A 57,671-nucleotide genomic window follows, 5' to 3' on the forward strand; every position below is an offset into this window, starting at 1 on the left:
GAAATTATTCACTATCGTTCATAATTTCCGTTGCTCAAAATAAAAAGTTCATTGCTCATTATTGCTTTAAGTTCTTAGAACTTATTGTACTTGACACAAGTCAAGTGCTGGCTTAAATTCTTACACTGTGTAGTTTTCAAAGATCAAATTTTATTTTTCAACGCCGATTGGCGACTTAACTATCTTATCATTTTTCAATGCGTTTGTCAACAACTTTTTCTGTTACTACTTTTCATTTCATAACTTCGCATCAGCAGCAACAAGATATATGTTATCATATTGATCATCACCTGTCAACTAGTAATTTATTTTTTATTGTAAATCCCTTTTAACTAGCATAATTGGTACTATCCCACAAGAAAATACGCTAGTCAATATTACATATATAACATACTTTTTTTCAAAATAAAGAGTATGATCATAGATTAAATATTTAATTAGAAAATCTATATTATTAAAGTAGGCAAATAAATTTGCCTACTTTATATCCTTAAATCCTTCTATAACCTTTTCAAATAAATTTTCTTCTTCGTCACTACTTTCTACTATTCTTTCTGCTCTTGTAAGCGCTACAACAATTTCGTAGGGTTCATTTAGTATACTCAATTCTTCACCAAACTCTACATCTGCTATTTTTAGAGGATTTCCAGATGATAACAACGATACATCTACTTCTACACTCTCTGGAATATGATTTGGCAAACACTCAATATGTACTTCTCTTAATTGCTGTTGTATCACACTTATACTTGATTCTACTTTTTCTTTCCCTATTAGTTTAATGGGTACTGTTGTATGAATTCGTTCATTTTGACAAACTTGTTGAAAATCTATATGTACCAAATGCCCTGTTAAGGGATCCCTTTGAACATCTTTAACCAAGGTTGTATATTTTTCTGAACCTATCTGTAAATCTACAAGTACATTTGTTCCATAACTTCTAAGTGCTTTATCCATTTCTTTTGTATCGATCTCAATACACTTTGTATCTAAATTTCGTCCATATACCACCCCTGGAACATGTCCAATATTTCTTACACGATGACTTGCATTAGACCCAAGTGCTCCTCTTATATCCGCACGAACATTAGATTGCAACATAAAAAACATACCTCCTTCATTCAATCTAGTAGTCAGTATCTCCAATCCACTTTTTTTATATACTGACATTCACTAATTTATTTGAAGGGGTATATTTTTATCGTATGTCTTATTTCTCTTCTTCGTATAGATAAACAACTTAAAATCAAATTTGGGTGTTGTTTATCTAATTTACTTAATTTAACAAGCTTTCTGAATCTTCTTCTTTCATTTCCAATCTAGTGGCTGTAGTAAGTAAAGCTATAATTTCTTCCGACTCATTTAACACTTCAATATGTGAATGGGTGAAAATTTGTAATTTACCCACTGTTAAAGGCACTCCAAATTGCATGTTAGATACATTAACTTCTATAGATTGTGGAAGATATGATGGATAAGTTTGTATTTCTAATTCTGTCATTTGTTGCTGTATTACAGATGTACTTGATTCTACAACTGATTTATTCGTTAAATATATAGGTATTTTCACTTTTACTTTTTTATCTTCATCTAACTCTTGTAAGTCTATGTGCAAAACATGCAATTTCGTAATATGTCTTTGAATATCTTTTATAATAGCCGGTCTCATCTCATTTCCAATATGAAAATTTATACTTGAACCAACGCTATACTGATTCAATATCTTGTCTAATTCTCTTTTATTTACCTGAACTTGTTTCGTTTCTTTGGCATTTCCATAAACAACAGCTGGTACAAACCCATTTTTTCTTAGTTTTTTTAATGCCTTTTTCTTTGTTCTCTTCCTTTCTTCTACCTCCAATATCGGTTTACCCATACGTTTTCCTCCTTTTCTTTTCATCCTATAATTATATATATTCGTTTTTTTCTCTTTTATTAAAGTAAATATTTATAAATTAAAAAAGGTGCGTAGCTCTTAGCTACGCACCTTTTTTAATTTATTTTTCTGCCATTTTTCTATAAGTTTCATATCTTTCTTTCGCATCTTTTTCAGCTTTTTCAAATAGTCCCTCAGCTGTTTCTGGGAATCCCTTTGCAAGAGAAGTATATCTTACCTGTCCATTTAAGAATTCTCTAAAGCTTGCTGTTGGTTCTTTTGAATCCAATGTAAATGGATTTTTACCTTCTTCTGCTAACATTGGGTTGAATCTATATAAATGCCAGTATCCGCAATCTACTGCTTGTTTGATATTTGCTTGAGCTCTTCCCATTCCTTCTCTAATACCATGGTTGATGCATGGCGCATATGCGATGATTAGAGATGGTCCATCGTAGCTCTCAGCTTCTGTGATTGCTTTCATGAATTGATTCTTATCTGCACCCATACCTACTTGTGCTACATATACATAGCCATAAGTTGCAGCGATCATACCAAGGTCTTTCTTCTTCACTTTCTTACCAGATGCCGCAAATTTCGCAACAGCTGCTGTTGGTGTAGCTTTTGAAGACTGTCCACCAGTGTTTGAGTAAACTTCTGTATCGAATACCAATACGTTTACATTTTCTCCTGATGCAAGTACATGATCAAGTCCACCATAACCAATATCATTTGCCCATCCATCTCCACCAATAATCCATACAGATTTCTTGATTAAGAAGTCTTTGTGTTCTTCAATTTGTGCTAAAAGACCTTTCGCTTCTTCATCCGTCACATTGTTTGATGCTAATGTTGAAAGAATTTTTGTTGCAGCAGCTTTAGAAGCTTCTGCATCTGCTTTTCCTTCTAACCATTCTACGAATGGTGCTTTTACTTCTTCAGACACATTTAATGCAACAAGTTCCTTCATTGCTTTTTCTAATTTCTTCACCATAGGTTTTATACCAAGCGCCATACCTAATCCATACTCAGCATTATCTTCAAACAGTGAGTTTGCCCAAGCAGGACCTTTACCTTCATGGTTTGTGCAATATGGTGTAGCTGGTGCTGAAGCTCCCCAAATAGAAGAACATCCTGTAGCGTTTGCAATCATCATTCGATCTCCGAATAATTGCGTAATTACTTTAGCATATGGTGTCTCTCCGCAACCCGCACAAGCTCCTGAGAACTCAAGAAGTGGTTGCTCAAACTGACTTCCCTTTACAGTTTCTTTCTTCGTTGGGTTTGCTTTATGTGAAACAGTCATTGCATAATCCCAGTTTGCAACTTCCGCTTCTGTTTGTGTTTCAAGTGGCTTCATAATCAATGCTGATTCTTTTGCCGGACAGATGTCAGCACAGTTTCCACATCCAGTACAATCAAGCGAACTTACTTGCATACGATATGCTAAGCCTTCAAATCCTTTACCTGTAGCTTTCTTAATTCCAAAAGTTTCTGGTGCATTTTTCACTTCTTCTTCTGTTAATAATACTGGTCTAATTGCAGCATGTGGACAAACGAATGAACATTGGTTACATTGAATACACTTATCCATCTGCCATTCTGGAACATTTACTGCGATGCCACGCTTTTCATAAGCAGCGGTACCCATTGGGAATGTTCCATCTTCTCTTCCTACAAATGTACTTACAGGAAGCTTGTCTCCCTCTTGTGCGTTGATCGGTCTTAATACATTTTTAATGAAGTCTGGTTCTTCTACGCTTGCTGTTGCTGTTGCTGCTGCTTCTTCTACTGCTTCTGTATTTGCCCATGAAGCCGGTACATTAATCTTAACTAATGCATCAATCCCTTTTTCAACAGCCTTATGATTCATACTAACAATTTTTTCACCTTTTTTACCATATGTTTTTGTAATCGCTGCTTTTGAATATGTTATTGCATCATCTATGTCAATTACTTGTGCTAGTTTAAAGAATGCAGATTGCATAATCATGTTTGTTCTATTTCCTAGTCCAATTTCTACAGCTATATCTGTAGCATTTAAAATATAGAAATCAATGTTGTGCGCTGCAATGTATTTCTTCATAGATGCTGGTAATTTTTCTTCCAACTCTTCTGGTGTCCACTGACAATTAAGTAAGAATTTACCGCCATCTTTCAAGCCAGCTAACATATCATATTGATTTACATATGCTTGTGTTGAACAAGATACAAAATCAGATTCACTAATTAAGTATGTAGACTTAATCGGTTTTTTACCAAATCTCAAGTGAGAAATAGTTACCCCACCAGATTTTTTAGAGTCATATGCAAAATATGCTTGTGCATAAAGATCTGTGTTATCTCCGATAATCTTAATAGCGTTTTTGTTTGCACCTACTGTACCGTCAGAACCCAATCCCCAGAACTTACATCTGATTGTTCCTTCTGGAGCCGTTGTAATTTTTTCTTTTATTTCAAGAGATGTATTGGTTACATCATCAACAATTCCTAATGTAAATCCATTTTTAGGCGTAGCTTCTTTTAAATTATCAAATACTGCTTTCACTTGTGCAGGCGTTGTATCTTTTGAACCCAATCCATAACGACCACCCACAATCATCGGTGCATTTTCTTTATCATAGAATAATGTACGTACATCTTGATATAGTGGCTCTCCTAGGGAACCTGGTTCTTTTGTTCTATCAAGTACTGCAATTCTCTTCACTGTACTTGGGAATACATCAAAGAAATATTTTTCACTAAATGGTCTATATAATCTTACCTTGATTAAACCGATTTTTTCGCCTTTCGCTAATAAGTAATCAATTGTTTCTTCAATCGCATCTGTTACGGAACCCATTGCAATAATAATATTTTCAGCATCTGGTGCACCTACATAATCAAAAGGCTTGTATGTTCTTCCAGTAATTTTGCTGATTTCTTTCATATAATCTGCTACAATATCTGGAACTGCATCATAATATTTGTTACAGGCTTCTCTTGCTTGGAAGAAAATATCTGGATTTTGTGCTGTTCCTCTAGTAACTGGATGTTCTGGATTTAATGCATTATTTCTAAATTCTTTCACCTTATCATAATCTACAAGCTTTGCAAATTCTGAATAATCTATTGTTTCGATTTTTTGAATTTCATGTGAAGTTCTAAATCCATCAAAGAAATGCGTGAATGGTACTTTAGATTTGATCGTCGCTAAATGTGCAACGCCTCCTAAATCCATAACTTCTTGCACACTTCCAGATGCAAGCATTGCAAAACCAGTTTGTCTTGTTGCCATAACATCTGAATGATCTCCAAATATAGATAGTGCATGACTCGCTAGCGCACGTGCGCTTACATGAAATACTGAAGGTAATAATTCACCTGCAATTTTATACATATTCGGAATCATAAGTAACAATCCTTGTGAAGCTGTATAAGTTGTAGTTAATGCGCCTGCTGCAAGAGAACCATGTACTGCTCCTGCTGCTCCTGCTTCTGATTGCATTTCTGTAACTTGTACTTCTTGTCCAAAAATATTTTTTTGTCCACTAGCAGCCCATTCATCAACAAATTCAGCCATGTTTGATGATGGTGTAATCGGGTAAATTGCTGCAACATCAGTAAATGCATAAGATACATAAGCAGCAGCTGTATTCCCATCCATTGTTTTCATTTTTTTTGACACTTTAATTCCCCCTTTAATGCTATTTTTATATTTGTAGTAACTTCTTTTAACATTTTATTATATTTTTCGGAATTTTTCCAGTTTTTTATCTATTTCTCGCGTATATCTTTTTTACCTTTCAAAAAAGATGGATTGTCAAGTAATTTTGGAGCACATAAAACACACTATTGCATAAATCACAAGCTGTTATATCACAATAGTATAATCGTATATCTGTACTAGTATAGTTATTCTAGAACTATAACACCATCTAAATATTTAGTATGTATTGCACTTTTTATATTGCTACAGCGCTTATTCCATAGTATAACAGATCGAAGAATTCATGTCAACACACTTTGTATACAATAAAAAAGTAGCTTTCAATCCATAAATTGTAATAACTTTTCATGGTCAAATATCCACCTTTTATATTTTAAAATTTTTTCGATCTACTGCATTATATTTTCCATCCTACAGCAAATATTGTAGCACCACCATCAAAACAACCCCTGGCACACCTAATATTCCCGCGATCAAAGCAGTAATAGGATTAATGGCAATATGTATATTCCAAAAACTACCTATTAAGTTAAGAAGAATCAGCACAATTCCACCAATTATTCCATTATACATCAATTTCATAGTCCATTTTATAGGTATCAACAATATATATCCTACGATATATAGTAAAATCAATCCAAATGCATAAGCTAAAATAATATTTAATTCTATTCCCATTCCCACCACAAATCCCTCCTAATATTTATTCATAAAACCTTTCATTATAATTCATTATATAAAGTTTGTACCCCAAATATTACAACACTAAGAAAAAACATAGAAAAAGACAGGTGTCTTCATGAGCACCCTGCCTTTTATCTACTGCATATTGGATTTTATACCCATTTTTCTTGCTATTTTCATAAGATAAGCATATCTGGTTTTAGCAGCCTCTACTCTATATATAGCATAATCTATTAAGTCTGGATCTGTTGCACTTTGAAAGAATTCTTCTGCATTTCTCCATTCTTCATGGGCTGATTTTATGGTATCTACAATCTTATCGTCTTCCGTTCGTATATCTTCACCATTCACAACCTGCGCATAAAAGCTGCCTACTCGATCAAAAAAACCATTTTCGCTCTTAATATTTCTTCCAGAACGATTCATCCTTTGACGCATATCATTACCCCCATTACCTATTTATATGTATTATATCCATATTTTGGATTAGATATACACATAGACAAGGGCTCATACTAACGTTTTAAATTTTAGGGATGTATTTATATTTTTTAACTTATATTCATTTCCACTTTATTTTATCAATATTTTTAAATCCAAACCCTGGTTCATCTGTTAATGTAATTTTATATTCATCAAATATAGCGCCTCCTGTGATTGGATCTTCTTTACACAATACAGGTCCATCAAGATCGATCTTCGTAATAATAGATTTTGCACCTGCTAAGTGCGCTGCCGCTGTAACACTAACTTTACTTTCAAGCATGCAACCTATCATACATTCTATGCCATACATTTCTGCAATAGAGCAAATCTTAAGTGCATTGTAAATACCGCCCGTTTTCATAAGTTTAATATTTATCAAATCAGCCGCTCTCGTTTGAATGATGTGCATCGCATCTTTTGGCGAAAATACACTTTCATCAGCCAATACAGGAATATTGGTATGATCCGTCACCAACTTAAGACCTTCTATATCATGTGCAGCAACTGGTTGTTCAATAAATTCTATGTTAAATCCTATATCTTCCATTTTTCTCAATATCTGTATTGCTTCTTTAGGCTTCCATCCTTGATTTGCATCTATTCGAATATCTATATCATAGCCAATGGCCTCTCTAATAGCTTTAATTCGTTGAATATCTAGTGCTGTATTTTTACCCACTTTTATTTTCAAAGTTTTATATCCTCTATTAACAGCATCTATGCTATCTCTCGCCATTTCTTCAGGGTCATTTACGCTTATGGTTATATCCGTAGTGATTTCCTTTCTATATCCTCCTAAAAGTTTATAAATAGGTGCATGATAAAGTTGCCCATACAAATCATAAATTGCTATATCTACTGCTGCTTTTGCACTATTATTTTTTACAATAGAACGATCTATCACTTTCATCATTTCTTCCATCTCTTCTATTTCTCTACCTATTAAGTTCTTTTTGATATGGTCTTCAATAGCCCCAACAATAGCTCCAGTAGTATCTCCAGTAATAACACCTGTAGGAGGAGCCTCCCCATATCCCACATGCCCTGTATCAGTTTCTATCTTTACGATAATATCATTTACAGCCTCTACTGTCCTAAGGGCTGTCTTAAAGGGTGTTTTTAATGGCACTGAAATAAATCCTATTTTAATATCTGTTATTTTCATTATAAATCCCTCCATCATAAATTTAAGTAAAAAATCCAGTATAAGCAATAGAAGATTGCTTATACTGGATTTCATTTAGGTAAATATATTACGTCACATCATAATATATCCATTAAATAAAGCAGTACAATTTAAGAATAGTATTTTTCCTTTACTTCTTTATATTTTCTAACAGCATCTTTATAAGAAATAATAATCGCTCTTTGGGATGAGCCAAAATATCTTCTTTTGATCTCTTGTTCTACAGCAACATCAATCGAATCAAATGTTTTTCCTATGAAAATACTGCTTATAAATTCCGATGTAATTTCTATTGTTGCACTCGCTTTTGCATCTACTACTTCATCCGTCAACGTATCTATTACGAAACCAATAAAAAATATCTTAAATTGATCTGTAATAGCATTGTCAATATTGGTCTTTCCATGTCCTATGATATACACCGTATTTTTATTATACATACGAATCATCCTTATCTTAACATTGTTTATATCGTAGCCTTTTAAACATAAAAACATCCACTTCTATTCTTATATCTTATACCTACTATACCATATTAATCTTAATTAATCTCCTTAAATTATTTACATGACAGAAAGAATTTTCCCTATCAAAAGACCGCCACCAGTTCCTATGATATATCCCATCATAGCCATTAAAACGCCTATAGGAATCAAGGCTTCACTATATGCAGCGGCTAATATAGGTGCTGATGCTACACCTCCTATATTCGCTAGGCTCGCTACACCACATGTGAATAAGTCTAATTTGAATATTTTAGCTACTACAGCCAATACAATAGCATGCACCCCCAAAATTACAAATCCTGCAGTGATATACAGCGGCGCTTGTGTTAATTCTGCAAAATTTGCTCTTGAAGCAATCAATCCAACAATTGTATATAGCATAACATTTGATATTTGAGAGGATCCGGGTCTTTTTCCAAGAGATGTCATTGCACAGATAACCCCTGCAAGTGTAGCTATAATAACAGCCCATGTCGTTGCAGAAAGAAACGTTGTTTGCGGTAAAACTTGTGCCATAGCCTGTGACATCGCAGATACAAATAAACTTGAACCTAGTAACAATATCAAATCAAGAAATTCAATATTTTTTCTAGTTTCTTCACTTGAAGCTGCTAGTTGTTCTCCTACTTCATCAATTATACGCGTATCCGTTTTCGTCCATTTGTTAAACTTTTTTGCATAAGGTACACACGCAAGTAATAGCATAACCCATATCGAATAATCGATAGAATCAATAAGAAGGGTATATCCCATACTTGCATCTGATACATTCAACGCCCCTTGTATGGCTGCCATATTTCCTGTTCCACCCATCCAACTTCCTGCAAGAGCCGCAAAAGCTTTCCAAGTATCTGATTCATACATGCCTTTAAATATCCCATAGGAAATAATAAATCCTACTCCGATACTAAAAGAAGCTGCAAAAAATCCTAATAACATTTTGGGTCCTAGTTTCATAATTTGTCTCAAATCACATCTTAACAACATTAAAAATATCATAGCTGGTAACAAATTACCTTTTACTAACTTATAATACATATTCACATCATCTGTTTTCTGCCATACTTTAAACGTTGAGAGCAACATTACTACAAAATATAATAATACAATAGCTGGAACATATTCAAAAAATTTTCCTTTACTTTTTTTCTCTGCCAATACAATAAGGCTGGCAAATAAAATAATAAATGCTAGATACGTAAAACCATTTGTAATCATACTTCTTCCTCCCTTTTATTTTTATTTCAATTTTCATTATCATTTATTTCCATACCAAAATTGATAATTTATTTGAATTCTTTATCGTTCGTCGTCCCCGTGTATTTGAACATTTTTTATCAATCTATCTATAAAAATATATTCATCTATCTCATGTATAGTACAATTCTCTTGGACAAAATAAAAAGGCTCGTCGATTAATCTAATAATCATACGAGCCTTATCTACGCTAATGCTTTGGGCACCTAAATAAATAAGGTCTAATTTGAAATTTTATAATAGTATTATATCAAAGCGCATTGATTATTTCAAGTGAATTTTGAACAAATCAAATAATTCAAATATTCAATCTATTTAAAAGTTTTACAAGAAAAGTTTTAACCCCCAACACCTTTGAATTATACATCTATGTTTTATTACTATATTTCCCGCCTACCTTCTAACGCCTTAGATAAAGTCACTTCATCAGCATATTCTAAATCTCCCCCCACAGGAATACCGTGCGCGATTCTTGTGACTTTTATGCCTGAAGGTTTTACGAGCTTTGAGATATACATAGCGGTCGCTTCCCCTTCTATCGTTGAGTTTGTAGCGAGTATCACTTCTTCCACTTCATCATTTTGAAGCCTTATCAATAATTCTTTAATTCTAATCTCTTCTGGTCCTATTCCATCCATAGGGGATATCGCACCATGTAAAACATGATAAATTCCTTTAAATTCTCTTATTTTTTCCATAGCAACAACATCTCTCGGATCTTCAACTACGCATATAAACCTTTTATCTCTTTGTGTATTCCTGCATATATTACACGGATCTATATCTGTCATATTGCCGCACTGAGAACAATATTTTATTTTCTTTTTCGCATCTACAATCGATTCTGATAGATTCACTACATCTGCTTCTCTCATATTTAATACGTGAAAAGCTAATCGTTGTGCTGTTTTTCTCCCTATACCCGGAAGTTTTGAAAACTCTTCTATCAGTCTCGCCACAGGCGCAGCATAATAATTCATTTTACTCACCTCTCTCCTATACTAAAAGAGCCGAGCCTTAAGGCTCGGCATTGATTTAAAATAATCCTGGAACATTCATGCCCCCTGTAATTTTTCCCATCTCAGAATTCATCATATCATCTGCTTTTCTTAGCGCTTCATTAACGGCAGCCATAATTAAGTCTTGAAGCATTTCTATATCATCTGGATCAACAACTTCTTGCTTGATCACTACATCTAACAATTCTTTTTTTCCATTTACTTTTACAGATACAGCGCCACCACCCACACTAGCTTCTACTTCTTTTTCTTCTAATTCTGCTTGCGTTTTTTCCATTTGTTTTTGCATCTTTTGAACCTGTTTCATCATATTGTTCATATTTCCAGGCATCATTGGCATTTTACCTTTCCCTTTTGCCATTTTAATCTCCTCCTCATTCATTTCATGTATATGTATTTTAAATCACTTTAAACATCCTTAACCCTATTACGCCTTTATCATAGTATATTATATCATATATATTTTCCATATATAGATCGAATCATTACAAAACCTTATTTTAGTCCTCTAAAATTTCAACTAGCCCTTCTCCAAACATCTCAATAATTTTTTTTGCTTCCATATCTTCTTGAGATGAATCCTTTTTTTCCTCAACAGGAAGATTCTCCAATTCATCCTCCATAACACACTTTAAGTGAACCTTTTGTCCCACCATCTCTGCAATGACACTTTCAACAAATTCTTTATATGGACTCTTAGCCACTGCTTCTTTATGAAATCCAAAGCCACTTTTGAAAGATACCACCAAAACATTTTTTTCTACCTTCACAAGTTGTCCTTCTATAAGTACAGCGTATATAGAAATTTTTCTTTTTTTTATGACTTGTAGGATTTGATTCCATCCTTTTTTCAATCCATCAAAGTTTGCAGGAGTAAACTTTTGCTTTGGCGTTTTCTCATTTATACTATTTTCTTGCTTTATATCTTTTTCTTCTTTGTTTTTCTCTTCAGCACCATGCTTTTGTATATTTATTTCCCCAGATCGAATCCTTTTCTCCAAAATTTCAATTCGTTCTATTAATCCTTCAACAGATTGATCCATCATAGGTTGGCATAGTTTTATAACAGCAACTTCTAGAAGTATTCTCGGTTGTGTTGCCCATTTGGCATCTACTGACGTTTGAGACAATTCTCGAATCGTTCTCATAATTGTATTCATTTGCACGTTCTTCCCTTGAGTCATTAAACGCTCAATATTTTCTTCCGAGAGATTAATAAGTCCTTTTAGCTCTTTTGACACCTTTGTCATCATAAGATTTCTGTAGTGCTCAATCATATCTTTGATAAATTGTTGTATGTCTTTTCCCGAAGCCACCAATTCCTCAATCAATTCTATGGCGTTTTTTACATCTCTATCTACAATATAATCAACTAAGCTGAATAAAAAAGAATCACTGACAACTCCAAGTATATCAATCACATCTTTATACGTAATTTCCCCTACCCCAAAAGATACGCATTGGTCTAATATACTTAAAGCATCACGAAGAGCTCCATCTGCATTTCTAGCAATTAATTTCAATCCACGTTCTTCCACTTTTATACGCATCTGACCACAAATATAGCTCATTCTCTTCACAATATCTTCTTCCGTTACACGTTTAAAATCGAACCTCTGACACCGTGAAAGAATTGTTGCAGGAATCTTATGCGGTTCTGTTGTAGCCAAAATAAATATCACATAATAAGGGGGATCCTCAAGGGTTTTAAGCAACGCATTAAAAGCCCCTGTAGAGAGCATATGTACCTCATCAATAATATATACTTTATAGCGTCCCTTTGTAGGTGGATATTTTACATTCTCTCGAAGTTCCCTAATATCATCTACACCATTATTGGAAGCCGCATCGATTTCTACCACATCCATAATACTCTCATGCTGAATCCCAGTACAAATTTCGCATGTATTACAAGGATTATTATGATCATCAGGATTTAAACAATTTACAGCACGCGCTAATATTTTCGCTGTAGATGTTTTCCCCGTTCCTCTTGTACCACAAAACAAATAGGCATGGGCAATATTATCATTTTTTATTTGGTTTCTTAAAGTTTGTGTAATATGATCTTGGCCTACTACATCTTCAAAAACTTTCGGTCTCCACTTTCTATAAATAGCCACATATCCCATTTATGCCACCTACTTTCCATATACAAAGTTGTATAGATCTATTCTAAATTTTTTACTAGGATTTATTAAGTATCTATAAGTCCTTCGGTATCATCTTAATAAATACCATTTATTCCTCATATACTATTTTTTTTATTATTCATTCATCTATAAAATAATAACCAGTTCACTTTTTCATTATATTTTCATAATTTATTTTATCACTCAATATGTTTTTTTACTTATATAAGTAAAAAAACATGTAGAGAAACCTACATGTCAAATGCTTATGTAAAGCTGTGCACCTATGGTTGATAAACTACTACAAACGTAACCTGTACAGTTAACTCGGTTCAGGCTCCCCCACGGCACACAAGAGTGTCTGCTTACCGTTGCTTCCTTCCGAACCTGGCGGAGTTCACAGATTCTCGTTGCGCAGGACCCAATCTTCATCGCCACTTATACAGGGCAGACTTCACAGTAACAGACCGCCCATAGGTATTCAATCCTGCTATAGCGGATTGCAGGTTACAGGGCACCGCTACCTCCCCATCTAGCACAGCAAACTTTATAAACTTTTCTAATGGCGGAGAGAGCGGGACTCGAACCCGCGGGGCCTTACAGCCTTACACGCTTTCCAGGCGTGCCCCTTAGCCACTCGGTCATCTCTCCATATACGTGATACATTATTATATTTTAATGAGCATTCCCATGTTTTACGGAACATATACTAATATATCATATATATCCTGCAATTACAAGTGTGTAATTCTTGTGTTTTATAGAAATAATTAGTAAAAGTACAACCAAGATATTGTCCTCTTGTATATTAATTGCATTTATATTACTTCACAGCTGCAACAACAGACATCTCAATAAGAATTTCTTCTCTTGCCATTTTAGCTTCCACACAAGCTCTTGCAGGTTCAAATCCATTTTCAACCCATGCATCCCAAACTTCATTCATATTTTGAAACAATGCCATATCTTTTATGTAAATGGTTGTAGAAAGTATATGCTGTTTATCTGATCCATATTGATCAAGCAACGCTTCAATTTTTTCTAATACAACTTTTGTTTGTTCTTTTATATCTTTATCCTCATCACTACAAGTCTGCCCACATAAATAAACGGTTCCATTATGTACTACTGCACGGCTCATTCTCCCTGTACCTTCAAATCTCTTAATTCCCATTGTCCTTATTCCCTCCTTCTATTTTAATCTTCATTTTCTCATTATACTAAATCATGATCTTTATTTCAAATCACATCTTCTCATTTCTAAGAATCAAAATCAAAATCCATATTCCCATAATCCCTGCACTTAAATAACCAACAAGTCCAAAAAATGAAATGTCATAGATTTTGGGTCCTACATTTGCAGTAATGACAAGTGATGATCCAATCACAATAGAGGCCATAATCAGAGCAAATACGATTCGATTTGTCATTTTGCTTAACTGATTGATGCTTTCTTCTAGATTTTTATGTTCTATTTGAACTTTAAGTTTTCCACCTAACGCACTATTGATTAGCTCTAATGTCTTAATAGGAATTTTTAATCCATATTTTGATAATTGATAAATATTTTCTAATTGGTCAATTAGGTCTTGTTTATAATTTCTTTTTAAAATAAAATATTCCTTTATATAAGGTATCGCCACATCCATAATATCCATATCTGGATCAAGTTTTGCTACTATCCCTTCAATCGTCATCATCCCTTTTAAAAACAGTGTCATATTTTTAGGCATAGCAATATTATTCCTTTTACTTGCATGGAACATTTCATTTAAGAGCTGCGGAAAATCAATATCTTGTAAGCTTTCTTGCACATATTTATTATAAATCTCCTCAATATCAGAATAAAGGGTTTTTATATGAACTTCTCCTTTTTTTATTCCCATTCTTAAGACCCCTTGCGTTAGGGCTTCTACATCTCTTGTTGCTGCTGCGTATAATAAATCATTGAGCTTATTTTTCATATTTTTATCTAAAAAACCCATCATCCCAAAATCAATATACGCAATTTTCTTGTCACAAATAAATATATTTCCAGGATGCGGATCTGCATGGAAAAAACCATCTTTAAAGATTTGTTTCACATAATTATCTGCAAGCTTTTTTGCTAGATCTTTTAGGTTATATCCTTTCTTCTTGAGTTCGTCAACATTGTTTATTTTTATCCCTTTTATATATTCCATCCCTAATATATTGGAAGTAGTATATTCCTTATATACCTTTGGGCAAATAATATAGCTTGCTTCTTTATGGTTTTTATGAAAATGTTCAATATTTTTCACTTCATTAGAAAAGTCTAATTCCTGTTGCATGGTCCGCCCTAATTCATCCACTACTTCTTGAAAATCAATCACATGCTTTTGAGGTACAAATTTTCCAATTTTCATAAGTCTTTTTAATAGTGCAATATCACTAAGCATGGCTTCCTTTACATTAGGTCGTTGAATTTTTAGGACAACTTGTTCACCGTTTTCTGTGCATGCCAAATGGACTTGCGCCATAGAAGCAGATGCAATGGGCTCTGGGTCAAAATGCGCGAACAGATTTTTTATAGCACTTCCTAATTCTTTTTCTATGATTGCTTTTACATCTTCATATTTCTCTGTTTTTACACGGTCTTGTAGTTTTTCAAACTCATGGATATATTCATCCGGCAAAACATCCGGACGTGTGGACAATATTTGCCCTATTTTCACAAAGGTGGGTCCTAATTCTTCCAGCGCTTGTCTTGCCTTTTCTGGATTCATTCTCCCCTTTTTTATGCCATGTTTTACAAAAACAGAAACAATCTCTCTGATTCTTTTTCTTTCATTGATTTTACTCATCTCATACCATTTCCTTATGATTATTTAAAATAATTATATTTATATTATCATGTTATCAATGTGAAAATACAAAGTCAATCCCACAAAACATACCGTCGTCCATTCTCAATTTACTATGATTATTAACGAAATATGCATGATCTCATACCCATTCGGGAACATTATACAAAGATATATCTAAAATCTTTTAGAAAGGAAGGTGACATGATGGCAAATGATTTACCAAAAGAAAAATTTGATGCATTAGAAAAATATATTGATAGCTTTCAATCAACAAAAGGCACCCTCATCGAAGTGCTTCACAAAGCGCAGGATCTATTTGGCTATCTTCCAAGAGATGTACAACTCTTTGTAGCAAGAAAACTCGGTATTCCTGGCGCTGAAGTTTTTGGTGTAGTAAGTTTTTACTCCTATTTTACAACAAAACCTGAAGGAAAGCATTCCATCAGTGTATGCATGGGTACTGCATGTTTTGTAAAGGGTGCAGATAAAATTTTAGATCAATTAAAAGAAAAACTCGAAATCGTATCAGGCGAAACAACAAAAGATGACCTTTTCACATTAAAAGAAGTTCGCTGCATCGGTGCCTGTGGACTGGCACCAGTAGTTATGGTTGATGGCAAAGTATATGGCAGAGTAAAAACGGATGATATAGATACGATTATTGATACTTACCGTAAATAGGAGGTAGCAGCATGCAAATTAAATCCATAGAAGAATTGAAAAAAATTCGGGAAAAATCTCTAAAAAAAGTGAATTTAAGAGAACATGGAGAAGAAAGTGGCGACCAAATAGAAGTCTTAGTGGGTATGGCAACCTGCGGCATTGCATCGGGGGCACGAGAAACTTTAAGTGCAATTGTAGATCAAGTGTCCAAGGAAAATCTTGAAAATGTAAAAATCATTCCAGTAGGTTGTATTGGCTATTGTCACAGCGAGCCCATTGTGCAGTTAAATATCCCTGGTCAAAACCCGATTCTTTACGGAAAAGTAGATGGGGAAAAGGGGCGCGAAATTGTAAAAAAACATATAAAAGGCGGAGAACCTTTAAAAGAATCTATTATAGATGCTTCATTTGATCGCGCATAATTTTTTTATAGAGGAGGGAGCGCATGAGCAAATTCAGGACAAATATACTAATCTGTGGTGGTACAGGTTGCATAGCAAGCGATAGTGATAAAGTCATTAAAAATTTCAACCTAATTCTCAAGGCTCGGGGATACGACGAAGAAGTACAAGTCATCAAAACAGGTTGCTTTGGATTTTGTGAACAAGGTCCAATTGTAAAAATAGAACCAGATAACGTCTTTTACGTAAGAGTCCAGCCAAAAGATGCAGCCGAGATCGTTGATGAACACATTATCAAAGGAAGAAAAGTCGAAAGACTCTTGTATGAAGAACCAAGGAAACATGAAAAAATCGAACAGCATAAAAATATGCTCTTTTATAAAAAACAGCTTCGTATTGCCTTAAGAAACTGCGGATTAATCAATCCAGAAGATATTTATGAATATATTGCTTTTAACGGATATGACGCCCTTGGTAGGTCCCTAACAAAAATGACTCCTGATGAAGTAATAGAAACAATTAAAAAATCAGGACTTCGCGGAAGAGGTGGCGGCGGATTCCCTACAGGACTTAAATGGGAATACACAAGAAAATCTGAAGGTACAATCAAATATATCATCTGTAATGCAGACGAAGGTGATCCTGGTGCCTTTATGGATCGAAGTATCCTAGAAGGAGACCCTCACAGTGTTATTGAAGCCATGACCATAGGCGGATATGCTATTGGGGCAAATGAGGGAATTGTCTATATTCGTGCAGAATATCCACTCGCTATCGAAAGACTTACCATTGCCATTAACCAAGCAAGAGATCTTGGTCTTTTAGGCAAAAATATTTTTGGAACAGATTTTCGTTTTGACATTACATTGAAATATGGTGCTGGTGCGTTCGTATGCGGTGAAGAAACAGCCCTCATCAATTCTGTCGAAGGAAAACGTGGTGAACCAAGCAATAAGCCTCCATATCCTGCACAAGAAGGATATTGGGATCGTCCTACGTGCGTAAACAACGTTGAAACCTTTGCGAATATTCCATCCATTATCCTAAAAGGATCTGATTGGTTTTCCTCTATTGGTACTGAAAAAAGCAAAGGAACAAAAGTTTTTGCGCTTGCAGGAAAAGTAAACAATGTAGGTCTTGTAGAAGTTCCTATGGGTACAACCCTTCGAGAGATCATATACGATATTGGTGGAGGCATATTCAATAATCATAAGTTCAAAGCCGTACAAACAGGGGGACCATCAGGTGGTGTAATCACCGAAGAGCATCTTGATACCCCTATAGATTATGAACACCTTATTGAAGTTGGATCTATGATGGGATCAGGCGGTATGATTGTCATGGATGAAACCAATTGTATGGTCAATATCGCAAAGTTCTATCTTGAATTTACGATGGATGAATCTTGCGGTAGATGTACGCCATGTCGTGTAGGAACAAAAAGAATGCATGAGTTTCTAGAAAAAATTACTAGTGGTAAAGGGACAATGGAAGATCTAGATGCACTCAAACAATTATCCTACATGATAAAAGATGGTTCGCTTTGTGGTTTAGGACAAACAGCCCCAAATCCAGTTTTAAGTACCATGAAATATTTTTGGGATGAATATATTGCCCATGTAAAAGATAAACACTGCCCAACAGGCGAATGTACGCATCTTGCAAAATATAGTATTGACCCGGATAAATGTGTTGGCTGTACAGCCTGTGCTAAAGTATGTCCAGTAGATTGCATTAGCGGCGAAGTGAAAAGAACACATGTGATCGATCAAAGTAGATGTATCAAATGCGGCGCATGTTTTGATACATGCAAATTCAGCGCAGTAATCAAACCATAGCGAGGTGAGAATATGTCAGAGAACAATAAAGAAATGGTGCGTATAACCATAAACAATAAAGAAATGGAAGTACCAAGAGGTATCACCATATTAGAAGTTTCTAATAGAGCAAATATAAAAATCCCAACCCTTTGTCATCTTGATTTACACGATTTAAAGTTTGTAAATCAGACTGCATCCTGTCGTGTATGTACAGTAGAATTAAAAGGACGAAATTCTTTGGTTCCAGCATGTGTAACAAAAGTATCTGATGGCATGATCATAAGAACCGATTCCCTCAGAGCGATCAATGCCAGAAGAATCGCAGTGGAACTTCTTTTATCAAACCATCCAAACGAATGCTTTACATGCCCTAAAAACTTAGAATGTGAATTGCAAGCATTAGCAAAAGAGCTTGGTGTACGAGAGATTAAATGGCACGGTGAAAAAATGCACTATGATAAAGATTTATCTAGTGACGCCATTGTAAAAGATCCAAATAAGTGTATTATGTGTAGACGCTGTGAAACCATGTGTAACGAAGTACAAACCTGTGGTATCCTTTCTGCTATTGGTCGAGGATTTGATGCAATTGTAGGCCCAGCCTTTAACATTCCTATGATGGAATCTTCATGTACCTACTGCGGGCAATGTGTCGCCGTATGTCCTACAGCAGCCCTTACAGAAGTAAACCATACCGATAAGGTATGGAAAGCTTTAAGTGACCCCGACAAACATGTGGTTGTCCAAGTGGCTCCTGCCATTCGTGTTGCAATCGGTGAACTCTTCGGTATGGAACCTGGAACCATTGTAACAGGTCAATTAGCAACAGCCTTAAAGAATATGGGATTTGATGCTGTTTTTGATACAGACTTTGCTGCTGATTTAACCATCATGGAGGAAGCATCTGAATTGATACACCGTATTGAACACGGCGGAACACTTCCTATGCTTACAAGTTGTTGTCCTGCATGGGTAAAATTTATTGAGCATCAATTCCCAGAAATGCTGGATATTCCTTCTACTTGTAAATCCCCTCATATTATGCTTGGTGTTGTTGCAAAAACCTACTATGCTAAAAAATTAGGAATAGATCCAAATAAAATTGTGGTTGTTTCAGTTATGCCATGTATTGCAAAAAAAGCAGAGGCAGAAAGACCTGAGCTTACAAAAGATTATCATAACAATGTAGATATCGTGATTACAACAAGAGAGTTTGGTGCCATGCTTAAAGAAGCAGGGATCGATTTTAAAAACTTACCTGAGAGTGATTTTGACCATCCTTTAGGAAAAAGTACAGGGGCTTCTGTTATTTTTGGTACAACAGGTGGCGTTATCGAAGCAGCGCTTCGTACAGCTTATGAGTGGCTAACTGGTGAAGAATTAACAGATGTTGAATTTAAACAACTAAGAGGTATGGAAGGGGTTCGAGAAGGCACTGTCAAAATAAAAGATCTAGATATAAAAGTGGGCATTGCCCACGGTCTTGGAAATGCTAGAAGACTCCTTGAAGATATAAGAGATGGAAAAAGTAAATATCATGCTATTGAAATCATGGCTTGTCCTGGTGGATGTGTTGGCGGAGGGGGACAACCTTATCATCATGGAAATGAAGAAATCGTAAAAAAACGTCAACAGGCTATTTATAATGAAGATCGAAATAAAACATTAAGAAAATCTCATGAAAACCCAGAAATATTAAAGCTTTATGAAGAATATCTCGGTAAGCCTTATGGTAAAAAAGCGCATGAACTCCTGCATACGCATTACGAAGCAAAAGAAAGAATATAAAAAAACTAGGAGAAGTTCTCCTAGTTTTTATTCGTTTTAATTCTATATCCAAGGCCCCATAGAGTTTCTATATATTGTGGATTAGACGGGTCTTTTTCAATTTTTCCTCTTATCTTTCTTATGTGAACTGTCACAGTAGATATATCCCCAATAGAATCTAATCCCCATATTCTCTCAAATATTTCTTCTTTGCTAAAGATTCGATTAGGATTTTCACCTAATAGCTCTAATATGTCAAACTCCTTAGAAGTAAGGTTCACTTCCTTATTATTTATATAAGCTCGCTTTGAGTAATGATCTATAACTAATCCATTGATCTCTATATTTTTATTATCACTTACACTTTTACTAGTAAGGCGTTCATATCTTCCAAGATGCGCTTTCACTCTAGCTACCAATTCACTCGGACTAAAGGGTTTCGTTATATAATCATCCGCGCCAAGACCTAATCCTCTTATTTTATCTATTCCCTCTCCTTTAGCAGAAACCATAAGTATTGGAATATTTATATCCATTCTTAAAGATTTGCATATTTTAAATCCATCTATTTCTGGAAGCATCAAATCCAATATTATTAGGTGAAACGCTTCATTTAATGCCCTATCTAGCCCTCTTTGACCACTTATTTCTATTTCCACTTTATATCCACTAACTTCTAAATAGTCCTTTTCTAATTCGGCAATACTTATATCATCTTCAATAATCAATATTCTCTTCACACGAGCCCGCCCTTTCTATTCATTTAAGATTTCCTTATGAAAAAGAATATACTCGTTCCTTTATTTAGCTCACTTTCAGCCCATATATCTCCCCCATGGGCCTTTATAATCTGCTTAGATATGGCTAAGCCTAATCCACTTCCCCCAATGGATGTATTTCTAGATTTATCTGCCCTATAGAACCTATCAAAAATATATGGAAGGTCCTCTTTGCTTATACCCTTTCCGTTATCCTTAATTTCAATTTGAACAAACGCTTCATATTCTTCAATATTTATTTGTATTACTAAATTTTTGTCTGATTTATATTTTATAGAATTTTGTATAATATTTAGTATTACACGCTGAAGCCTTTGTAAATCTACTATTACCCTAATTTCTTCGTTTTCTTGATTAAATATTATATTTCCACCTATCTTTTCCATGTCAAAGCTTAAATCTTCAATACTATATTTTAAATATTTTACTATATCAATAGATTGAAAATCAAACTCTACCTTATTTAAGTCAAGCTTTGAAAATAAAAATAACTCATTTATTAAGTTTTCCATATGGTTAGCTTTATCATATATCGTATTTATATATTTGTCCATTTTTTCTGGAGACTTCGCCACACCATCTTTTATTCCCTCTATATATCCTTTTATGGACATTATGGGCGTCTTTAAATCATGGGATATATTAGATATTAGATTTTTTCTGTTTTCTTCATACTTAATTTGCATATCCCTAGCACGTCTTAATCTTAATCTCATATCTTCAAAATCTCTTATTAAATTCCCCATCTCATCATTTCTATGATCTTCTATATGATAATCTAAATTACCTTTTTTAATATGGCTGGTTCCATTTTTTAATTTTTCAATAGGTTTTATTATCCCTCTATACATAGAGAAGGTTAATCCAAAGGCTACTATTAGAACAGCTAATATCGTTACTGATATAGTAAATATTTTAGCTTTATTAATTACAGCATCCTCTTCTAACAAATCAATTATAATATAAATACTCATATTAGAATCATCTATTATAAAATCCCTTTGAGCAGCTACTACAAATCTTTCCTTTACAACAATTTCATACATTATATCTGTATTTTCACCAAAGTCAGATAATTTAGTTAATATTCTTTCTTCATTTACTATATCCGAAACATATTTTACTTTTCCATTTTCCTTTACTACAATACCTAAAAAGATTTCATCTAGTTCCTTATCGAAGGTTTTTAAATAATTTATATCTTTTAATTTTTCCTTATTGTTAAGGTAATCTATATTTAATTGTCTTAAAATCTTTCCACTCTTATAACCCATTGCTCTCGTTAACTTTAATGGATTTGCCTTTTCATAATAGTCTAATTTGTCATCAAATACTAACCCGCTCAACATACCATTAAAGAGAAAAATGAGAATTATAGGGATGAGAATCATCCCTATGTATGAAAGTATAAGTCTAATTTTTATAGACATCATTTCCTCCAATTAGTTTATTATTTTAACTTCACTTTTTTCATCCACATATTCTTGACCTTTTACAACCAATTGATCTCCTGCCTTCAATCCATTTTTAACTTGAACCAATCCATTGTTTACGATTCCCTTCTCCACAACTATTTTCTTAGGCATATTCGTTTTCGTATCTACTACATATACATAATCTTCATCTTGTGCTTTTAAAATAGACTTTTTAGGTACCTGAATTTGGTCATTAAGATTTGCTATTTTAAAATTAGCTTTTGCAAACATTCCGCTTCTTATTTTAGAATCTTTATTTGTAACTTCTACTTCTACAGGATAGGTAGCGTTATTTCCTGTTCCCACTGGACTTATGGAAATTATTGTTCCATTATAGTTTTCATTTAATGACTCTATATATACATCCACTGGGTCGCCCACATTCATTCTGTTTACCACATTTTCTGCCACATTCACTTTAACATTCATTTTCTTTAAATTAACTATTTTAAAATCAGCATTCCCTGCCATTTCTCCAACTTCCACATTTTTCTCAGCAACTATACCACTTATAGGACTTTTTACTATGGTGTTTCCAATGGATAGTTCTTTATCTCTTTTATTTAATTCCAGATCCTTTCTTGATTGATCTAGACTTAATGCAATTTGATCTAATTGAGACTGCGCATTATCCAAATCATTTTTAGAGACCGTTTTATTTTCGTATAATATCTTCATGTTATTATAGTCTCTAAATGCATCATTATATTTAATTTCTGAATCCTTTACACTTTTTTCCAGTGAACTAATTTTTATATCGCAGTTATTCACAAGGGTATCACTATCTACAGTATAAATAATATCCCCCTTGTTTACCTGATCTCCCACATTAAAATATATATTCTTTATTTCCCCTTTCGTCTTAGCTGCCACATTTGTTTCTTCTAATGGGTATGTTTTACCAAAAGAATCATATTCTTCTGTAACTGTAGATGTGGAGAGTTTCATTACTTCTACTGGCACAACTTTCTTCTGAGCAGCTTGAGCTGCTACTTCTTTTTTGGCACAACCTGTGACACTAAATAGTAATCCTATCGTTAATGCAATCGTTGCACATATCTTAAGCTTCTTCATTTTCTACTCTCCCCTTTTTCTTATTTGACCAATACACCTTAGTTTCCTCTAATAAAGAGTATCCTATCGGAATGATTACTAAAGTTAATACGGTAGACGCAACTAATCCAAATATCAAAGCATAACCCATTTCTCCATATTCAGCATTCTTTATAGCTAGAGGTAATATTCCCCCTATAGTCGTTATGGACGTTGCAAACACTGGCATAAATCTAGTCTTTCCTGCTTCTCTAACCGCATCTAATAAATTGCGCCCACTTTTTCTCAAATAGTTCGTATAATCAACCAATACGATTGCATCATTAACCGCTATACCAACTAAGGCTACTAATCCCATAAACCCATACATACCGAAGTTGTTATTCGTAAGTATAAGTCCCCCCATTACACCGATCATTGCTAGCGGAACGGATACTAATATTACGATCGGCTGAGATAGAGAGTTAAATTGTACTGCTAATATGATAAATACTAGCAATACAGCTATGATCATATCTATAAATAGTTCTGTAAAAGATTCTTCCGTATCTTGTGTCTCTCCACCATAAGCTATATTTACTCCCTTTGGTAGGGGATAATCTTTTATTTCATTTTTAAATTCTTGAATTACATCCCTTGAAGTTACCCCTTCTACTTCCCCTTCTATTTTTACGATTCTATCTAAATCATCATGTTCGATCTCAGATAGTCCTATATCTTCCTTTATACTTGCAACTGTTTTAAATGGAACTTTTTCACCCTTATTAGAAGTTATATCTATCTTTTCTAAATCTCTTAGCGTTTTAAATTCATCCTTATACTTTTTTATGATGATATCTGTCTCTTCATTGTTTTGTTTAAGCTCAGATACCTTTATCCCTTGAATTGTATTTCTTATTTGCATAGATACATCTGTCACGCTTAATCCTAAAGTGGCTGCCTTTTCCTTATTAATCTTTATTTGAAGTTCTGGTCTACCACCTTCTAAACTAGTAAATACCTCTGTCGTTCCATTTATATTATCTATAATTTTTTTAAAATCATTCGCAACTTCTTTTATACGATTTAGGTCATCTCCCCTTAATTCAATGCTAATAGGCTTACCATTAGAAGGACCATGTCGTTGCTTACCTATCGTAATCTTAGCTCCAGGAATGTTTGCCATTTCACTTCTAACCATTGCTGCAATTTCATTACTACTTCTTTTCCTTTCATCTGTTTCTACTAGGTTTACATCTACTGATGCCTTATTAGAATCACTGCCTAGGCTACTTACAAAGTTATCTACTTCTTCATACTTATATAATAAGCTTTCTACCTCTTCAACCACATGAGCTGTTTCACTTAAAAGATACCCTGGTGGCGTCTCTATATTAATCGTAAATGTTGTACTATCTGTATCTGGCAATAATTTAATTTTCAATAATCCCATAGGTATTGTAGCTAAACTCGTCACAAATAGAGCAAAGGCACATACTAATACCAAAATTCTCTTCTTTTTAGAACTTAATACGCTGCCCATAAAACTTGAATAAATCTTGATTATACCCATATCTTCATGGGAAGTATTTTCTTTCATTTTAAATTTCTTTATAAATATAGCTCCTGCAAACAGCATCGCCAATACTACAGTTATTATGGCAATCTTTCCATCTATACTAAAGGCATATATTGAAAGTATAAACACAAATACTACAGAAAATATATCATTCAATTTCTTTATCTTAGGACTAACTTTCTTTCCATCCTTCTTATATTTACTTAAAAACTTAGAACAAAGTACTGGCGTAATTACTAAGGATATTACAAAGGATGAACCTATCGCAAACATTACAACTATAGGGATTACCTTCATAAACTGTCCCATGATTCCTCCCATCAAGGCCATTGGGAAAAAGGCCGCCATGGTAGTTAAAGTAGATGCCATTACTGCTGGTGCCACTTGGTTTGTAGCAACCTTAGAAGCAGTCATTACATCATATCCTTCATCCCTTATTCTATCTATGTTCTCCATTATAACGATCGCATTATCTACAAGCATCCCTAAGGCTAGGATTAATGCCAGTACAGATACGCCATTAAAGGTCATGTCTGTATTTTTCATAAGAATGAAACTACATAATAGGGATAATGGAATTACAAAGGATACGATTATGGACTCTCTAAGGCCTATGAACAGAAATAAAACGATGATTACTACTAATAATCCTGAAATCGCATTAGATACTACATCATTTAAGGAGTCCTGTACATCTACAGCTTGATTGTTTGCCACACTTATAAATACATCTGATGGATATAAAATTCCTTTTTCGCCTTCTATCAAAGCTAATATTTCGTTACAGGGTCCAATGATATCTCCATCATCTTCTCTTGTTACGGATAATTTTATAGTATTCGTGGTCTTATTTTGCTCAGACATACCCCTTTCAAACATTTGAGCATAAGACGCTACGTCTTCAAAAGCATCCTTTACTTCTGCCACATCTTTTAATTTTAAAGCCACATTATCTTTCGTCATTATGACAGTATTTTCTATTTCTTCTATTTCTTTAAAAGAACCAATCGTTCTTATATTGTAATTTGTATCATCTAAATCTATATCTCCACCTGGGAAATCTACATTTGAACTTGAAATGGAATTTTTTATGTCTCCAGTAGTAAGGTTATAAGTTTTTAGCTTACCTTCATCGATGTATATGTGTATTTCCCTATCAAGTCCACCTGTTAAGTCTACTTCTTGTATACCATCTATCTTTTCAATTTCATCTTTAATATCTTCTGCTATATTTTTTAACGTAACTAAATCATAATCGCCACTTATATTTAATTGCATAATGGGCGATTTTCCTATATCATATTTTCTAACTATAGGATCATCACTATCTTCTGGTAATTTACTTTTCATTTTTGATATTTCATTATTTATATCTTGTATTTTCTTATCTACATCTGTTCCAATTTCATATTCTATCGTTATACTAGATACCCCATTTTGGGATGTAGAGGTAATCTCTTTTATATCCTCGAGTCCATTTATCTTACTTTCTATTTCATCTGTAATGAGGTTTTCTATCTCATTAGGTGATGCGCCCACATATGTAGTCATTATGTTTACATAAGGAAGTTCAATTTCAGGTGATCTCTCTCTAGGTAATCCTATGTAGGCAGTTCCTCCTAATAATAATAATCCTATTAGGATTAAATATACTACCCTATATCTTTCAACAAAAAAATTAGACATTCGCCCTAGAATATTTATTTCATCATTTATCTCATTTTTATTGCTCAAATCCCCTTCACCGCCTTTATTTTTTTCAATACAATTATTTGATAACTATATATTAACCTATAACTATTAAATAAGAATAAACAAATTATTAATTTTTTATTAACTAAATATGGATAAAAAATTAATCCCTATAATTTGTACCCGTTCATTGAAAAAAATAAAAAGCTAGAAGCTCCTAATAGCCTTCTAGTTTTTTATAAATTTGAGCAGCTGCGATAGCTGCATGCATTTTTTTATATGCTACATAAAAACAACGATACTTAAAACCATTATCAAAACAATTCCTACAATAAATACAGAATAGCTCAAGCTATTCATATTCTTATACATTTTCCCTATAACCTCCGACAAACTATGAAACTCTGCACCAATATCTTCGATAAAATATTTTACATCCATGTAATTTTTCTTTCTTTCTTTTCTAGGTCTTTCATATCTTATTTGCATACCACTGATTTTTCTCATTCCAACCCGCACTAAAAGTACTAAATCCACTACAACACGATCAATAAAGTGAAAAATAGATGAAGTCGCTGCAAAGGTGATGTTAAGAATGGGGACATAAATATCTTTTTCTATGTTAACCCAATTTAGAGATGGATTGACATAAAATATTTTCTCCCCATCATTTTTTCTAAGATATAATCTGAGAAATCCTATATAAATAAATACCCCGATCATTATGGTAATAATAGACGATTGTATGTTGTGGTATGTGTAAAAATGTGGATCAATATGGCCATGGGCGTGTAATGTTTCTAAAGATTTTTCGATAATAGGCAGCAGCACATGGGGTCTTAACCCTACATAAACAATGATTGCTCCTAAAATAGCCATAGGAAATAGCGCTCTTTTTCGGACATGGTTCTTATATTGCCCACAGTATTTTTCATCTTTTTCCATAAACACAGCTACAAATATTTTCAGTAGATAGGCAATAGTAAATCCACTGCTTACAGTAAATATAACTTCTGCCAATGTCCACCACATGCTTTCATATATATTCTCAGCTTCCAGCAAAGCTTCATGCAAAAGGGTTTTGCTTATAAATCCATTAAATCCAGGCATTCCAATGATCGCTAATAGACCTATGAAAAATACAATTTTTAGCAGATTCTTATTTTTACCAAATCCTCTTATCACATTGATACTTAATTCATGCAAGATCATATAAATAATGCCTGCACCCATAAATAATAGTACCTTAAAGATTGCATGATTAAATATATGATACAACGTTCCATAGATTGCGATAGTATTATGTTGTCTTAATATTCCTACAAGTCCTATCCCAACTAATATATACCCTGCCTGACTCATACTACTATAGGCTAGAATTCTTTTGATATTTCTTTGGAGCAATGCCAAGAATCCACCTATAAACATATTGATAAAGCCTAATACCAATATGACAGAAGAAAGAATTAAATCTCCCTCCATAAGGACTACTACGGTTACAATTATGCCAAAAATACCCGTCTTTATAAGAATTGCTGAGAGAACAGCACTTGCAGGGGTAGGTGCAGCAGGATGCGCCTTTGGAAGCCATACATGGAAAGGAAACATGCTCGCTTTTGTGCCAAATCCAATAATAATCAACCCACTAATCAAATATTTTATATTCCCTAATGTTCTCATCTTCGAAGGTAGTTCGCTTATATTTAAAGTAGCTGTATAGTCATATAATAAAAACAAACCCATCAGTAGTATCATTCCAGCCCCAATCGCCATACCTATATATGACTTTCCTGCATCATGCGCATATTGATCTTCGTCATGGATAATCAAAGCATAAGAGGTAAAAGACATGATTTCAAAGAATGTAAATAAATTTAAAATATTTTCAGATAAGAATATACCTACTGTACTCCCTAGCGTAAGCATAAAAAATGCATAATATCTATTTCTATTTTTATACTTTATTAAATATTGGGTAGAATACATCGTCGTTAAAAACCATATGAAGGTTGTTATAAAAACAAAAATATATCGAAAAGCATCTAATTTTAAATATAATCCAATTCCCATAATATCTGGTATGAAAATTTCAATAGCGTTCTCCATCACCTGTCTGTACAGCAGAATGACCATTAAAAATTCTATTCCTGTCATAACCACATTAAATAGCTCTCTATAGCTTTCACTCCTTTTTCCAATAATCCATCCTAAAAAAGAAGCGATCCCAGGAAGCATCAAAATAATTAATAAGGATATTTGGTATATCAAAATCGTATCATCTCCTTTCTAAGTGAGAAGATTCTTTTTCCTTTTTAAAAAAAGACTCTTTCTCTAATTTACTAAAAAGTCAACATTACCAAAGTAACTACAAGAATGGTTGCTACAATAAACACAGAATAAGTTAAGCTATTCATATTCTTAGCCAGTTTGTTCAAGAAATCTTTCAAACTGTTCATCTCTACATAACTGTCTTTTATTTGTCCATAACTATCCCTTTTTATTTGCATACCACTAAACTTATTCACTTTATTACTTGTATAATGAACAAAATTTACTACCCCTCTATCAATCACATGAAAAACTACTGAAGTGGATGTAAATATGGCCATTAGCGAAGGTTCATAGACATTTCTTTCAAGATTAAACCAATTTAAAGATGGATTTACATAAAAGCTGCTATTTCCATCCTTCTTTCTTAAATATTTTCTCACAAAAATCACATAAATACCTACGCCTAAACCGATTGTGAATAGAGAAGCTTTTATATTATTAAATGTATAAAAGTGTATTTCTATTTCTCCATCTACACCAAAGTTTTTTATAGCTTGATCAATTATAGTTAATACTGTTTCTGGTCGCATCCCTATATAAATGACCGCTACACTTAAAACAACCATAGGGAGTAGTGCTCTTTTACAAATAGGTTCTTTAAATTGACCTTTATATTTTTCATCGTTCTCCATAAACACAGTGATAAAAATCTTTAGCATATATGCCACTGTAAAACTACTGCTTATAGTAAAGATCATTCCTGCTATGGTAAGTCCTATATTCGGATACCTATGCCCAGCCTCAGCTAGCGCTTCATGCAAAAGAGTTTTACTGATAAACCCATTAAAGCCAGGCATCCCAATAATCGCTAAAAACCCTACTAAAAAAACTATCTTCAACCCTTGTTTATGTTTCCCAAATCCTTTGATCTGGTTGATACTCACCTCATGTAAAACCATGTAAATAATTCCTGTTCCCATAAACAACAATACTTTAAATAGTGCATGATTGATAATATGATACAGCGTTCCATAGACTGCGATAAGCTTATTTTCTTTCAATACCCCCATTAGGCCAATCCCTACCAATATATACCCAGCTTGGCTCATGCCACTATATGCTAAAATCCTTTTAATATTTCTCTGAAACAAGGCCAAAAGACCTCCTATAAACATATTCATAAGTCCTAATATGAGTATTACCGCAGAGATCATAAAATCTCCTTGCATCAAATATTGTGTTGTAATCAGTATCCCAAATAATCCCGTTTTTAAGAGTACCCCAGAAAGAATTGCACTCGCAGGTGTAGGTGCAGCTGGATAAACTTTTGAAACCCATACATGTAGTGGTACAATACTGGCTTTTACACCAAATCCTACGATAATCAAAAAGCTTATTAAATATTTTATATTTCCAAGCTGAATAAGTTTTTCTCCTATTTCAGTGATATTGAGTACGCCTGTATACTCATACAATAGAAAAAGTCCCATCAACAATACCATTCCGCCAGCAATTGCCATTCCTATATATATTTTCCCTGCATCTAGTGCATATTGATCTTCATCATGAATGATCAATGCGTACGAAGTAAAAGACATAATTTCAAAGAATGTAAATAGATTGAGTATATTTTCAGATAAGAAAATCCCGATTGTGCTCGCCAATGTGAGCATAAAAAAGGCATAATATCTATTCCTATTTTTATACTTTATTAAATACTGCGTAGAATACATCGTTGTTAGAAACCATATAAAACTAGAAATCCATACAAAGATATACCGAAAAATATCTAGTTTCAGGTGCAATCCCGTGCCCATAATATCTGATATAAAAAGATTTACAGGCGCATTACTTACTTCTTTATAAAGTAATATTACAATTAAAAATTCTATCCCTGTTATGATAATATTGAATAAATCTCTATTTCTTTCACTCTTCTTTCCTATTAAATAGCCCACAAAACCAGCTACCGCAGGAAGTAATAAAATTATCAATAAAGCGATTTGTCCAATCAAATCCTCACCCTCTTCTGTAAAAAAATTAAACAAGATTTTCAACAATACTTTTTATATAATGTAAAAGAACATTTGGAAATAGTCCTAGAAAAATTGTAATTCCTGTCAAAAGTATAATGGGTACTAACATTTTTATTGGAGGATCTAATTTCTTTATATCCTTTTTTTCCTCTCCATGGAAAAATGCTGTTACCACAATAGGCAATAAATATGCTGCTGTAAGAAAAGCGCTGAGTAACAAAATAATTGGGAAAATAATTTTGTTTTCAGTAAGTCCTCCTAAAGCCAAGTACCACTTGCTTACAAATCCATTTGTCGGCGGAATACCAATTAACGAAATAGATGCAATACTAAAGCACGTCATCGTCACAGGCATTTGTTTTCCAATGCCTTTAATTTCATTTATATTTTTTTTATGTGTCATAAAATAGATTGCGCCTACACAAAAGAATAGGGTGATTTTTATGACTGCATGATTCACAAGATGCAATAAACCTCCTATGAGCGCATTTTCATTCAGCAAGATAATTCCCAAAACAATATATCCTAATTGACTAATGGTTGAATAGGCTAATCTTTTCTTTAAATTTTCCTGATGAAGTGCTAATAGCGACCCTAGCAGAATGGTAATGAAAACCAATACACTTGTATAAATGTTTCCATGAATTTGTCTGATCGTTTCTGCACCAAATACAAAATAGCATACACGCACCAATACGAATATTCCAGATTTTACAACAGCCACAGCATGTAGTAATGAACTTACTGGTGTCGGTGCTACCATTGCAGCTGGTAGCCATGAATGAAAAGGTACAATTGCAGCTTTCACACCAAATCCTAAGAACATAACCATATAGATTGTCAATAACAATTTTGGATTATCTATATTTACAGTACCTAATACGCCGCCCTCAACAAAATTCAAACTATTGCTTATACTAAACAATAAAATCATTCCAAGCAGCGCTACCGTTGCCCCGCCTAAAGAGTAGATCAAATACTTTCTACCACTATAAAGGGCTTCTTTTGTTCCTGCATGGATTACTAGTGGAAATGTTGCCAAAGTTAATAATTCATAGAATATATATAATGTAAATAGATTTCCTGAAAAGGCAATCCCGAGGGTTATTCCAAGGGTTAGTATGAAAAACACAAAAAACCGTTCTTCCTTTCCTTCATGCTTCATATATGCCAAAGAATAAAAAGTCGTAAAAATCCATAAAATAGATGCCAATAACGCAAACAATATGCCTAATTTGTCTATTTTAAAATAAATATCTAAAAATGGATTGATTTTTAATAAGTGAAATGCCTTTGCCCCTTCTATATTGAGGATTCCTATAAGCGCTAGCAAATTGATTGTTACTGCTGAAATCACATAAAAAGTTTTTATTTTTTCACCCTTAAACAAAATCTTCGTCCCTGCTATCCCTAATAAAAAAGGAAGTATAATAGGAATAAGTATGATTGGTTCCATTTATTGTCCCTCCTAAATAAGCCCTATACGAATCATATCCATGATCTTATTTGAACCTGCACCTATAGCAATCATTCCTATGATTAGCATCATCAATGGCAACAACTCTTTTATTGATTTTTCATTGGATTTATATATTTTTCCCGCAAGGTTTTCTTCTCCAAAATAGCCATTTACGATAATTGGGAAATAGTAGAGCGCATTTAATAAACTGCTCATAAGTATTGCTCCGATCAACATGAATTCTCCAGCGTCTATACTTGCAAGGGACAAATACCACTTGCTTATAAACCCAGGAAGTATTGGAATTCCTACCATAGACAAAGCCCCTATCGTAAATAGTCCTAAAGTATAAGGCATTTCCTTACCAATACCTTTTAGCTCACTCAATTTTTTCTTCCCAGACTTTTCAATCATAGCCCCTGCCGCTAAAAATAGTGCTGATTTTGTAACCGCATGCCCGATAATATGAAAGATTGCCATGGTAAGACCTAACTTGTTTCCAAGTCCGATTCCAAAAAATATATATCCTACCTGAGCTACGCTCGAATAGGCAATAACCCTTTTGATTTCTTTTTGCTTGATCGCTAATACAGAACCCATAATCATTCCCATAGTACCTAATATTAAAATCAAATTGAGTATAGCAAATTCTCGGATGATTTCAAACCCAAATACGCCATATAATATTTTTATCAAAAGGAGAATAGGTGCTTTTAGTACCAAAGCTGACAATATTGCACTTGAAGAAGCTGGGGCACTCGAATGCGCATCTGGTAGCCATACATGCAGTGGGAACATGGCACTTTTAATCCCTATGCCTACTGTACATAATCCCGCAGCAATGTGTAATGTATTCTTGTAAACCGCATGCACATTCATAATCTCTTTGTGTATATACGTCATATTTAAATTGCCTGTTATATCATATAAAAACGCAATACCCATTAACACAAGACCCGAACCTAAGCTACTCAAAATCAGATATTTTAAAGTAGCCGCAATATTTTCTTTTTTATCTTTCACAACAATAATCCCACACGAAGCTAATGTGGTCACTTCTATAAACACAAAGCAATTGAATAAATCATTTGAAAATACCATCCCTAATAAGGAACCCAGCAAAATATTAACTAGTAAATAATAAAAAGAAACTTTATTATCTTTCACTTCTTTCTCCACACTATATACGGAATACCATAAAATAAGGGTAGCAACCATTGTAAATAACATAGCCATTATTGCCTCTATCATGCCAATTTTAAATTCTATTCCCCATGGAGCATCCCAGTGTCCTACTCTGTAGAAATACGCACCATTTTTAGTAATAAAAATCCATGTGTAAATAGACAAAATCATCGAGATCCCCATCGTGAATAAACTTAAACCCTTTACAAAAATATTTTTTTTCATTAGCGGCATGATAAATGCGCTTATAAATAAAATTAATATCATCAGTAAAGGAAAATTTTTTGCATAAGTCAATTTAATCCCCCCTCATTCTTGTAATTTCATCTAGTTCAATGGTGCCATATTTTTCATAAATCTTTATTGTAAGTGCTAAAGCAAAGGCTGTAATACTTACTGCTACAACAATTCCTGTAAGCATTAATGCAGTAGGCAAAGGATTAATATATCCTTCTATTCCTTTGTGGATCCCCTTAATAATGGGCGCTTCCTTCCCTATGATATTTCCCTTTGCGATAAAAAATAAAAATACAGCCGTATCCATAATATTCATACCAATAATTTTTTTAATCAAGTTATTATGGAGTAGTAATGTCACAAAACCGATCCCAAATAAAATCATTGAACCTGTTTCAAAATAATTTGTAAGTAGTCTTTCCATATTATATTTCTCCTTCATAAAACAAACTGAAAAAAAAGTATACAGTTACTGAAACAATGATTCCTACAGCCATATTTAGTGGCAATAAATATCCTCCACTTAAGATATTTCCAGGTTTTCCAAGCGGTAACTGTGGCAAATCAATATGGCTGCCTCCTGTAATAAAGCTGTATCCTTTTAAAATTCCATATATAATTAATGCGCCGCACATGCATGTCATAAGCTTTTTATAACTTAGTTTTTCTCTGGTTCTCTCCCTTTCATATACCATTCGATACAAAATCAAACTCGTACCAAGGATAGTGCCGCCAGCAAATCCTCCTCCTGGCGAAAGATGTCCATGAAAAATTACATACAACCCAAAAATTTGTATAAAGGGAATAATTATTTTACTTATTTCTTTTAGTATAGTGTTATGCATATGACGCACTCCCTTTCTACATTTCTTTTTCTTTTTTGAAAACAATCAAAACAGTTATTGCACCCGTAAACAGTACAGTCGCTTCAGCAAAGGTATCAAAAGCACGGTAATCTAATATAATTCCCGTAACAATATTGAGTGCACCCGTCTCTTCCACACCATCTTCTATATACCGCTTTGCGACATAGTTATTTGCTGGATTATTGTTTTTCCCAAACTCAGGTAGTTCTGCCACCCCGATAAGTAGTATCCCTACAATAAGCGTTGTTAATACGATAGCAATAATTTTCCTCATTTATTCTCACCTCTTATTTTTTTAAGTGTAAGAACAAATAGCAACGTAGTGATACCTGCACCCACCGCAGCTTCTGTGATAGCCAAATCAGGCGCATTTAGTTGTTGCCATAGTATGGCCATCAAGAGACTATAAACCATAAAAACGATAATTGCTCCTAATAGATCTTTTATTACCGATACGGCAATAGATGCACCGATTAAAAACAATAATATAATAATGCCAAACATTTGCATAATGCTCACTCCATTAATTTTTTATTAGGGTTTTCCTGATCTCCCTTTGATCCGCAAATATCTTATCTATACTAACGAAGCTTCCTAAAATAGTAATTTCTCTATTTTTATTTTTGAGAATTTGACGTTTTCTCCTTCCACTGTATATATGCTGCCTTTGATATTAAATGTGTTGCTGTTGGATTGGTAATCCAAAGAAAAACAATTACCAATAAAAGCTTAAAACTCGTAAACCCCCATCCGCTATAGATCATAAGTGCCATCAAACAAAGTACCGCCCCTAATGTATCACATTTTGCTGCACTATGTGCTCTTGTGAATAAATCACGAAATCTTAAAATTCCAATTGTTCCCACAACAAAGAAGAATACTCCCCCTAAAAGAAAAATTGTCATTAATATAACTTTCATTGACTTTTTCCTCCTGCCTTTTCTATAAAATTAGAGATAACAATAGATGCCACAAAACTTATAAGGGCATAGACCAATACCACATCAATAAAATAAGTTTCCTTAAAAATAAAAGAAATCATAGAAATCAATAAAATAGTCTTTGTCCCAATTACATTAATTGCAATCAATCGATCTGCAGCGCTAGGCCCCTTTATTGCTCTAATCATGCATAAAGCAATCGTAAAAGATAAAATCAAGCAGGATAATACCAACAATTTATGTATCATTTCTCTACTCCTCTACTTCTAAAAGAATTTTTTCAAATTTTGAATTTAAGACATCTTCTATATAGTCTTTTTTTAAGCAATGTACCGTCAATGCATCCTCTTTCATAAAAACTGTAAGGGTTCCAGGTGTCAATGTAATAGAGTTAGCAAGGATCGTTCTATAAAAATCTGTTTTAAGTTTTGAATGAACCGTTACAATTTCTGGTGATATATCCATCTTAGGACTTAATACAATCTTTGCTACTTGAAAATTTGCTACAACAATTTCTTTAATCAATATCCAAAAATATAATATCCAGTAGTATATCTTTCGCGGACTACGAAAAGTTTTTTCTCCATTGCAATGAATTAGGTTTTTATTAAATAGATATACACCCATACATATGCATAAACCTATCCATATTCTTTCAACATTCATTTTTTCTGCTAATATGATCCAAAACAAAGCGAACATTACTATATATCTGCTCATTTTATTCATAAAATCCTCCATTTTTATAGTTTCTATGTTTATTTATTATTATTTAATGTATGCAATATTTATGCCAACTAGCATCGCCCTTATTAAGCATTCTTTGTAAACCTGTATTTTACCTATATATAAATATTTATTTCCAAAAAAAAGAAGACCTATCATTGAAAATTTGATTCAATAGTCCATCTTCTTTTTCATTTTGGAACACTTTTAGTTTGTCTTCTTTTTAACAATTGTATCATTATGATACGCATGTTTCATTTTAGAACATATCCAACGCATATTTTTCTATTTTTCTATATAATGTACTTCTTCCAATCCCTAAAATTTTCGAAGCCAATGCAATATTGCCATTTACTTCTTGCATTGTTTTTGTAATTGCCATTTTTTCAATTTCTTCTAAAGACATTAGTTCATCTACTAACCCTAGCCTTTTTGGAAGATTGCTAGATTTCATATAGTTCGGTAAATGCTTATAATCTAAAACTTCTTCATGATTTACTATATTTACAACAAGTTGTACTACATTTTGTAACTCTCGAACATTTCCTGGCCAATGATACTGCATCATTCCTCTATAAAAACTCTCATGCACCTTTTCGATTTCTTTTCCCATACGTTTACTAAATTTTTCTATGAAATGATCTGTAAATATTCTGATATCATCTTTTCGATCCCTTAAAGAAGGTGTTTTGATCGGCATTACATTCAATCTATAAAATAGATCTTCTCTAAAATTTCCAAGTTCTACCTCTTTTTTTAAATCTTTATGTGTTGCTGCAATCACTCTTACATCTACAGGTACCACATTATGGCCACCAATTCTTACAATTTGTTTTGTTTCTAGTACCCTAAGTAAATTCGCTTGTATATCTAATGGCATATCTCCTATTTCATCTAAAAACACAGTTCCTCCATCTGCAAGTTCAAATTTCCCTGGATGTCCACCTCTTTTTGCTCCTGTAAAAGCCCCTTCTACGTAGCCAAAAAGTTCACTACCAACAAGTTCTCTTGGGATCGCTCCGCAATTTAAAAATACAAAAGGTTTCTTCCTACGAGAACTTTCATTATGGATTGCTTGTGCAAATAATTCTTTTCCTGTTCCACTTTCTCCTAATAATAAAATCGTCGCATTTGTATTTGCAAATAAAGATGCAATTTCTATCGCTTTCTTAATGGCTTTGCTTTTACCCAATATATCATCGAAAGTAAACCTTGCTTCAGCACCTACAATCTTATTTACCAAACTGTGTACCATTTTCGCTTCTTTAAAGGTAATTACAAGTCCTTCCACTTCTCTAGTAAATTGATCCTTTATTGGCGTTACCGTTACAATACAAGAAATATTTGTCCCTTTCTGCGTTTTAAAAAGTATTTCTTCTTCTTCATACTTTTTTCTATTATGGATTCTTTTCATAATTTTATCATAATTTTTTTGTTCCAATATGGTGCGAATGTTTTTTTCTACAATGTCCTCTTCTTTTAATCCTAAAAACCTCCGCGCAAATAAATTAATATCCATAATCATGCCTTTATTGTCTGTACAAATCAAGCCATCTGAAATTGACTGCATAATGGCATAAAAATGCTTATTCGCCATATCTAACTGTTTGTTAATCTTTTCTAGTTTCATTTTTTTTTCGATTGCCTGAGCAGCAGCAACTACCATTCCTAATGTATGTGGATGCACATTTTCATTGCTTCCTGTGGCACTTAATATACCAACAATTTCTTTTTTTTCATCTCTTATAGGACATGCTGAAGAAGCCCAGTTATGATATTGCTTACAATAATGCTCTGCACCCAATACTTGAATAGGTTTTCCAATTTCTAGTGCCGTACCCAAAGCATTTGTTCCAATCACATTTTCTCTAACATTACAGCCTTTATAAACATTTAAATTCCCATATTCCTCAACAAGCTTATTATCTCCAATCGTTTCTAAAACATAACCATCTTTATCTGTAAGCCTTACAATAAACCCAGTATTTTCAACAATTTTACGAAGACTATTCATAAAAGGCATGGCTGTATTAATAAAAGACATAGCATTTTTATATCTCTCGTCAAATGCTTCATTCGATAAAGTATCCTCTATTTTTGAAACCAAAGGATCAATCCCATGTAATTTACTACGCATCCATGAGTACGAAATGACATCTCTTATTAATTCTTTCTCTATGGTACCATTAGATAAAAATAACTCCCAAGCCTTTATAAAGCCTTCATTTTTTCTTAATAGCTTTTTTCCAGGCAAATACATTCCTCCTAATTATTGTTTTTAAAAATTATCTCATTTTTATTTATTATATCATTCCTATGCAGTTATAAAACTTCTTTCAAAACAAAACTTTCACTATTATGAAACTAAAATAGTGCCAAGCGACTATAGGGTTTTCCCTTTTTATAGCCGAATTTATAATATAAGAGGATCGTTTAAATGCATCATGAAACATTGAATTTAATGGAAATTTTTCACGCACCGTTGAAAAAAGTATATATTTTATGGATACTAAATAAAATTTCAAATCTGAAATGAGGGAAATCTATGGAAACCAATCAATTAAAGCCCATTAAAATATCAGTAAATAAGTTAACAAAGAATATGATTATTGCAACGGATATATTAAATAACCAAGGCAAAAAACTTGTAAGTGCAGGCTATCAGGTAAAAACACCTGCACGAGTGCGAGACTTATTAGAAAACCACAAAATCCAGATTATAGAAATTAATAGCACTCAAGGAAACGCACGAATTCCAATGGACATATTTTCAGAAAATCAATCTGATCAACTTATAACAGATGAACAAAATTTCCCTGTTCCTGATGCAAAAGATATGGCTCTAACAAATACACTTGAAGAGGAAATTCTTTGCTTCAAAGAAGTTTTTCCTTCAACAAAACAGCGCATAAATGATGATTTTAATACTATATTATATGGAAAACCATTAACACATGAAAAATTAAAAGAACATACAAAAGAACATCTTAAGATTTTCAATTTACGGACAAATATATTTCAGCTTATTGAAACAATGCGGAAAATAGACGATAGCATTTATACCCAATGTTATAATATTGCTTTAACAAGCTATATGATCGGTAAATGGATAGGTTTATCTGAAAAAGATTTGGAAGAATTATTTTTAGCAGGCATACTAACAGATATTGGGAAGCTTAATGTACCAAAACCACTTTTAGATAAAAAAGATTTTCTTACACATAAAGAACAAATGGAAATTGATAAACATGTAATCTATAGCTATAACCTTATAAAACAGTATCCATGTATTCCTAATAAAATAAAGCAAGCTGTACTCACACACCACGAAAAAATGAATAGCACTGGATATCCTTTTAAATTAAAAGGATCCGATCTTTCTTTATATAGTAGAATTATCGCTATATCAGATGTATATAATACATTAACAACAAAAAACCTTGAAAACACCACAGTATTTGATACCATAAAACATATGGAAATAGCCTATAAAAATACACTGGATACAAATATATTGTATACTTTCTTAAATCGCATAGGTAATTGTTTTATTGGTCAGAGGATACGATTAGCAAACAAAGAAATGGGCGAAATCATTTTTATAAACAATCATCATCTAAACAAACCCCTCATAAAATTAGAATGTAATAACGAGATTATAGATTTAAATCGTTATAAATTCCCTTGGCGGATTCAAGAATTTATTATGTAATCAAGAATCTCTAAGTACATTTTATTTTTCCCATAGCTACTTTGAGATAAAATACTTTTAAAAAAGAACACGCCATCATGGGCTGTTCTTTTTTATGCGTAAATATCAGAAAACTCAATTTGTATTTTCTCTACATTTGTTTTTTCTTCATAATCATCTTTTGTTCTAGGATCATTGTTTGTATCGATAAATTTTACTGGTAGTATGATCATAATTTCTGTTCCTTCTCCATATTTACTTTTCACAAAAATTTTGCCGCCATGCATTTCAACTAACGACTTAACAAGTGATAACCCAATACCACTCCCCTCATGACTTCGGCTCAAGTGAGGATCTACTTGCTTAAATCTTTCAAATATTTTTTCTTGCTGATTCTCTGGAATCCCTATTCCTGTATCTTTCACACAAATTAAAATCTCTTCATTTTTATCATGCGTATTTACTTCTATTTTATCCCCCGGTTCTGTGAATTTTACTGCATTTGAAATAAGATTCAACATAATTCTTTCGATTTTTTCTGCATCTATAGCCATAAACCGCTCTTCTATATCTGTATCAAATATAATGTTCCTTTCTTTACTCTGGACATATTCAACAGTAGATAAAGTTACATTTTCAACAACTTCTATGATATTTTGATTCTTTAATTTTAATTGCATAAATCCAGAATCTATTTTAGTAATATCAATTAAATTGTTTACTAACCGCAATAGCCTATAACAATTTTGCTTTATAATATTCATGTGTTTGCTAAACTTCCTACATTCAGCCATTTGACTATCATTTTTTGCATAAAGTGAAAATAATTGTGCGATTGATAGAATCATATTTATCGGTGTTTTTAATTCATGCGATATATTTGAAAAAAACTCTGTTTTTATTTGATCCTGGTTAATAACTTCTTCTAACGATTTTTTATTTTCATCAAGCATATGATTAAAACTATCTGAAAGTATACCAATTTCATCTTTACTTCTTATATCCGAATATACTGTTAAATCTCCCGCACTCACAGTCTCCATATAATTCTTTAATTTATTAATAGGTTTTACTAAAGTATTTGCGACAAATAAAGATAAAATTGCACCGATTAATGAAACGATCGCGCCTATTAGCCATGATGTATATAAAATCGGTTTAGAAGAGGCGTTCAAATCATCATGATTTGCAGTTGCTACAATATATAAATCCCAAGGTTCAAAATATATGTAATTAGCCAATTTAGAAATCCCATCAAATTCATATTGAATAATCCCTTTCTTTTTTTTGAGAATTTCTTTCGTAAATTCAAAAGCAGATAAATTTTCTCCTTCTCTATTTGGATGAACAAGTACATCTCCGTTAGAATTCATTATATAAACATATCCCGTTTCTCCAATTTTAATATTACTTAATGTTTTCTCAAAATAAGAATTAATGCCTTTATATCCTAAAGCAATTGCACCGATCACATTATTATCGCTATCCAAAAGAGGTTTGTACCCTGTTACAATCCAATCTTTCCCAATTCGTTGGGTGCCATAGTATGTTTCATTCTTAATGATCTTCTTATAAACATCAGAACGACTCGCCATGTAGGTTCCAATGATCCTTTTTCCATCTTTTGTGAGATTTGTTGTAACTCTTATGAGTTTATTTTCTTTCAACAAAAAAACAGAAGCAATCGTACCTATGGATTCTTTTATATGATCAACAAAAGTATTATCCAAAGTTAAATTTGTATCTCCAGCGTATAAAGCTGGCAATGTAAAGTTTTCAACCTGGATTTGTTTTGTATCGTCTATTCTTATTTTCCCTAGATTATTTAATAACTCCTCTACATAGCGTAAATCCGACCATACTTTTTCTGAAAGTAGATCATTTCGAACACTCACCATATTATGAATTAATTCTACAATCCGTTCATTTTTTTCAGTCGCCTCTTGAAAAAATGCTTTTCTTGATTTATCAATAATTAAAAAGTTTAAAACGCTTACAGAAAACACAATTAATAATACATAACTAATAATTAATTTCGATTTAATGCGCATAGCTAAACCCCCGTCTTTTTCTATACCCAATATATAATTTTGAAAACAAGTGAATCCTATTAGATTTAATCTATTATTTCTAAAATTCTATGTTTTTTTATAAATTCCTCTTTTATTCGATAAATTACTTACAGTACGCCTACGCATTTCAACTATTTAAATACAAATTTTTTAAAATAACACTCGAAAAAGTGATAAAATAAACTAAAAGCATCTAAAGTAAAAAAGGGAGGTTCAGCGAATGAAAAGGTATCATATTTATTATCAATCTCCAATAGGGATATTAGAAATTTCAAGTACAAAGAAAAGTATTTTGTCTGTCGACTTTGTTGAACAAGAAGAAAAGAGTTTAGATATTCCACCGATTCTAAAAAAAACATCTATTCAGTTAGATGAATATTTCAAAGGAAAAAGAAAAACCTTTGACTTAAACTTATCTATACAAGGAACAGCTTTCCAAAAACAGGTATGGGATTATTTAACAAATATTGATTATGGAAACGTCGTCTCTTACAAAGACGTAGCAAAAGCGATCAGAAATGAAAAAGCAGTCCGCGCAGTAGGAAATGCAAACAACAAAAATAAAATTGCTATCATCATTCCCTGTCATAGAGTCATTGGAAGCAATGGAAAATTGACAGGATACGCGGGTGGTATTTGGAGAAAAGAATGGTTGCTCAAACATGAACAAACATTCCACAGTTCGCCCATCAAAGGTAACCGTCAATGCTTTTTCTTCCATACTTGATAGAAGATATGAAACCTGTATCTCCGTTAAATACTTCTTTATCGTAGTTATTACATATTTGCATTACTTTATCATGCAATCTATATTCTGTTGCGCCTCTTTGTAAGCACAATGTATTTTAAATTTCTTTTTCTGATGCCAAGTGGCTTAAGGTTAGTATAATTAATGTTCTTTATTTCTTTTTGATCTTTCCATGCATTCTTTATCTTTTCTATTCTTTTTTTACCAATTCCTTTAGTCTCAAATTCAATATTATAGACATCTTAAAACAAAACCATTCAAATATAAAAATATTATAGGATTCTTATGCAATTAAAAAAATTGGATTTCCCCATAAAATGTTGTGTAGAACACAGAAAATTAAAAATGTTTTATTTATACTTATAAGTGAATAGGCCTATCAAAATATAACATTTTTTTGCATAAAGGAGGATTTCAAATATGATCAAGCTTGTTGGTGTACTTATCATATTAATTGGATTTAAGAAAAAGTATAATACCATTGCCGTTGTCTTAGTAGCAGGAATTCTCGGTCTTACTGCAGGGTATTGTGGTACACTGATGACACCAATGGCTGCTAATTTTAATATTCTTCCTGCTGCTATACTAGATATGAAAAATAAAAACAAAGTACTATTATCACAATTTCCAGTGGCATTCTCGCTATTACTCACCCATATTTTCCTAATGTATTTCTGGGCATTTTAACTAATCAATAAGGAGTTGCTCGAATGAAAGTACTAATAACTGGATTTACTCCTTTTGGAGGAGAAAAAATAAATCCATCTTTTGAAGCAGTAAAACGATTAGATGATACAATTGGTTCTGTAACCATTATTAAAAAAGAAATTCCAACAGTTTTTAAAAAATCTATTCAAATGCTCGAAAAATACATCCAAGAAGAAAAACCAGACGCAGTTATATGTGTAGGTCAAGCTGGCGGACGTTTTGAAATGAGTATTGAAAGAGTTGCAATCAATCTAGATGACGCACGAATTCCTGACAATGAAAAAAATCAACCTATAGACCAGCCTGTATTTGAAGATGGTGAAAATGCTTATTTTTCAAACCTTCCTCTAAAAGCAATGGCAAAAAAAATACAAGAAAATCATATTCCAGCTGTGGTTTCTAATACCGCAGGTACCTTTGTATGTAATCATTTGATGTATGGTTTGATGTATCTTATTCATAAAAAATATACGAATATAAAAGGTGGTTTTATCCACGTTCCATACATTCCTGATCAGATTTTAGAGAAAAAAGGGGTACCTTATATGACGCTTGAAGAAATTATCAAAGCGTTAACTTGTGCCATTGAAGCCCTTGTAGAAAATGATACGGATATAAAAATAACCCTCGGGGAAATTTGTTAAAAAATCTACCTTCCCCCAAATATGAAAACAATGCTATAATATATAAAAATAGCATCAAATTTTGGGGGAGTTTACATGTTCAAAGAATTATTTGATAAAACACTTCAAGATGAAATGACTTCTTTTTTTATCAATCACTTATCAACGCTTGGCACAAAGCACCACCTCGATAAAGGTCATGAGATAAATCATGACAATGCAGACAACATCTATATTGTGGTAAGTGGTTATTTAAAAGAAGTTTTATATAGTACGGATGGAAATGAAATTTGTTTTTTCAGACTCCCAAACGGAACCATCTTTGGAGAAATGGATTACTTTGATGGCTATCGAACTTGTGTCATCGTAAAAGCCTTAGAAAATAGTGTGCTCTCAATCGTCAATCGAGACATTTTAGAAAAAGAATTAAATAAAAATCCTAAGATCTATGTTTATTTTCTTCATAGTATTATCAGAAAATACAGACTTATCATGTTAAAAATAGCTGATGATGCTTTTAATGATTCATTAGGTAAAATGGCCAGTACCCTTTTAAGATTTACTGCACTTCAAGAAGGTTCTTTAAAAGAGCCTGTCTTCATTGATAAAAAATATATTCCAACCCATGAAGAATTGGCTAAATATCTAAACTGTTCTAGAACGACTGTAACTAACGGATTAAATTATTTCAAAGAACAAAATTATATTGATATTAAAAACAAAACCATTATAATCAATGACTGCGAAGGATTAAAAAAACATGTGAAATCCATCTATGATTAAAGCCCTCCTCATGTGAACGATGCTGATATTTAATTTCTTTTTGATTTGTTTACATTTTTATTTGTTTATGTATTGAATAGACATTATTCATATATAAAACAATAATACTAAACTACTTTGCCACCTTGTACTCTTCCCATAAGCAACTACCTTAAATAACTTTATCCATTCTTCAAATTATGCACATACTGAATGAAATACAAGTAAATGTAGTTACATATATTTCAACCTTCACCCAACAAAAAAACTGATCTAAATAAGACCAGTTTTTTGTTGGGGGTGGCTATATCGTCTTACACTAAGTTTTTTATACGTTCCCACGCTTTGATCTTTTCTTCTAGCCGTTGCGTATTTGCGGGGCTAGTGGATGGTAGTTGAAAATATTCCAAATTAGATTTGAGATCAAACCCAACATATTTTTTGAAAGAATGATATGCTTTCGTTCCATTAAAAGATACATATTTTAAATTAGGATACCTATTGAAGAAACCCTCAAAATCATTTGCTGTTTCATTTTTAATTTTAGAATCTAAACTTCCTTCTCTTTCACAGTTCTTTAATACATCCCAAAGTGCGATATTATGTTTAAGAAGAAAACTTTTTTTCTCATTATAATCATCACTTAACACCTCACCAAAAATGAGATAGATCATTTTCCAAAACTGATTTCTTTTAAACGCATAATACTGTTGTTGTTTTAAAGATTCTTCTCCAGGCATAGAACCTAAAATAACAAGTTTGCATTGACTATCTACTATCGGCTCAAAACAACGAATCATCTATTCACCTCCACATTTAATTCAAATCTAGCCATTTTTTTAAAGTAATTATTTTTCTTTTTTCATGATATAATTATTTCAAAAAATACATACCCATTATATCATTGTTTAAAATACAATATGATTTTGCATAAAATACCTGTCATAGGTATCTTTATATTATTTCATTAAATACGTATGTGTATTTAATTTTCTTCAAAGTTTTATACAAAATCAAAAAAATCATCTACACGCAAGTAGACGATTTTTTTCTTTAATCCCGCTATTATTTTAAGCTTTTTTAAACGCTGCTTTGCTTGACGTTTCCCAACATTCAACATTTTTAAGTCCAGGAATACTATCTGCATAAAATACAGGATCTTTTCCTTCTTTCTTTTGTTTTGCATAGTCCTTTAAGGCTGCAAAAGCAATTTTTCCAAGCATTGCAATAGCAATTAAGTTAATAAGTGCCATCATTCCCATAAATAGATCTGCCATGTCCCAAACGATTTGGATTGAAGATACAGAACCCCATAAAACCATTAGCGATACAGCTGTTCTATATGCAAATAACCATACTTTACTTCCATTCATAAACTCAATATTTGATTCTCCATAATAGTAATTTCCAACAATAGAGCTAAATGCAAAAAGTAAAATACAAAAAGCAACAAATGTATTTGCCCAACCCCCAACTTGAGAACTCAAAGCTGTTTGTGTAAGCTGAATCCCTGTTAAATCTCCGGTTTTGTAAGCACCAGATAATAAAACAACAAACGCAGTCGCACTACAGATTAATAATGTATCTGTAAACACCCCTAAAGTTTGAATCAAACCTTGCTTTACAGGATGTGTTACTTCTGCTGTTGCAGCAGCATTTGGGGCACTTCCCATACCTGCTTCATTTGAAAATAGTCCTCTTTTAATCCCTTGCATAAGGGCTACACCCATTCCTCCACCCACAGCTTGCTTCACTCCGAATGCACTGCCAATAATAAGCTTAAAGATTGCTGGAACTGCCGAAATATTTTTAATGATTACAAATGCAGCAACCAATACATACGCTGTAGCCATAATGGGTACAATTACTTCAGCAACCTTTGCAATTCTTTTCACGCCTCCAAAAATGACAATTGCTGTAATTGCCATTAATACAAATCCTACTATCAATCTACTAATGCCAAACGCTTCTTCGAATGCAATTGTAATCGTATTTGCTTGTGCTGCATTGAATACAAGTCCAAAACATAATGTGATTAGAACAGAAAATAAAAGCCCCATCCATTTCATCCCCAAAGCTTTTTCCATATAGTATGCAGGTCCACCACGATACCCGTCTTTATCTGGTACTTTATAGATCTGTGCTAAAGTACTTTCAACAAAACTTGATCCAGCGCCAATTAAAGCAATTAACCACATCCAAAATACTGCTCCAGGTCCTCCAACAGATACAGCAATGGCTACCCCTGCAAGATTTCCAGTTCCAACACGAGATGCCGTACTGATACAGAAAGCTTGAAAAGAAGAAATCCCCTTTTTTTCTTTTGAACTAACGGCTTCACTTGCACCTTCTGTAAGAAGTTTAAACATTTCTCCAAAAAATCTAAATTGTACAAAATTTGTTCGAATCGTAAAATAAGTCCCAAGTCCAATAAGCATAACGATAAGTATACGAGACCATAGCCACGTATTACCTATTCCAACTATTGTTGCTAAAAACTCCATGAATAAAACACACCCCTTTAAAATAATTTTATTTTATATCCCATATAAATTTATAGGTTTTTAAAATCTTTTGCTTTAAAATATATTCATCTCTAATTTTTTTGACAATTCTTCCAAAACCTTTGTTCCAGCAATACTGTTTCCACTTTCATCTAGTGATGGTCCTACTACTGCAATCCCCATTCGTTTTGGAACAACAGTCATAATACATCCCCCAACACCACTCTTAGCAGGTGCACCAACTTTTACTGCAAATTCTCCTGATGCATTATATAAGCCACAAGTCATCATGATCGCTTGTACAATTTGGTTTACTTCTTTAGGAATCATCCTCTCATTGGACCAAGGAGCAACCCCTTCATTTGCAATAACAGAAGCAATTCTTGCAATATCTTTTACCGTAACCTCAATAGAACATAATTTAAAATAAGCATCTAATACATCTTCTACATCTCTTTCAATAATATTTGCACCCTTTAAATAATAAGCAATGGCTCGATTTGTATTCCCTGTTAATTTCTCGGATTGATAAACCTGATAATTCACTTGGATCTCTTGATTATTTGCCATTTTTTTCAGCATCTCTTGTACGCGTTCAAACTTCTCAATCCCATTATCCCCAGCAACCAACGATATGCAAGCGATTGCCCCTGCATTGATAAATGGGTTTAATGGCTTATGAGAATTTCTCGTTTCTAGCTTTACAATAGAGTTAAATGAGTCAGCAGAAGCTTCTGCACCTACTTTTGAAAATACCTTTTCTTTTCCTTTATCTATCAATGCACAAATCAAAGTAAGGACTTTTGAAACACTTTGAATAGTGAATTTTGTTTCAAAATCTCCTGCATAAAATTCATTGCATTCTACATCCATAACATGAATCCCTAAAGCATCCCCATTCGCCTTTGCGAGCTCAGGTATATAAGAAGCTACCGTTCCTTGTTTTGTCCAAATCCTATTGTTTTCAACGACTGCATTCAATAATTTTTCCATTATTATTCACTCCCTAGAGGTTCCTCTTTCTATCTTTTATGAAGGTTTTATCCTATGAACTCATTTAATACGCAATTTCCATGCCAATAAAAGATTCGAAGATGCATAATATAATCGTTGGATATGCTTCTTTTTAAATTTTTTAAAAACTTAGCAAAAACATTTTCGTGCGAAACCGCACATTATTTGTTCGTTTTCGCACGTTATGATCGATTTCGCACACTTATTCAAAATGAAATAGAAGCAGAAAAACGCTATCAATCTGCAAGTGATATGATTAAGAAAAGTCTACCTTTAAAGTCTTCTAAAAGTAAACTTTTTTATAATATATTTATATTTATTTTAACCTTACATCCGCCGCAAGCTTATGCGCATATAATCCTTCTAATGCGCCTAATCTAGATGCAACAGGACCAATTATTTTTAATCCTTCCTTTGTTACCCGTTGATTAGTAACCACCTTTATAAAGGTGCCCACCCAAACGCCTCCTGTAAAACGTGCTGTTCTCATTGTTGGTAATATATGGTTTGTCCCTGCTACATAATCTCCAAATACTTCTGCTGCTCCTTCTCCAATAAATAGAGACCCATAGTTTATAAGCTTAGGAACAACTTTCTCTTCATTTTCTACTTGAATCTCTAAGTGCTCTGGCGCGAGTTTATTCGATAAAGTAATGGCTTCTTCTAATGTGTCAATTAGTATAACCTCTCCATTATTCTCCCAAGCCTCTTTTGCAATGGCTGCTGTTGGCAGATCCTTTAGAAAATTTTCCACTTCTTTTATCGTATCTTTTCCAACTTTTTCATCTGTACACAAAAGAATTCCTCTTGCTTGTGGATCATGTTCAGATTGTGCCAAGATATCTGCTGCAATAATTCTAGGATCTGCTGTAGCATCTGCGATCACAACTACCTCACTCGGCCCTGCTAAAAAATCTATGCCTACCACACCACTGACTTGTCTTTTTGCCTCTGTTACATATTGATTCCCAGGGCCTACAATCATATCTACAGGCTTTATCTGCTCAGTCCCATATGCAAGAGCTCCTATAGCTTGCGAACCACCCATAGCATATATTTCATTTGCTCCTGCTATATGCATAGCCGCTAGTGTTGCTGGATGAATAGATTTCGTGTCCTTTACAGCAGGAGAACAGGTAACAATCCTTTTTACACCTGCTACTTTTGCAGGAATGATCGACATGAGTGCAGAAGATGGCAAAGGATACCGCCCTCCTGGAACATATCCTGCACAAGAGTTTACTGGCATTGCTTTATGCCCTAAAAACACCCCCTGCATTACTTCCTGTTCTTCCATATGCTTAAACATTTCTTTTTGTCTTTTTGCAAATTCCTCAATATTTTTCGCTGCAAAGCGTAGATCTTCAATAGTCGTTGCTTTTACTTCTTTCAAAGCATTTTGAATCTCTTCTTGTGTAATTTGATAACTTTCTCTTTCACAACCATCAAATAAAATATTATATTCTTTTAGGGCATGATCTCCCTCTTTTCGGATTTTATGGATTATTTCTAAAACACGCCCTTCAACAAGTTTGCTTGTTTCTTCTTTTTTAGGTATTGCTTTTTTTAACTTTATCATTACGCTTCACTCCTTTATCGCAATAAAGTATAGCTATAAGTATACCATAAAATAATCAATAAAAAAACTACCTTCTTTTCCCGATAAAAATAATCCCAACAAATAGTATACCATTATTTACATTCAATAGAAGCTTTAACTATACATTCATATTATCTATGGTAACCGTGAAAACCTAAAATCAAATTAGATTTCAACTTTATGATTTCCAAATTTTATCACATCCTGTCTTATTATAGAAAAAATCTATAGAATAGAAGCTACCTATAATTTTTCCTTATTTTGGTATACACACAAATATATAAGTGTTATAATAATATTTGTTCAGAATACATACCCCATTAGCTCAGTTGGCTAGAGCACCTGACTCTTAATCAGGGTGTCCAGGGTTCGAGTCCCTGATGAGGTACCAATAAAAAAGTTCTATTCTTGGGAGAATAGAACTTTTTTTATTATATCATTGTCACCGCTTCTGTAGATGACCCCTCCTTCATCTCAATCAATCTATTTGCAGTTTCCACTGCTTCATCTATATCTTTGCATATTCGATCTTGTCCAATCATTTGAATAAATCCATAATTTTTTAATATTTTTAATGGAGATTCTTGTATTTCCATGATAATTAATTTTGTATCACTATGTTTGCACATATCATATAATTTTTTTAAAGCAGTATATCCAGTCGCATCAATAACCGGTACATGCTTCATTTTTAAGATTAACACTTTCGGTGAATCTTCTACCTCTTTGATTACTTGTATAAACTTATCTGCTGCACCAAAGAAAAAGGGTCCATTAATTTCATAAAATGCGATTTCTGTAGAAAGATCTTTTCTATAAGCAGGAAGCTCATCCTTTATGTCATTTTCTTCTAATAAATATTTAAAATCCGTAACATCTGCCATTCTTTTCATAAATAAAAACGCAGCAAGTATCATTCCTACTTCAATGGCCACAACCAAATCTACAAGAACTGTTAGAAAAAACGCTACTAAGAAAATCGCAGCATCACTTTTAGGCCCTTTTGATAGTTCTGTAAAAGCATGCCATTCTCCCATATGATAAGCCACCATCATCAATATGGCTGCAAGAGAAGCCATTGGAATAAACTTAACATAGGGCATCAGAAGAAGCATCATCAATAACAAAGAGATCGAATGGACAATTCCAGAAATGGGTGTTCTTGCACCATTTTTTATATTTGCTGCCGTTCTTGCAATAGCCCCTGTTACAGGAATTCCTCCAAATAAAGGTGAAAATATATTGGCTACACCCTGTCCAACCAATTCAATATTTGAACGATGGTTTCCTCCAATCATTCCATCTGCAACAACTGCTGATAATAAGGATTCTATACTTCCCAATAAAGCGATTGTCATTCCTGGTACGATTAGTGCTTGTATCATTTCCCTATTCATAGTAGGAAAATGGAACTTTGGTAAAGACGAAGATATTTCTCCAAACTGACTTCCAATCGTTGAAACATCTAATTTTAGTAATAATGTTGAAAAAGTTACTACAATAATTGATACCAATGTAGCTGGGATTTTTTTATTTATCTTTGGCCATAAAATGATAATGAGAATAGATAAAACCCCTACTATTACTGCTTCCATATTCACGTTACTAAAATTTTTAAAATAAACTGTCCATTTTGGTATGAATTCTGCTGGTACGCCATCTATATTTAATCCAAAAAAATCCTTTATTTGAGAAGAAAAAATAATCACAGCAATGCCACTAGTAAATCCAGTAGTAATTGGATATGGAATGAACTTGATCATACTTCCTAATTTAAAGACACCCATTAAAATTAAAAATATGCCCGCAATTATCGTTGCAACCATCAATCCATCTAATCCATACTTTTGTATGATCCCATAAACAATGACTACAAAAGCCCCTGTGGGTCCTCCAATTTGCACCCTACTTCCTCCTAGTAAGGACACAAAAAAACCTCCAACAATCGCAGTAATTAATCCTTTTTCAGGGGATACCCCTGATGCAATAGCAAGTGCTATAGATAAAGGCAATGCAATAATTGCTACAATAATTCCTGCTGCAAAATCTTTTAAAAATTGTTCTTTGCTATAATCCTTCAAGCATGTAAATAATTTGGGCATCATTTTTAGGTCTCTCCTTTTGTATACAGTATATATTGCACAAAATCCGTTTACTATTATATACCTACATGCAAAAAGTTACAAAGAATTTTTGTTGGATTTATCCTTCCTTAATCATTTCCAAAAAGAAGACAACCCGCTCCATTCTTGAAACCGATAAATACTAGTTCTTGTAATAACCATAAAAAATTCGTATTATATGATCACATATGCGCATGTCATCAATGAAATTTAAAAATCAAAAAATCTCAACTACGCTTAGTCGAGATTTTTTATCCAAATATACCTTCTATATACTGTTTGGTTCTTTCATCCTGAGGATTTTCAAAAAGTTTTTTTGTCTCATCATATTCTATAATTTCTCCGTTCAATATAAACGCTGTATACTGAGCAATTCTTTTTGCTTGCGCAAGATTATGGGTTACAATAACGATGGTATATTGATGTGATAATTTTTTTAACATTTCTTCTATATTTGCAGTATTTTTCACATCTAAAGCCGAACACGGTTCATCTAATAATAATATTTCAGGTTCCACCGTTAATGCTCTAGCAATACAAAGCCGTTGCTGCTGTCCTCCTGAAAGCTTTGTTGCCTGCATCTTCATATTATTTTTCACTTCATCATAAAGACCCGCGATGATTAATTTTTGTTTTACAATATTCCCTAGTTTTTCTTTATCTTTTATGCCATAATAAATGGGTGCATAGATCATATTATCATAAATGGATAAGGGAAAAGGCATAGGATTTTGAAAAACCATACCTATTTTTTCTCGGACGATTTCTTTTTCCATACCATTTATGTTTTTCCCATGCAATAAAATTTCGCCGTCAATTGTCGCATTTTTTTCTTCATGCACCATTTTATTTAAGCTTTTAATAAAAGTAGATTTTCCACATCCTGAAGGCCCTATAATCGCTGTAATTTTATTTTCTTTAATTTTTATATTGATTTTATCAAGAATTTTCTTCTGATCAAAATATATTGATAAATCTTTCGTCTCAATGATATGATCCATTCTATTCCACCTTCCTAAACAAACCTATAAATATACTAAAGCTATTCAAAACTAAAAGTAATACTAATAATACCGCAGCTGTTTTATAGGCATTTTCTATGGATATACCTTCCCCGATTAATATATACAAATGATACGGAAGTGCCATTGCTGGAGAGAATATACCTTTAGGCTCAGGCGCGTAAAGTACACCCCCTGTAAATATAATAGGTGCTACAGCCCCCATTGCAAATCCTCCCGCCAAAGCTATAGCCGAAATGATTTCTCCAAAACATATAGGCAGTATAATTTTAAAAAAAGTATATGCTTTTGAAATCCCTAAAGCATAAGAAGCATAAATTAGCTCTTTACTAATTTCTTGGAAAGCTTTTTCAACCTTTACTTCTATAAATGGAAATATCATAATGCCTAAAACCATTCCTCCTGACAATAATGAAATGCCAAAATTCAAATGAACAACTAAAAAAGTATATCCAAATAGCCCTAGAACAATAGAAGGAATCCCTGCTGTAGATTGAATGACCATATGAATACCTCCATATATTCTCTTATTTGTGCAGTAAAAGTTAAGATATATGGCTGTAGCAATGGCAATCATTCCTGCAAAAAAACAAGCGATTGAAGTAAAATATATACTTCCTATTATAGCAGGAAATATGCCCCCATCCGTTCCAAGGGGAAAACCCTTTGGCATATCCATCAAAAAATCAATACTTAATCCTTCTTTCCCTTTAGAAAAAATATAGATGTTCATATATAAAACGAGAAATATCAATATGCTCCCACTTAAAATGCTCCATAGCTTTATTCCTAGATGTTTATTAGTTCTTTTCATTCAGCGTTCACTTCCTAGTAATCTATATTTTTCTTAATATAATAAAAAAGCATATTGACTACGAAAAGGATCCCCATTAACACAAGTCCAGCAGCAAATAACGCATGATAATGCAGACTATCTACTTGGGCCCCCCCCATTTCTAACGCAATAAGTGCTGGTATGGTTTGTGTTTTCCCCAAAAGTTTTGGAAAAATAGGGCTGTTTCCAATCACCATCATCACAGCCATCGTTTCCCCCATTGCTCTTGCAAGCGCTAAAATGATGCCAGCAAGAATACTTTTCTTAGAAGCAGGTAATATAAGATAGCGGATCATATGCCACTTAGAAATGCCTAATCCATCGGATGCCATTTTATACCTTTTTGCAATTTTTATCATGGATTCATCACAGGTAGAAATAATGTATGGGAGGACCATAATAGCAAGTAATATCCCCCCTACTAAGACAGATTCTCCAGAAGAAAAATCAAAATGAATTTCGAAAAATTTCACAAGAACCAACAACCCAATCAACCCATAAATAACAGAAGGAATCCCTGCCAAAAGATCAATAGATGGCTTTATCATCTTTCTCATTTTTTCATTTACAACACTTGTTAAAAAGATTGCTGCCCCTACACCAATGGGAAGTGCTATGGTCATTGCTACAAAAGACACATACAGTGTTCCTAAAATCATTGGAAAAATAGATATATTCGGAGGATTTCTAACAGGGTTCCATTTATCTCCAAATATAAAATCTAACAAAGAGATCTCGTCAAAAATAACAACACTTTCTTTTATAAGAAATATGATAATACAAATTAAAATCATCACAGAAAAAAAAGTAATTCCTTTTATACTATTAGAAAATATTTTTTCGAATTTTTTATGCACTTTTTCACTTCCTTAAAAACATATAGGAATAAATCCCATAAATAAAATTCAGAAGGAATCCCCTCTGAATTTTATGCAAGTTATTTTGCAGGAACAAATCCCATTCTCTCGATTGTCTTCATGCCTTCTTCTGAAAGAAGTTCATTGATAAAAGTTTCTTCTTGTGGTAATAGCGTACCCTTTTTCACTACTAAAAGAGGACGAGAGATTTTGTAATCACCACTTATAATATTTTCTTTTGTGGGTGCAACACCATCTACATCTAATGGGATGATCTTTCCACCATTTTGATTTACCAATCCATAAGATGCATAACCAATGGCATTTTTATTTTCTATAATCTTTGTAACCAATGCACCCATTGAAGGTGCTTGAATCGCATCTGCTTTCACCTGAGCATCTCCCATAACCTTTTTTTGGAATACCCCATGAGCACCGCCACCTAAATCCCTTGTAACAACAACAATCTCTTCATGGGCTAAAGAAGTTTCTACTTGATCCCAGTATTTATATTCCCCTGAAAAAATCTTTTGGATTTCTTCTGTTGATAAATTCTTTTTCAATTTATATATTTGATTTTTAGGGTTTACAGAAACAGTCAATGCATCTACTCCTAATTTAAATTCTTGATATCCTTCGATTTTTCCTTTTTCTTCATCAGAAACACTTCTTGAAACCATTCCAAAATCGCTACTTCCATCAATAACTGATTTTACTCCTGCTGAAGAACCTCCTGCAGAAACAAAAATATCTAAACTTTTATTTGGAAAATCTTTATTAACCTTGTCCCAAGTTTCATACTCTTCAATAAACTCTGTAGAAATTTTTGATAGTACAGGTGCCAACGTAGACGAACCCTTAAATAATATTTGTGATTTGAATACATCTTCAGTACTCTCAGCTGCTTGATCACGATTTACTTCATTCCCACATCCAGTTAATATCAAACTGAAAAGCAAAGTGGTAATCATCAAAAAACGAATTATTTTTTTCATTTTTATATCTCCTTTTCCATCGTTTATAATGTTTCTCATAAAAGTATATCATAAATAGAAGTTAATACAACGGTTGGTTTATTCCATATAAAACCATTTTATATTTATTTTTCCTCTATTTATTCTGGTTTAAAATATATTCATCATTAAATGAACAAGCCAAATGCTATCATTCATTTTTTTGTTATTTCTTGCATACATTGATCAATACGATCTATTGTATAATCTACTTCCTCCATTGTATTCAAATGCCCAAAGCTAAACCTTACTGTTCCATGTGGGAATGTTTTTAGTGTTTTATGGGCTGAAGGTGCACAATGGAGTCCACATCTTGTCATAATCCCAAATTCTTTGTATAGTCTATAAGCAATCTCAGCATTATCATATCCTTTAAAATCTATAGAGGCTACGCCGGTTCTTCCAATTATGTCTGTCTTTCCTATCAATTTAACATCTGATATATTTTGTACTTGCTCTAAAAACTTCTCTAGTAAAAATAGTTCCTTTTCTCTTATTGCATCTACGTTTGTATCTAATAGATATTTTAAGGCTGCATGTAGTCCATAAATACCAGGAATATTTAATGTTCCTGCTTCAAATTTATCAGGCATATATTCTGGCTGATGCTCATATTCAGATAAACTTCCTGTGCCACCTTCTATGAAAGATGTCATCTTTTCAACTAGTTTATCATGCACCATAAATCCACCCATTCCTTGAGGACCTAAAAGCCCTTTGTGTCCTGTAAAAGCAATAGCATCTGCACCTAATTTTCTATAATCAATCTCTAAAAACCCTGCTGTTTGTGCCGTATCTACAATAAAGAAAATGTCCTGTTCTTTACAAACCTTTCCCACTTCTTCAAGCGGTAGTATCGTACCACATACATTAGACGCATGTGTCATAATTAACACCTTTGTATTCTTTTTGATATGTTTTTTTATATCTTCAGGATTTAATTCTCCAAATTGGTTGCAAGGTACACTAGAAAATGTGATGCCTTTTTCTAATAAAGCATGTAGGGGTCTCATAACCGCATTATGTTCCATAGAGGATACAATCACATGATCCCCTTTTCTTAAAATCCCTTTTATGAGTACATTCAAGCTTTCTGTGATATTTTTTGTGAAAACTACATTTTCTGGCTTATCAAAATGAAATAATTCACAAAGTAATTCACGGGTTTCAAATACAACATTTTCTGCTTCAAAAGAACTTTCATACGCCCCTCTATTAATATTGCACCCAATATTTTTTAAATACTTGCTCATGCTTTCAGCAACCCCTGGTGCCTTTGGATACGATGTTGCTCCATGATCTAGATATATATTCTGCATCTCTACTCCTCCTATTAAGAAAAAATCAATTCGCACAACAATTTAACCTTCATATTATCATAATTTTAAATATGTATACAATAATAATAGAATTTTTCTATATGTTCCCCATCTTGTATAATAAATATCTATTTAACATTTACTGTTTCAATTGTTACTATTAAATTG

Annotated in this window: 50 protein-coding genes, 2 tRNA genes and 1 other RNA gene; 10 read left to right on the top strand and 43 right to left on the bottom strand. The window is 33.0% G+C overall.

The window, feature by feature from the left end; all coding sequences use genetic code 11:
* Positions 1-477: 477 nt before the first annotated feature.
* The 15 genes from EV214_RS11740 to EV214_RS11810 form a co-directional block, all read right to left on the bottom strand.
* Positions 478-1,101 carry a 50S ribosomal protein L25 gene (locus EV214_RS11740; protein WP_165916347.1) on the bottom strand — a complete coding sequence of 208 codons (624 nt, stop codon included), beginning with the start codon at positions 1,099-1,101 and terminating at the stop codon, positions 478-480.
* A gap of 175 nt (positions 1,102-1,276) precedes the next feature.
* Complete coding sequence (locus EV214_RS11745; protein ID WP_165916348.1) at positions 1,277-1,876, bottom strand: 50S ribosomal protein L25; 600 nt, start codon at positions 1,874-1,876, stop codon at positions 1,277-1,279.
* A 121-nt stretch (positions 1,877-1,997) separates the two neighbouring features.
* The gene (gene nifJ, locus EV214_RS11750; protein ID WP_132246011.1) at positions 1,998-5,543 is read right to left on the bottom strand and encodes a pyruvate:ferredoxin (flavodoxin) oxidoreductase; all 3,546 of its coding nucleotides are present in this window, start codon (positions 5,541-5,543) and stop codon (positions 1,998-2,000) included.
* Positions 5,544-5,996: 453 nt separating this feature from the next.
* Positions 5,997-6,263 carry a pro-sigmaK processing inhibitor BofA family protein gene (locus EV214_RS11755; protein ID WP_132246135.1) on the bottom strand — a complete coding sequence of 89 codons (267 nt, stop codon included), beginning with the start codon at positions 6,261-6,263 and terminating at the stop codon, positions 5,997-5,999.
* A gap of 141 nt (positions 6,264-6,404) precedes the next feature.
* Positions 6,405-6,707, bottom strand: coding sequence for a YaaL family protein (locus tag EV214_RS11760; RefSeq protein ID WP_132246013.1), 303 nt, complete (start codon positions 6,705-6,707; stop codon positions 6,405-6,407).
* 124 nt (positions 6,708-6,831) lie between these two features.
* Entirely contained in the window at positions 6,832-7,920 is a 1,089-nt protein-coding gene (locus EV214_RS11765) for a dipeptide epimerase (protein WP_132246015.1), read from the bottom strand.
* Positions 7,921-8,051: 131 nt separating this feature from the next.
* Positions 8,052-8,381: a DUF3870 domain-containing protein gene (locus EV214_RS11770; RefSeq protein WP_132246017.1), complete on the bottom strand. Its 330-nt coding sequence runs from the start codon at positions 8,379-8,381 to the stop codon at positions 8,052-8,054.
* 123 nt (positions 8,382-8,504) lie between these two features.
* The gene (locus tag EV214_RS11775; RefSeq protein ID WP_132246019.1) at positions 8,505-9,665 is read right to left on the bottom strand and encodes a DUF819 family protein; all 1,161 of its coding nucleotides are present in this window, start codon (positions 9,663-9,665) and stop codon (positions 8,505-8,507) included.
* A gap of 419 nt (positions 9,666-10,084) precedes the next feature.
* Entirely contained in the window at positions 10,085-10,684 is a 600-nt protein-coding gene (gene recR / locus EV214_RS11780; RefSeq protein WP_132246021.1) for a recombination mediator RecR, read from the bottom strand.
* 55 nt (positions 10,685-10,739) lie between these two features.
* Positions 10,740-11,084 carry a YbaB/EbfC family nucleoid-associated protein gene (locus EV214_RS11785; protein ID WP_132246023.1) on the bottom strand — a complete coding sequence of 115 codons (345 nt, stop codon included), beginning with the start codon at positions 11,082-11,084 and terminating at the stop codon, positions 10,740-10,742.
* A gap of 139 nt (positions 11,085-11,223) precedes the next feature.
* Positions 11,224-12,855: a DNA polymerase III subunit gamma/tau gene (dnaX, locus tag EV214_RS11790; protein ID WP_132246025.1), complete on the bottom strand. Its 1,632-nt coding sequence runs from the start codon at positions 12,853-12,855 to the stop codon at positions 11,224-11,226.
* A 276-nt stretch (positions 12,856-13,131) separates the two neighbouring features.
* Positions 13,132-13,396, bottom strand: an RNA gene (ffs, locus tag EV214_RS11795) — signal recognition particle sRNA large type.
* Between the two features lie 22 nt (positions 13,397-13,418).
* A tRNA-Ser gene (locus tag EV214_RS11800) sits at positions 13,419-13,506 on the bottom strand.
* Between the two features lie 172 nt (positions 13,507-13,678).
* Positions 13,679-14,029, bottom strand: a complete 351-nt coding sequence (locus tag EV214_RS11805) for a RidA family protein (RefSeq protein ID WP_132246027.1) — start codon at positions 14,027-14,029, stop codon at positions 13,679-13,681.
* 70 nt (positions 14,030-14,099) lie between these two features.
* Positions 14,100-15,680, bottom strand: a complete 1,581-nt coding sequence (locus EV214_RS11810; protein WP_132246029.1) for an ABC1 kinase family protein — start codon at positions 15,678-15,680, stop codon at positions 14,100-14,102.
* 207 nt (positions 15,681-15,887) lie between these two features.
* On the opposite strand from EV214_RS11810, the gene nuoE reads away from it, so the two are divergent.
* Genes nuoE through EV214_RS11830 form a run of 4 tightly spaced genes read left to right on the top strand, consistent with a single transcriptional unit; the run spans position 15,888 to position 20,355 of the window.
* A complete protein-coding gene (nuoE, locus tag EV214_RS11815; protein ID WP_243116638.1) occupies positions 15,888-16,364 on the top strand; it encodes an NADH-quinone oxidoreductase subunit NuoE in 477 nt (158 codons plus the stop codon).
* Between the two features lie 11 nt (positions 16,365-16,375).
* Entirely contained in the window at positions 16,376-16,768 is a 393-nt protein-coding gene (locus EV214_RS11820; RefSeq protein ID WP_207669683.1) for a (2Fe-2S) ferredoxin domain-containing protein, read from the top strand.
* A 23-nt stretch (positions 16,769-16,791) separates the two neighbouring features.
* Complete coding sequence (locus tag EV214_RS11825) at positions 16,792-18,585, top strand: NADH-quinone oxidoreductase subunit NuoF (RefSeq protein WP_132246033.1); 1,794 nt, start codon at positions 16,792-16,794, stop codon at positions 18,583-18,585.
* 12 nt (positions 18,586-18,597) lie between these two features.
* Positions 18,598-20,355, top strand: coding sequence for an NADH-dependent [FeFe] hydrogenase, group A6 (locus tag EV214_RS11830; RefSeq protein ID WP_243116639.1), 1,758 nt, complete (start codon positions 18,598-18,600; stop codon positions 20,353-20,355).
* A gap of 20 nt (positions 20,356-20,375) precedes the next feature.
* Here the strand turns inward: EV214_RS11830 and EV214_RS11835 are convergent, their stop codons facing one another.
* From EV214_RS11835 to EV214_RS11910, 16 genes are all read right to left on the bottom strand, one after another.
* The gene (locus EV214_RS11835) at positions 20,376-21,074 is read right to left on the bottom strand and encodes a response regulator transcription factor (protein ID WP_132246035.1); all 699 of its coding nucleotides are present in this window, start codon (positions 21,072-21,074) and stop codon (positions 20,376-20,378) included.
* Positions 21,075-21,097: 23 nt separating this feature from the next.
* A complete protein-coding gene (locus EV214_RS11840) occupies positions 21,098-22,543 on the bottom strand; it encodes a sensor histidine kinase (protein WP_165916350.1) in 1,446 nt (481 codons plus the stop codon).
* A 12-nt stretch (positions 22,544-22,555) separates the two neighbouring features.
* Positions 22,556-23,662, bottom strand: coding sequence for an efflux RND transporter periplasmic adaptor subunit (locus tag EV214_RS11845; protein WP_132246039.1), 1,107 nt, complete (start codon positions 23,660-23,662; stop codon positions 22,556-22,558).
* Entirely contained in the window at positions 23,649-26,933 is a 3,285-nt protein-coding gene (locus EV214_RS11850; RefSeq protein ID WP_132246041.1) for an efflux RND transporter permease subunit, read from the bottom strand. The genes EV214_RS11845 and EV214_RS11850 overlap by 14 nt, the downstream gene beginning before the upstream one ends.
* 240 nt (positions 26,934-27,173) lie before the next feature.
* Positions 27,174-29,159, bottom strand: a complete 1,986-nt coding sequence (locus tag EV214_RS11855; protein WP_132246043.1) for a complex I subunit 5 family protein — start codon at positions 29,157-29,159, stop codon at positions 27,174-27,176.
* Positions 29,160-29,230: 71 nt separating this feature from the next.
* Entirely contained in the window at positions 29,231-31,177 is a 1,947-nt protein-coding gene (locus EV214_RS11860; RefSeq protein WP_132246045.1) for a complex I subunit 5 family protein, read from the bottom strand.
* 25 nt (positions 31,178-31,202) lie between these two features.
* Positions 31,203-32,654: a proton-conducting transporter transmembrane domain-containing protein gene (locus EV214_RS11865; RefSeq protein ID WP_132246047.1), complete on the bottom strand. Its 1,452-nt coding sequence runs from the start codon at positions 32,652-32,654 to the stop codon at positions 31,203-31,205.
* A 12-nt stretch (positions 32,655-32,666) separates the two neighbouring features.
* Positions 32,667-34,139 (bottom strand): complex I subunit 5 family protein, encoded by a 1,473-nt coding sequence (locus EV214_RS11870; protein WP_132246049.1) that lies wholly within the window; start codon positions 34,137-34,139, stop codon positions 32,667-32,669.
* Position 34,140: 1 nt separating this feature from the next.
* Positions 34,141-34,503: a sodium:proton antiporter gene (locus tag EV214_RS11875; RefSeq protein WP_132246051.1), complete on the bottom strand. Its 363-nt coding sequence runs from the start codon at positions 34,501-34,503 to the stop codon at positions 34,141-34,143.
* 1 nt (position 34,504) lies between these two features.
* Positions 34,505-34,924: an MnhB domain-containing protein gene (locus EV214_RS11880; RefSeq protein WP_132246053.1), complete on the bottom strand. Its 420-nt coding sequence runs from the start codon at positions 34,922-34,924 to the stop codon at positions 34,505-34,507.
* 16 nt (positions 34,925-34,940) lie between these two features.
* On the bottom strand, positions 34,941-35,219 hold the full coding sequence (gene mbhE, locus EV214_RS11885) for a hydrogen gas-evolving membrane-bound hydrogenase subunit E (protein ID WP_132246055.1): 279 nt from the start codon (positions 35,217-35,219) through the stop codon (positions 34,941-34,943).
* Positions 35,216-35,455, bottom strand: a complete 240-nt coding sequence (locus EV214_RS11890) for a hydrogenase subunit MbhD domain-containing protein (RefSeq protein ID WP_132246057.1) — start codon at positions 35,453-35,455, stop codon at positions 35,216-35,218. The genes mbhE and EV214_RS11890 overlap by 4 nt, the downstream gene beginning before the upstream one ends.
* Before the next feature lie 107 nt (positions 35,456-35,562).
* The gene (gene mnhG, locus EV214_RS11895; RefSeq protein WP_207669684.1) at positions 35,563-35,865 is read right to left on the bottom strand and encodes a monovalent cation/H(+) antiporter subunit G; all 303 of its coding nucleotides are present in this window, start codon (positions 35,863-35,865) and stop codon (positions 35,563-35,565) included.
* Positions 35,862-36,134, bottom strand: coding sequence for a monovalent cation/H+ antiporter complex subunit F (locus tag EV214_RS11900; protein WP_132246059.1), 273 nt, complete (start codon positions 36,132-36,134; stop codon positions 35,862-35,864). Before EV214_RS11900 ends, mnhG begins: the two co-directional genes overlap by 4 nt.
* Positions 36,135-36,138: 4 nt before the next feature.
* Positions 36,139-36,615 (bottom strand): Na+/H+ antiporter subunit E, encoded by a 477-nt coding sequence (locus tag EV214_RS11905; protein ID WP_165916351.1) that lies wholly within the window; start codon positions 36,613-36,615, stop codon positions 36,139-36,141.
* 256 nt (positions 36,616-36,871) lie between these two features.
* Positions 36,872-38,866, bottom strand: a complete 1,995-nt coding sequence (locus tag EV214_RS11910) for a sigma-54-dependent Fis family transcriptional regulator (protein WP_165916352.1) — start codon at positions 38,864-38,866, stop codon at positions 36,872-36,874.
* A gap of 291 nt (positions 38,867-39,157) precedes the next feature.
* Between EV214_RS11910 and EV214_RS11915 the strand changes: the two genes are divergently transcribed.
* The gene (locus EV214_RS11915) at positions 39,158-40,324 is read left to right on the top strand and encodes an HD-GYP domain-containing protein (RefSeq protein WP_132246065.1); all 1,167 of its coding nucleotides are present in this window, start codon (positions 39,158-39,160) and stop codon (positions 40,322-40,324) included.
* A gap of 92 nt (positions 40,325-40,416) precedes the next feature.
* Here the strand turns inward: EV214_RS11915 and EV214_RS11920 are convergent, their stop codons facing one another.
* Positions 40,417-42,354 (bottom strand): Cache 3/Cache 2 fusion domain-containing protein, encoded by a 1,938-nt coding sequence (locus EV214_RS11920; protein ID WP_132246067.1) that lies wholly within the window; start codon positions 42,352-42,354, stop codon positions 40,417-40,419.
* Positions 42,355-42,595: 241 nt separating this feature from the next.
* Between EV214_RS11920 and EV214_RS11925 the strand changes: the two genes are divergently transcribed.
* Positions 42,596-43,102: a methylated-DNA--[protein]-cysteine S-methyltransferase gene (locus tag EV214_RS11925; RefSeq protein ID WP_132246069.1), complete on the top strand. Its 507-nt coding sequence runs from the start codon at positions 42,596-42,598 to the stop codon at positions 43,100-43,102.
* Here the strand turns inward: EV214_RS11925 and EV214_RS19685 are convergent.
* A complete protein-coding gene (locus tag EV214_RS19685; RefSeq protein ID WP_243116646.1) occupies positions 43,065-43,166 on the bottom strand; it encodes a hypothetical protein in 102 nt (33 codons plus the stop codon). The two genes, EV214_RS11925 and EV214_RS19685, sit on opposite strands and share 38 nt — an antisense overlap.
* A 377-nt stretch (positions 43,167-43,543) precedes the next feature.
* Here EV214_RS19685 and EV214_RS11930 point away from each other — a divergent pair, with 377 nt between their 5' ends.
* The 3 genes from EV214_RS11930 (at position 43,544) to EV214_RS11940 (ending at position 45,237) form a co-directional block, all read left to right on the top strand.
* On the top strand, positions 43,544-43,810 hold the full coding sequence (locus EV214_RS11930) for a 5-oxoproline transporter, DUF979 family subunit (protein WP_132246071.1): 267 nt from the start codon (positions 43,544-43,546) through the stop codon (positions 43,808-43,810).
* Positions 43,811-43,833: 23 nt separating this feature from the next.
* On the top strand, positions 43,834-44,475 hold the full coding sequence (pcp, locus tag EV214_RS11935) for a pyroglutamyl-peptidase I (RefSeq protein WP_132246073.1): 642 nt from the start codon (positions 43,834-43,836) through the stop codon (positions 44,473-44,475).
* A 75-nt stretch (positions 44,476-44,550) separates the two neighbouring features.
* The gene (locus EV214_RS11940) at positions 44,551-45,237 is read left to right on the top strand and encodes a Crp/Fnr family transcriptional regulator (RefSeq protein WP_132246075.1); all 687 of its coding nucleotides are present in this window, start codon (positions 44,551-44,553) and stop codon (positions 45,235-45,237) included.
* A 293-nt stretch (positions 45,238-45,530) separates the two neighbouring features.
* On the opposite strand, the gene EV214_RS11945 is transcribed toward EV214_RS11940, so the two are convergent.
* The 4 genes from EV214_RS11945 to hisD all read right to left on the bottom strand — a co-directional run bounded on the left by EV214_RS11945 (position 45,531) and on the right by hisD (position 50,313).
* On the bottom strand, positions 45,531-46,016 hold the full coding sequence (locus tag EV214_RS11945) for a DNA-deoxyinosine glycosylase (RefSeq protein WP_132246077.1): 486 nt from the start codon (positions 46,014-46,016) through the stop codon (positions 45,531-45,533).
* A 270-nt stretch (positions 46,017-46,286) separates the two neighbouring features.
* The gene (locus tag EV214_RS11950) at positions 46,287-47,720 is read right to left on the bottom strand and encodes an alanine/glycine:cation symporter family protein (RefSeq protein ID WP_132246079.1); all 1,434 of its coding nucleotides are present in this window, start codon (positions 47,718-47,720) and stop codon (positions 46,287-46,289) included.
* 75 nt (positions 47,721-47,795) lie between these two features.
* Positions 47,796-48,713: a glutaminase A gene (gene glsA, locus EV214_RS11955; RefSeq protein WP_132246081.1), complete on the bottom strand. Its 918-nt coding sequence runs from the start codon at positions 48,711-48,713 to the stop codon at positions 47,796-47,798.
* Between the two features lie 337 nt (positions 48,714-49,050).
* Positions 49,051-50,313 (bottom strand): histidinol dehydrogenase, encoded by a 1,263-nt coding sequence (hisD, locus tag EV214_RS11960; RefSeq protein WP_132246083.1) that lies wholly within the window; start codon positions 50,311-50,313, stop codon positions 49,051-49,053.
* Positions 50,314-50,648: 335 nt separating this feature from the next.
* Between hisD and EV214_RS11965 the strand changes: the two genes are divergently transcribed.
* Positions 50,649-50,725 (top strand) — tRNA-Lys (locus EV214_RS11965).
* 40 nt (positions 50,726-50,765) lie between these two features.
* On the opposite strand, the gene EV214_RS11970 is transcribed toward EV214_RS11965, so the two are convergent.
* From EV214_RS11970 to EV214_RS11995, 6 genes are all read right to left on the bottom strand, one after another.
* Complete coding sequence (locus EV214_RS11970) at positions 50,766-52,439, bottom strand: SulP family inorganic anion transporter (RefSeq protein ID WP_132246085.1); 1,674 nt, start codon at positions 52,437-52,439, stop codon at positions 50,766-50,768.
* A 269-nt stretch (positions 52,440-52,708) separates the two neighbouring features.
* The gene (locus EV214_RS11975) at positions 52,709-53,458 is read right to left on the bottom strand and encodes a phosphate ABC transporter ATP-binding protein (RefSeq protein ID WP_132246087.1); all 750 of its coding nucleotides are present in this window, start codon (positions 53,456-53,458) and stop codon (positions 52,709-52,711) included.
* Between the two features lies 1 nt (position 53,459).
* Positions 53,460-54,293, bottom strand: a complete 834-nt coding sequence (locus EV214_RS11980; RefSeq protein WP_132246089.1) for a PstA family ABC transporter permease — start codon at positions 54,291-54,293, stop codon at positions 53,460-53,462.
* 14 nt (positions 54,294-54,307) lie between these two features.
* Positions 54,308-55,171, bottom strand: a complete 864-nt coding sequence (gene pstC / locus EV214_RS11985) for a phosphate ABC transporter permease subunit PstC (protein WP_132246091.1) — start codon at positions 55,169-55,171, stop codon at positions 54,308-54,310.
* An 80-nt stretch (positions 55,172-55,251) separates the two neighbouring features.
* The gene (locus EV214_RS11990) at positions 55,252-56,166 is read right to left on the bottom strand and encodes a phosphate ABC transporter substrate-binding protein (protein ID WP_132246093.1); all 915 of its coding nucleotides are present in this window, start codon (positions 56,164-56,166) and stop codon (positions 55,252-55,254) included.
* A gap of 173 nt (positions 56,167-56,339) precedes the next feature.
* Positions 56,340-57,503, bottom strand: a complete 1,164-nt coding sequence (locus EV214_RS11995; protein ID WP_132246095.1) for an aminotransferase class V-fold PLP-dependent enzyme — start codon at positions 57,501-57,503, stop codon at positions 56,340-56,342.
* Positions 57,504-57,671 lie beyond the last annotated feature (168 nt).

The sequence above is a fragment of the Marinisporobacter balticus genome (assembly GCF_004345705.1).
Taxonomy (GTDB): domain Bacteria; phylum Bacillota; class Clostridia; order Peptostreptococcales; family Thermotaleaceae; genus Marinisporobacter; species Marinisporobacter balticus.

Excerpts from the sequence above, each read along its gene's own strand:
- EV214_RS11740 (WP_165916347.1), bottom strand. The coding sequence starts at position 1,101 with ATGTTGCAATCTAATGTTCGTGCGGATATAAGAGGAGCACTTGGGTCT.
- EV214_RS11745 (WP_165916348.1), bottom strand. The coding sequence starts at position 1,876 with ATGGGTAAACCGATATTGGAGGTAGAAGAAAGGAAGAGAACAAAGAAA.
- EV214_RS11755 (WP_132246135.1), bottom strand. The coding sequence starts at position 6,263 with ATGGGAATAGAATTAAATATTATTTTAGCTTATGCATTTGGATTGATT.
- EV214_RS11760 (WP_132246013.1), bottom strand. The coding sequence starts at position 6,707 with ATGCGTCAAAGGATGAATCGTTCTGGAAGAAATATTAAGAGCGAAAAT.
- EV214_RS11765 (WP_132246015.1), bottom strand. The coding sequence starts at position 7,920 with ATGAAAATAACAGATATTAAAATAGGATTTATTTCAGTGCCATTAAAA.
- EV214_RS11770 (WP_132246017.1), bottom strand. The coding sequence starts at position 8,381 with ATGTATAATAAAAATACGGTGTATATCATAGGACATGGAAAGACCAAT.
- EV214_RS11775 (WP_132246019.1), bottom strand. The coding sequence starts at position 9,665 with ATGATTACAAATGGTTTTACGTATCTAGCATTTATTATTTTATTTGCC.
- recR (WP_132246021.1), bottom strand. The coding sequence starts at position 10,684 with ATGAATTATTATGCTGCGCCTGTGGCGAGACTGATAGAAGAGTTTTCA.
- EV214_RS11785 (WP_132246023.1), bottom strand. The coding sequence starts at position 11,084 with ATGGCAAAAGGGAAAGGTAAAATGCCAATGATGCCTGGAAATATGAAC.
- dnaX (WP_132246025.1), bottom strand. The coding sequence starts at position 12,855 with ATGGGATATGTGGCTATTTATAGAAAGTGGAGACCGAAAGTTTTTGAA.
- EV214_RS11805 (WP_132246027.1), bottom strand. The coding sequence starts at position 14,029 with ATGGGAATTAAGAGATTTGAAGGTACAGGGAGAATGAGCCGTGCAGTA.
- EV214_RS11810 (WP_132246029.1), bottom strand. The coding sequence starts at position 15,680 with ATGAGTAAAATCAATGAAAGAAAAAGAATCAGAGAGATTGTTTCTGTT.
- nuoE (WP_243116638.1), top strand. The coding sequence starts at position 15,888 with ATGGCAAATGATTTACCAAAAGAAAAATTTGATGCATTAGAAAAATAT.
- EV214_RS11820 (WP_207669683.1), top strand. The coding sequence starts at position 16,376 with ATGCAAATTAAATCCATAGAAGAATTGAAAAAAATTCGGGAAAAATCT.
- EV214_RS11825 (WP_132246033.1), top strand. The coding sequence starts at position 16,792 with ATGAGCAAATTCAGGACAAATATACTAATCTGTGGTGGTACAGGTTGC.
- EV214_RS11830 (WP_243116639.1), top strand. The coding sequence starts at position 18,598 with ATGTCAGAGAACAATAAAGAAATGGTGCGTATAACCATAAACAATAAA.
- EV214_RS11840 (WP_165916350.1), bottom strand. The coding sequence starts at position 22,543 with ATGTCTATAAAAATTAGACTTATACTTTCATACATAGGGATGATTCTC.
- EV214_RS11845 (WP_132246039.1), bottom strand. The coding sequence starts at position 23,662 with ATGAAGAAGCTTAAGATATGTGCAACGATTGCATTAACGATAGGATTA.
- EV214_RS11865 (WP_132246047.1), bottom strand. The coding sequence starts at position 32,654 with ATGGAACCAATCATACTTATTCCTATTATACTTCCTTTTTTATTAGGG.
- EV214_RS11875 (WP_132246051.1), bottom strand. The coding sequence starts at position 34,503 with ATGGAAAGACTACTTACAAATTATTTTGAAACAGGTTCAATGATTTTA.
- EV214_RS11880 (WP_132246053.1), bottom strand. The coding sequence starts at position 34,924 with ATGCATAACACTATACTAAAAGAAATAAGTAAAATAATTATTCCCTTT.
- mbhE (WP_132246055.1), bottom strand. The coding sequence starts at position 35,219 with ATGAGGAAAATTATTGCTATCGTATTAACAACGCTTATTGTAGGGATA.
- EV214_RS11890 (WP_132246057.1), bottom strand. The coding sequence starts at position 35,455 with ATGCAAATGTTTGGCATTATTATATTATTGTTTTTAATCGGTGCATCT.
- mnhG (WP_207669684.1), bottom strand. The coding sequence starts at position 35,865 with ATGAAAGTTATATTAATGACAATTTTTCTTTTAGGGGGAGTATTCTTC.
- EV214_RS11900 (WP_132246059.1), bottom strand. The coding sequence starts at position 36,134 with ATGATACATAAATTGTTGGTATTATCCTGCTTGATTTTATCTTTTACG.
- EV214_RS11905 (WP_165916351.1), bottom strand. The coding sequence starts at position 36,615 with ATGAATAAAATGAGCAGATATATAGTAATGTTCGCTTTGTTTTGGATC.
- EV214_RS11915 (WP_132246065.1), top strand. The coding sequence starts at position 39,158 with ATGGAAACCAATCAATTAAAGCCCATTAAAATATCAGTAAATAAGTTA.
- EV214_RS11920 (WP_132246067.1), bottom strand. The coding sequence starts at position 42,354 with ATGCGCATTAAATCGAAATTAATTATTAGTTATGTATTATTAATTGTG.
- EV214_RS11925 (WP_132246069.1), top strand. The coding sequence starts at position 42,596 with ATGAAAAGGTATCATATTTATTATCAATCTCCAATAGGGATATTAGAA.
- EV214_RS19685 (WP_243116646.1), bottom strand. The coding sequence starts at position 43,166 with ATGCAAATATGTAATAACTACGATAAAGAAGTATTTAACGGAGATACA.
- EV214_RS11930 (WP_132246071.1), top strand. The coding sequence starts at position 43,544 with ATGATCAAGCTTGTTGGTGTACTTATCATATTAATTGGATTTAAGAAA.
- pcp (WP_132246073.1), top strand. The coding sequence starts at position 43,834 with ATGAAAGTACTAATAACTGGATTTACTCCTTTTGGAGGAGAAAAAATA.
- EV214_RS11940 (WP_132246075.1), top strand. The coding sequence starts at position 44,551 with ATGTTCAAAGAATTATTTGATAAAACACTTCAAGATGAAATGACTTCT.
- EV214_RS11945 (WP_132246077.1), bottom strand. The coding sequence starts at position 46,016 with ATGATTCGTTGTTTTGAGCCGATAGTAGATAGTCAATGCAAACTTGTT.
- EV214_RS11950 (WP_132246079.1), bottom strand. The coding sequence starts at position 47,720 with ATGGAGTTTTTAGCAACAATAGTTGGAATAGGTAATACGTGGCTATGG.
- glsA (WP_132246081.1), bottom strand. The coding sequence starts at position 48,713 with ATGGAAAAATTATTGAATGCAGTCGTTGAAAACAATAGGATTTGGACA.
- hisD (WP_132246083.1), bottom strand. The coding sequence starts at position 50,313 with ATGATAAAGTTAAAAAAAGCAATACCTAAAAAAGAAGAAACAAGCAAA.
- EV214_RS11970 (WP_132246085.1), bottom strand. The coding sequence starts at position 52,439 with ATGATGCCCAAATTATTTACATGCTTGAAGGATTATAGCAAAGAACAA.
- EV214_RS11975 (WP_132246087.1), bottom strand. The coding sequence starts at position 53,458 with ATGGATCATATCATTGAGACGAAAGATTTATCAATATATTTTGATCAG.
- EV214_RS11980 (WP_132246089.1), bottom strand. The coding sequence starts at position 54,293 with ATGAAAAGAACTAATAAACATCTAGGAATAAAGCTATGGAGCATTTTA.
- EV214_RS11990 (WP_132246093.1), bottom strand. The coding sequence starts at position 56,166 with ATGAAAAAAATAATTCGTTTTTTGATGATTACCACTTTGCTTTTCAGT.
- EV214_RS11995 (WP_132246095.1), bottom strand. The coding sequence starts at position 57,503 with ATGCAGAATATATATCTAGATCATGGAGCAACATCGTATCCAAAGGCA.